Genomic DNA, 57,671 nt, shown 5'->3' on the forward strand with positions numbered 1-57,671 from the left:
CAGCAGCGGCACCGGCTAAAACTACCGCAGCTAAATCAACGGCAAAAAAAGTATAGCAACCAAAGTTGCTCAGAGAAACAGCCGCAGTACGGACTTATAGAACAAGATATATCGCGTTAAGGCACAATTCTAAAAATCGGATACAGTAGGTGTGATTTTTCATAATAATTCGAATGCTTATATACCCAATCCAATTGAGCCTTTCCGTCAGCTGCAAATTTTGGATTACCTGCTTTTTCTTTATCAAAGGCAGATTTTAAATCCTTATTTTCTTTCAAAAGTTTGGCTGCCGTATCTTCAAAAACATAGGCAGAGTAATATTCTTTTTGTCCAAGGATCGCATCAAAGAAATTCCAGTTGAAATAGGAATCCATCGCTTCGGGTTCCAGTGTCTCCATAAGATACTTTACGCCATCCTGATCCAGCGGAACCAAAAAGTCTCCGGCCCTGAACCTCACTTCCTTCATTTCCCTTAACACATCGGTATCATAATGGAGATAATGCCCTTCATAAGGTGTAGAAGTCGTCTTGAAATCGTTGATTCGGTATTGTTCCACAACAATGGTGGAATCTCGTTCAATTGCATTCATTCTGATCTGATTGAGCTTCAATAAGTCAATAACTTTCCATTCGGATTGCGGGATTACATAATACTTCGGAATAGTAACTTCCTTGGTTGGAAGGTAGGTATTGTATAGCTTAACCTGTTTTGAGAATTTGGAATTTCGGTCGTACCACAATCTTTTTCCGGAGGAAACATCACTTGGTTTATATTTTGCCTCAAACCCTTTAAAATCAATATTTTCATATTTCGTCGTATCGAGTTTCCATGCAATGGAATATTTGCTTCCGATACTATACTGTTTTAAATTGTCCGCTCTCTTCTGTTGAATAACCTTATGATTTCGCTCAATAAAATCGAGTGTATTTAGCATATAATCATATGTTGCCTTTACACGCTCTTTATAGGGCTTCAACATATGTGTTTCGACCACCGTTCCAATGACGTTGAAAAGACTCGTATAACCTGTGGCATATCTGGGTGAATCCATAAAAACTGGGAAACCAAGATCTGGAACATCATTGTGAATATTGACATAGGGAACAGAAATAAATCCATTTTTTTCAAGATCCTTTAACAGTGTTTTTTGCATTTCGTCATTAAAATAGTCCCCTAAAACTCTCCCCAAGCGTTCCTTGTTGGTCGAGATATAAGTAAACGTATATTGATAATCTGCGCCATTGCTGACATGGTTGTCAATAAAAACATCTGGTTTTATCCATTGAAAAATCTGCTGAAAACTCCGCGAATTTTTCGTGTCTGTTTTGATAAAATCTCTATTGAGATCATAATTTCTTGCGTTTCCACGAAAGCCATATTCTTCGGGTCCATTTTGATTTGCTCTAGAAAACCCGTTGCGATTTAGCATTCCGCTGACGTTATAGCTGGCTATCGCAGCTATAATAACATGCTGAGGTGTTTTTATTCTGCCTGTTGCCAGATCTCTCATAAGCATCATGGTTGCATCAATTCCGTCGGGCTCCCCGGGGTGAATACCATTGTTAATAAACAGTACCGATTTATTTTCTCTTGCTTCCTCCGGGCTTTGTTGCGATGGATTGAATATAACAACATCGATCGGGGCCCGGTTGTCATCTTCTCCCTTTGTTTCATAACTGATTGCGGGAAATTGATTCGCCAATCCCTGATAGAATTTGCGCATTTCCGCAAAAGTCGTCGACTGATTACCATTACCTTTCTCGTACGGTGAAAGGTTTTGAGAATAGCCCGCACTTGAAATCAATAAAAAGAATAGAATTGGAAGTTTTTTCATAAGATCAATTTAATGTTCTAATTTAAAAAAAACTTACTAAAGTCGGTTTCTTTCGATCAGTGCCTGTACGAAAACTTTATATGATGCACTCCCGAATGGGGATATCCACATTTCTACCCTCGAAAATTTTATTGGAGCTTTCGAGGGTAGATGAAACAGGGCTCATTTTGCCAAGAACTGTTCACTTATAGGGTTTTAACAAGAGAGAGATCTACACCTAAACCCTTGAGCGAAGCAAATGTTAGCTTGTCCATCATTGCTCCGTCGAAGCGAATTGTTTGGAGTGTTTTATAATATCTGTTTGTTAAGACAGAACTAGATCGAAATGAGACATTTCTAAATGTCGCTCCCTGAAAAGAAGCACCTGTCAGCGCGACACGATCAAACATTACATCAATAAAGGTCTGTCCATCGAGGTTGATACCGCTCATGTCACAGGATTTAAATGTCGTACCGTTAAAGGAACAATTTTCAAAGACTGTTTTTCTAAGATCAATGGACGTGATCTTAACATTGATCAATGAAGCATCCGTAAAATTTGATTTGGTTAGCTCGGATGCATAGAACTCTGTATCCGTAAGAATAGTCTTATCAAAGCTGGCGTTTGTGAGATTGTTTGCGGAAAACTTGCAGCCTCGCAGATCGGTTTCCTTGAAATGTGCGCCGGATAGATCACTTCCTTTAAAGGTACTACCGTTGAGATCGGCATTCGAAAAATCGGCATTCCGTAAATCACTTCCTAGGAATTTGCGTTTGGGGGCATGGACACCGACAAAATCAGTTCCTGCTAAAGCGCTGCCGCTGAAATCAGTCAGTAGCGGTCGTTCCGTCCCGGTGGCTGGCTCCAAGTCGCTGGTCATTCCTGCTAAGCTACCCTCACCGTTGTAATCTGTAAGTTTTGGAAGCTCCCGGCCCCTCTCCTCCTGGGTACCGTCAGAAAAATAGTCCAGTCCCACAGCAAAAATATCGGCTAGCTGATTGATTGTCATAAAATCAGGGATGGATTCTCCTCGCTCCCATTTTCCGACGGCCTGCGGACTAATAAATAAAAGTCCTGCGAGTTGAGCCTGAGACATGTTTTGTGCTTTTCGGGCATTGGCAATTCTATTGCCCAATATCTTTACGTCCATAATTGTAATTCTGTTTATGTTTGACTCTGCAAAGATACACGGAGCCACGGCCAAATAGGATAAAATAACGACTACTTCTAGTTGTTATTGCACTACTTATAGTTGCAATTATCAACCCATAGTTGTAAAGCAGCATATACTGCATGGGTTAAAGACAAATCGCTACTACTTCCTGACCTTTTTATCGGTAAGCGCAAATTCTTCCCATAACTTGTTAATTGCTATTGTTGACAACCTTTTTTTGTTTGATGCAATGAGAATACGATACCGAAATGTTACTGAATTGCCTTTTTCCAGTCTAAAATTCAGGACTTCATTTCCCTGGCTAAAAACTTTTTGTCCAAGTGGATTGGCGGCAAATAAGCCGTAGCCCCGTGCATGCCAATAAGTCGGATAGCCGACATTGTCCGGATCGTCCATAATCACTATACTAATGGTATCTTTTCCCTTTTGTCCATAAAGCATACACCATTTTCCACGGGAGCCCCAGGCATCGTCTCCTGTTTTATCCTCACTGGTTAGGTATTGACCTGTAACATTATGCTCAGAATTGCGCTTAACTGTCGTCGCTGAACCGTGGATATCTGTAAACTGCCGTTCTTCTTTGGAAGGCAATTCCAGTTCGTGTGCGACACGTAGACCCAATAGCCCATCCTTGACATCAGCAAAAGATACCGCCTCCATCGCAGTAAATGTTGTGGTCCGGTCGATGATGCGAAGATTCGTTGTTGCCGTAAAAGTGAATGCGGTATGTTCTTTCAACAGCACATGTTTTTTGATGTCGCACCAATCTGCCCTGTATTTTATGACACCGGATGTCCCACTTTTAATTTCGGAGATGGCCGTTGTTTTGATCCAGCCATAGTTGTTTTTCTTAATTTCTGGTATGGCAGACGAATTATTCCAAAAATCAAGGCCATTGACACTTTCATAGTTCATCCACAAGCCGATATGATGTGGGTGATCTGTGGGTTCACCCGGACGTGGAGCCAGTGGAAACCCTCGGGTAATAACCTCGCCATTGGCGGCAAAAATCGGATACAATGTCGGTTTTTCCAAATTATCCGGATAGATAAATGCGGTAAAAGGGCTATCATCTGCCGTAACAATAATTTCCTTACGCGCGCTGTCTTGCCGAACAGTTATAAACTGTTTTTTTTGAGCGGAAACCAGGGGTATAATGACCGCTAACAATAGAATAAGTAAGAGTAGTTTTTTCATTTGTCGGATTGATCTGAATTAAATCTGGTTAATATTTGAATGCTTTCCCACCTGCAATCACTTCTTGTCGTTTGTCATCAAAAATAACCTTTTCTCCTGTCCTGTAGGCTGCATTTGCCATAATAACCGCAATTGAATGGTTGTACCCTGCTTCAATTGGCGCATTGGGTTCTTTACGATTACGGACGCATTCCATCCAATTGCGTATATGTGCCATTGTGACAACATCCCCGCCGGTATTCGCCGCCGTACCGACCCGGATATTATTCAAGGTGATATCCGGCAATAAATTTGCCTTCATTCCCATTCCACTAGCGTACGCTTCAGTCAGACCGCCCGTAGCCGATATTTTATTGGTATCCAAATTGAGCGTTCCGCCGTTGCTGTAATAAATTTCCTTCACCTCCTCTCCGTTCAGGACGCCTGAATTTGTCTGCCTGGATTTAAACAATACCTGAAATCCTTTAGTCAGATCGTCTAATGGACCGTAATCAAATACAGCAGTAAAGGTATCCGCATTTTCCCTACCATCTTTCCAAAGGTAATTCCCTCCATTTACTGCTACGCTACGGGGGTGCGGAAGACCTGTAAACCAATGCACTGTATCAATCTGATGGCATAACCATTGTCCGGGAATACCTGATGAATAGGGCCAGAACAGTCGATATTCCAGATAATGTCTGGCATTGAAAGGCTCTTCCGGGCGATTGAGCAAAAATCGCTTCCAGTCGGTATCTTCTTCTCTTAGTTTGCCCACTAGATCAGGTCTACGCCATCGTCCCGGCTGATTGACGTTCCAGGTGAGTTCCACCATGACAATATCTCCAAATTTTCCGCTTTTAATAAAATCATTTGCGGCAAAGTAATTTAAACCGCTCCGACGTTGTGAACCGATCTGCACAATCTGTTTGCTATCCTTCACCGCCTTTAATACCGCACGGGCATCTTCCATTGTTTCGGCCAGTGGCTTTTCGACATAAGCATCTTTACCGGCCTGTACCGCTTCTATCGCATGTAGCGCATGCTGAAAATCGGATGTCGAAACAAATACCGCGTCGACATCCTTGATATCGTACAAGGCCTCATTATTCAGGCAGGGTGTAATGGCATGTCCCAGCTTTTGTTTCCAGAAATCCACGCCTTCCTCCCGACGCAACTTCCAGATATCGCTTACAGCAATAATATCAAAATTCAGCTCTTTATAGGCCGCAAGAAATGAGGGAGCATGTGCTCCTTTATGTCGATCTGAAAATCCAACCACCCCAATATTAATGCGGTCATTCGCGCCAATAATTCGTCGATAACTTGAAGCACTGAAGGCATGTGTTCCTGTATAGATACCTGCAGTCAACAGCCCAGCTTTTTTTATAAAATCTCTACGTGAATTAATCATTTTTTAAGTTTATCTAAGTTTAGTTACTTACTAAAAGAATATTTTTGATATTTTGTTTTCTTTTGACTACTTATTATCGGTTCAGCAGCAAACAAAAAGCATTTTTTGCGGCTAAAGATCTTTCATTAACATTGCCTCCATACTTCCGGAAAATATTTGCCTACATACAAGTTAACATCTTCCCGATGACTACGATACCTGCTTGTTTTTTATTTCGGGTTTCTAACGACGGATATTTTTACACCTAAAATATTCGGCAACCCGATTATTTTATGTTAATATAATTTTAGTATTTAACAATATCTGTTTATATTTAACTAGCAATCGCGACAGCAATTAATTAAATGCCAAATGAAAAAAATAATTCAAGAAGGGGAACTAATCACGGTTGGAAGGATGCAAAAAGATCCTTTTATTATGGCTATGGAAGAAAAAACAGCTTGGAAAAAAGAGCTAAAACAGAAAATCCGTAGTTACCTCTTTGCCCGACAGCAACCTTTGATTTACCGGAAAAATGGACAGATGGTTGCTGAATATCAAGATGGAACAATTCAAAGCATCTAAATATGGCAACTATATATATCATAGCCGGCCCACCTAACATCGGTAAAAGTACCTTCGGACCAGACTTTGTTCCTGAGGGCATAAAAATCCTTGATCCCGATCTTATCGTGCAGCGTTATCGCGAGCTCGGCATCAGGAGCGGGTACAAACGATTTGAAAAAATGTTACAGCATGAACTTTCCGCCAACCGGGACTTTGCAATAGAACTCAATTTAGGATTGAGAAAACATTTCGACATGTTGAGAATGGTCAAAGCTTTTCATTCCGATAATAGAATAGAAATATTATTCTTCTACACGGATCATATGGATATTTGTTTGGCCCGGGCACAGGCTCGAAAAGATAACCAGGCCCACCGTAGTATGGAAACTATTGAAGATTTATACATTCGGGCCCTCCCACTGCTCAAACGAAATCTGGATATCTTTGATACGCTAAAGGGTGTGGACGTAAGAGAAAACTCCATAGAGCCTGAAATCATTTTTCATTATCAACAGTCCTCAGCCACTATCGAAGTCTCTAAAGAGCTACCGCGATGGGCAGGTTAATAAAATTAAAAAAATAGTTGTGCTCCAACTGAAAATTATCTTACCTTTGCAATCATCAGATGATATGACTATATGAAAACTGAACACATTGTAAGAAGATCTTTGGCTGAGGAAGTCGCTGCCGCGATTGAAGAAAAAATTAAACTGGGCAATTTCCCGATTGATTCGAAACTCCCCACTGAGCCGGAATTAATGAAACAGTTTGCGGTAGGAAGATCAACAATTCGCGAGGCCGTTAAATATTTAAGTCAATCTGGTTATCTGCATGTACAACAGGGGCTGGGCACTTTTATCAAGAGTGTGACCGGAAATCACGCGCTTGACGCAAAAATTGAAAAGGGTAATTTTAACGATATTTTTGAGGTAAGACATGTCCTGGAACTGAAAATTATTGAAAAAGCGGCAGTAAATCGAACAGAAAAAGGCCTGAAAGATATGAGCCTTGCACTTAAAAATAGAACAAAATATGCGACCGAAGGAAATCTTATTGCTTGTGTGGAAGCAGATATCGCTTTTCATAGCGCTATTGCTGAATCTTGCGGCAATAATATTCTGACAGCCTTATATAATACCTTATCGGCTCACGTGAATAAATTTTTCATGGAGATTTATAAGGATACCTCCCCTTTTCTCGCCTCACAGAAGCAGCATGAGGATTTAATGCAAGCAATTAAAGATAAAAATATCCAGCAGGCTCTTGCGGTGGCGAATCAAATTATCCAACAAAAATAATTTTCTTAACCCTTTGTCCTTTACGATCCCGACAATCAAATAATAATAAATCACGAAACAAAACATCAGATGACCTGATGTATTAATTTATGAAAACAGAATCTTTAAAAGCGGATGGTTCTTGGAATAGTTCCCAGACCGTCTACCCTATCTTATTTGCAATTAGCATTTCCCATTTGTTGAATGATCTTATTCAGTCGGTTATTCCGGCTGTTTATCCGTTATTAAAGTCTAATTATGCACTTAGTTTCACCCAAATTGGTATTATTACCTTAGTGTTTCAGCTGACAGCTTCCATTCTGCAGCCTTTTGTTGGACTTTATACCGACAAAAATCCCACGCCAAGATCACTGGCTATTGGCATGTTGTTTTCCTTGGCTGGTTTACTTTGTATTGCCTTCGCCTCCAGTTTTATTTATATCCTGCTTTCAGTGAGCCTGATCGGGATGGGGTCCTCAATTTTTCACCCCGAGGCCTCCCGTGTTGCCCATTTGGCTTCCGGCGGCAAAAAGGGATTGGCGCAGTCAATCTTTCAGGTGGGCGGCAATGCCGGTGGTGCGATCGGGCCGCTTCTTGCCGCATTGATTGTTATCCCCTTTGGTCAACAATATATCGGTGTTTTTGGTGTATTGGCAATTTTAGCCATCTTAATCCTTACCTATGTGGGAAATTGGTATCAATTGCACCTTAGACCGAAATCTACGGTGGCGACACATGGCACTGCACAGATAAAGTCGAACTTTTCCAGATCCAAAATTATCTTTGCGCTGATTATCTTGCTGATTCTCATATTTTCAAAGTATTTCTACATGGCATCCATGACCAGTTACTTTACATTTTATCTGATCGATAAGTTTGGCATTAGTGTACAGGAATCTCAAATTTATCTTTTTGTTTTTCTGGCATCGGTGGCGGTCGGAACAATACTCGGCGGTCCACTGGGCGATCGTTATGGGCGCAAACTGATTATTTGGATTTCAATACTTGGTGCCGCACCTTTTACGTTGCTTTTACCACATGTGGGGCTGACCTTGACCATGCTACTGTCTGTTCTGATCGGACTGATTATATCCTCCGCTTTTTCCGCTATCCTGGTATACGCAACGGAATTGATTCCGGGCAAAGTAGGTATGATCGCAGGGCTCTTCTTTGGACTTGCCTTTGGAATGGGTGGAATAGGCTCTGCCCTTCTGGGATGGCTGGCCGATAAGACCTCCATTGAACATGTGTTTAATATCTGTGCTTACCTTCCCTTAATCGGTATTGCGACCGGGTTATTACCCAACATCGAACGTCATAAAAAGGCATAATAAAAACATCTCTCCGAAAATTTTCGGAGAGATGTTTTGTTTAGCGTTTTAGTATCCAGGATTCTGGATGAGTTTGGTATTCCGATTTATCTCGTCACGATGTAAGGACGTAAAATACATCTTGTCATCCCAATTTCTATTCTCGATTCCGGGATCAATATTACTAACAACGTATTTGTACGTATAACTGCTTGGATCGTATTTATACAGCGTTACTTTCTTGTTGTCTTTCAGTGTGCCGGTGATATTGATGATATTGGCTTTACGCCCAATCGTTTCGGCAGCTATCATCCAGCGTCTTGCATCAAAAAAACGATGTTCTTCATAAGCCAGCTCTATCCTGCGTTCATTGCGATAGCGGTTTTTAAGCGCGGCTCCTGTTTCTTCAATTGCAGGCATTCCCGCTCTGAACCGAATTTTATTTAACCAGGCTTTTGCTTCCGCCTCTTCCCCCAATTCAATACAGGCCTCCACGTAGTTTAGTACAGCTTCAGTATAACGTAACATTGGCCAAGGAACACGCTGTCTTGTATTCTGATCTTCCTGAGCAGGATCGGGATCAACAAACTTACGCATATAATACCCCGTTCTTGAGCCATTCCAATCCTCAACGGGGCTTTTTCTGGTGTCTAAACCAAAATGGGTGACTTTAGCGCCTTCCGCATTAATAATTTCATATTGACCAGTCTGGATCTGATTGCTAGGATCTCTTTTGGTCACATCTGCTGTTCTTGGTTTCCAATCTGCGCCATCGTATAAAATTGTGGCTTTCAGTCTCGGGTCACGATTTTGATAGGGAGCCGAAGCCATGGCAGCGTTTGACCAGTCAAACTTTTTACCGTCATTCGTCTCGTAATCATCTACTAACAATTGTATCGGGGTATTACCCGCCCAGTTATGGTATCCGTTGGGTCCGTTGTCACGTCCTACCCAGCCACCACGTTCGTCTTTTTCGTCAACAAAATAACGGCCTAAGATCATATCCCTCGCTGCTCCAGCATCTGCCATTTTGCTTCCACCGCCGAGGGATAGGGCCATATAGTTTGCCGTACCTTCTTCGGCAGAAACTGCGGAGGTCAAATCCAGTTTATAGGCAAAATCGGCCCGGTTCAAAACAGCTTTCGCCGCTTCCTTTGCTTTTGTCCAACGTTCAGTCTGGCTGCCACTGGTATACATCAAATATTCTGGTTTTGTGTAAGCTTTTAAGAGTGCAGATTTGGCACCCGCCTTATTAGCGTCGTGGAGGTCACTCGCGGCATATAATAGCACGCGCGATTTTAATGCCAGCGCGGCGGTTTCACTCGCGCGTCCTTTAGCAGCCTTTGAATCTTTCAAAAGCAGGCTTGCACTGTCCAGATCATTGACGATGGCATCAACACACTCGGCATAGCTATTTCTCGGCACCATATAATCTTTATCATTCAAGGTATAGATCTTATTATCTATCGGTACAGCACCATAAAAACGCAAAAGCTGTTGATAATAATATCCACGCAAAAAATAAGCCTCACCTAATAATTTATTCGCTTTTGCCTGATCAAACTTGGCCTGTTTCAAATTTGAGATTGCAATATTCGTGGCGCGAATACGCACATACATGCGTCCATATTCGTAGGTATCCATGATGTAACCTTGGTCTGCCGGATTGGAGCGTGCTTCGGTTACGGTATTAATGCCGCGATTTGGATGGGTGAATAATGCCTCGTCTGTCATGGAAGCCATTTCTTGTTCGTAAAAACCACCGACACCAAAACCATTGTATATTTCGACTACGAAAGCTTCAGACAGTCCAGCATCAGACCATACCAATTCATTGGGAACCTCACTCAGTGGCTTTGTATTCACAAAATCGTCATTACAGGACTGGAAACCAGCCGACAACACAAGCAAGAGCAGGGATATATTTGCAATTTTTTTCATTTTATTATCTAATTTATATTTCTGAGAATAAGTTTTCATAGGCCTTTCGTTATTTTGGGAACCCGCATATACAGCAGGAAGCCCCCGTAGCCCCTTATTTATTTTCATCTTCTTTAGCATTTAAAAGGATAACAACACGCCTGCATTAATTAATCTTGCCTGCGGATAATACTGTCCTAATGCATTTACCGCCTCTGGATCGTACATCTTGATCTTGCTCCAGGTGACTAAATTCATACCATTTGCATAAACACGCAATGATCCGATACCGATTTTATCGCAGATTGTCGATGGAAGATTATAACCCAATTCCACATTTTTTAGACGTAGATAATCCGTACTCCGCATCCAATAGGTATTGTTATACGAGTAATATTGATTACTGCGATCCGTTAGTCTTGGATATACGCTGCTCGGATTAGTTATGCTCCAACGCTTATCGTAGAATTCCTCAAGAAAATTACCGATAGCGCCCGATTCGTCGGTACCAACACGAATCTCTCCACCTGTGGCGCCTTGGAATAAAACGGACAAATCAAAATCCTTATAGCTCAAGCTGAAATTGAATCCACCCTGAAATGTTGGGTCACTATTTTTGTCTCTTCTGACCTTATCATCCGGTGTAATTTTCCCATCACCATCATAGTCTTGATATTTCATATCACCTGGACGTAAAGTCTTTGTGATAGCACTGTAATCAAGTTTATTGGCGGCGATATCCTCCATATCCCGAAATACACCATCATAGATATAGTAGATGTCTGTTTTGATCGGTTTTCCCGTGCTTTGTTGCCATGCTGGAGCACCAGGTGCCTCATCCCAGAAAATAATTTTATTCTTCGCATAGCCACCATTAACGCTTACAGTGTATCCAAGCTCGCCCGCCTTACCTTTATACCCCAGATTAAATTCCCAGCCTTTATTATCTACTTTACCAATGTTCTCAGCTGGTAATGTCATACCAGTACTTTGTGGAACAGAAGCATTTTTCCGCCATAGAATAGAGTTTCTACGATTTTTGAAGATATCAAACTCAAAGTTCAACTTACCCTGTAGAAATTGGAAGTCGAAACCTAAGTTATAATTATTGGCAACCTCCCAAGTGACCATTTCATTTGGTACCCGGCTTTCAAAGAGTGTTTTAGCCAGTTTATCGTCCACAATATAGGTTCCAAATGAATAGGTTGAAAAGTATTGGTATTCTTGCAATTTATCTTCCCAATAAATATTATCATTACCCATTTGACCATAGGACGCACGGATTTTGAAGTAGTTGATGACAGGAATGTTTTCTTTCCAGAAGTTCTCTTCAGATACAACCCAACCGGCCATTGCCCCCGGGAAAAAGCCAAAACGTTCACTCTCTGGGAACATATAAGAGCCGTCATAACGCCAGAGAAACTCTGCAATATATTTACTTTTGTAATTATAGCCAAAACGACCAAAATAATTCAACCTTGCCCGCTTCCAGGCTGCTCCATCATTATTTTTTTCTTGTTCTCCCCCCGCAAAAAGGTAATCGATACTGTTCGATAAAAAGTAACGTCGATAGGCACTAAACTTGTCATTGTCAATGGTTTCTCGGTTTACACCAGCGATGGCATTTACTTGATGGTCGCCAAATTTTCGGTCAAAACTTAAAATACCGCCTAACAAAATATTGAGTTGATCCTCGTTGCTTTGATTGAGATTTGGGTCTGCTGGACCACGCCGACCGGCTTGCAACAGGGGTGTCTTGCCATCAGCTTCATAGCCTCCCGGCCAGGAATATAAAGTCCAGGGCGTCACCCATGTTTTTTGATTTTTCACATATTTGTCTACAGAAGCATTTAATGTTAATTTCAGGCCTTCAATCCATGGATTCGTAATATCTACCTGTCCATTTGTTTGGAAATAATAACGTTTATCCCGGTCATATCCAGTCGCATTTGTCGTAATAACCACCGGATTTTCGCCATTCTCGATATCTGGTCCTGGTTTTCCATTAGGCCAAATGGCGGGCTGTGTCGGATTTCCACGCATCAGCATCCGAAAGATCGTACCTGCACTTTTGGTTGGGAAATTGCGGTTTTCCTGCCTACCCAATACACCAAATTGTGTTTTAATATACTGACTTATATTCGCATCCAGATTAATTCTTAGATCATACTGCTTGTAACCGGTTGCAGAATTTTTGTAATAAGCATCTTGATTTTGGTATCCTAATGACAAAAGGTATTTTACGTCTTCCGTACCCCCATTAATTTGAAGATTATGACGTTGTTGAGGTGACCAATCTTTCAATGTGGATTTATACCAATCAGTATTGGGGTGCCCCCAAGGATCAGAACCATCTTTAAACTTTTGGATATCCTCAGGTTTAAAAGGTGCTCCCAAGACAGTACCATCCTTCTTGGTATAAGATCCCTTCCCGTTTAGGTCAGTTAATGCTGTTGACCATTCATCTACCGGAAGATTGTAAATTTCAAGTTCGTTGCGAATTTCAGCAAACTGTGTCGCATCGGTCAATTTGGGAATTACTGTCGGTTGGGAATATCCTTGATTAAAGGTATAAGAAAACTGTGGCTTGCCTGTCTTTCCACGGCGTGTTGTTACAAGAATAACGCCATTTGCAGCTCTTGCACCATAGATTGCGGCCGAAGCATCTTTTAAGACAGAGATATTCTCGATATCCCGAGGATTAAGTCGCTCAATTCCACCTTCACGAGCTGGAACACCATCAATAACGACGAGTGGGCTGCTATTCCCCAACGTATTTGTACCCCGGATCTTGATTGTGGATCCGTCATATCCAGGCTCCGCACTACCATTGGTAGCGATTACACCAGGGATCCTTCCAGTCATCGCGTTGGAGACATTTAATGCTGGGGACTGTGCAAGATCACTTCCTTTAACTGTAGCCACCGCACCAGTTACTGTTTCTTTCCGCTGTTTGCCATAACCGACCACAATGACTTCATCGAGACTTGACTGGGAATTTAGCAGTGTTACATCTATGGCTCTTCGTCCATTGACCACTTCATCCATCGTCTGTTTACCAACCATCCTAAAATTGACTGTCCCGTTAGCAGGAACCTTATCCAATTTGTAACGGCCTTCATTGTCGGTTTTGGTGACTAAATTCGTCCCATTGACCGATACAGTAACGCCCGAAATAGGCAATCCCGCCTCATCCCGTACGACACCAGTAACACTTAATTCCTGTTGGAAGAGATTTCCATAATGTGCAAAGCTCGCGGCGTCTACAGATTGAGGGCTTAGCGCTACTAAAGAACACAACGAGCCAGTCCAAAACGCTCTCTTCCATTGATTTGAGAAATAATGGCAATTAATCATAAAAACTGTTTAATGGTTTAAATTGTATGTTTATTAGTTATTTATTTGCTTCTACAAGACTCTTGGTTTAGAATCTTATCAAAGGCGGTTTATAATTGAATTTTTAATGATATGAAAATACAAAAATAAATAAACAAAGCAAGTGTTATTTTCACACTATTGACAAAAATAAACATAAACAATTGTTTTATAGATAATTAACTAAACAAAAACCTAAAACTATCACTTTTTACCCTTTCAATGTTATAATGCCAAGACAGTCCCAAACATTAAGAAATCCGCTAAAAAGTTATATCTGAAAGTCTTTAACAAAATATCGTCTTAATACATGCTATGATAATATTTTACTCAAAATAGAACTGTTATATTCTGAAAAATAGTGGACTCTTGATTTTAATTATTATGGTGTCAGAATTATATGGAAATACGTGATTTTACGATAAAGGGTTTTTTATTTCATAATTTTAATGGCAATAGTAGAAATAATATAGAAATATACGTTTCCAAAACAAAATATCATAACAATGAATATTCAAATCAGACAGGAAAGCAAAGTCGATTATCAGTCAGTTTTTGAGCTCATTCAAAAAGCGTTTGAACATGAAGAATATAGTGACCATCAAGAGCAATTTCTCGTCGAAAGATTACGTCAGTCGAGCGGATTCATTCCGGAGCTTGCCTTAGTCGCGGAAATCCATGGTAAAATCGTTGGTTATATCTTACTGACAAAAATCAAAATTCGCAATGAAGCAGAGAAACGGGAATATCCTTCTCTTGCTTTGGCACCGATTGCGGTGTTGCCGGAGTTTCAAGGAAGGGGAATTGGCGGTAGATTAATCGCGGAAGCGCATCGAATCGCTGCAGTACTTGATTTTGGATCCATTATCCTATTGGGCCATGCCAGTTATTATCCAAAGTTTGGTTATGTGACAATGGCCGAATATGGGATTAACATGCCCTTTGAGGTTCCAAATGAAAATTGTATGCTCATTGAACTCCGTCAACATGCATTAGCCGGAGTACAAGGAACAGTCGTGTATCCAAAAGAATTCGGAATAGCCTAAAAAATGGCCGACAGAATGTGTTCGCAATAATCGGCCATTTTATTTTAATATTTAATTGGATAATCTTGCATAAATTCAAACTGATACCCATCTTTTTTAAGTGCATCTATCAGGGCCGACAACTCCTGCTGTCCCTTTTTTGTCTGGAACATATCATCATGCATTAAAAACACCACATTATTCGGAACCATCGAACTCTTATTGTTCATAAAGTTATGGATATGGGATAATGTCGCTTGCTGAGGTTGAACAGGAACTCCTGTAATACTGTTCAAACGCCATTCTACATCCCAACCAAAAATACGATAACCATTTTTGTGAAGCATATCAGCCGTTGTGGAGCCATTTTTCAAATCTATCTTTCGGATATCATCATACATCCAGATATTTCTGCCCGGGAGTCTAACAATTTTATGCTTAAGATTAAGATCCTTTTCATTCTTTTCAAAATCAGCAAATGCCTTTTCCGCATTGTTATAAAATCTTGAATATTGATTATTGGCATGTGTATAGCTGTGGTTATAACAAGCAATCAAGGGATTATTTTTATATTTTTCAAGATCCCGCTTTCTACCTTTGCTCATATTGGCATGTTTGCCAATTAAAAATACGCTTACTTTTATATTTTTCTCTTTTGCCAGCGAATCAATAGCCGCACTTCCGATCAAAGGACCATCATCAAATGTCAGATAGATATGTTTCGGATGCGCATCAAAAGCTCTCCGCAACGAATCCTTCAGGTTACGCTTTTGTTGCTTCACAGGGATCGGATGCAAACTATCAACTGTAAAATGTAGCTGATTTCTTTGGAGAGAATCCCATTTGTTCAACAGAACGGGCACTTTTTCCTTGTGGATCAACTTTTCATTTAGTGTATCCCTATCGACTTCTTTGCCACTGCCCAATACTTTATTTGAGAAATCTTTACATGACACTGAACCTAAGGTCACACTACCCATGAACAATGCAATCAACAACCTTCTACACTTCATATCTATCCTAATAACTTAAGTGATTTTTTATGTTTCAAAAATACCATAAAAACCCACTCTAAAAGTATAATATTTCATAAATCCCTAATTTCCGTGATAATCAGCTACAAAAACGACAAAATTATTTGTCTTAAGGGTTTATTAACCCTATGATGGCACCGTCAAAAGATCGATCAGCTTTGATTTGGCAAAACGTTACTTCTTCTTAAAGATTAAAGCCCGGTTATATTCGAAATTCATTCGGGCAATGTTTAGCACAGAAATCCCCTGTGGACACTCAACCTCACAAGCTTCTGTATTGGAACAGTGGCCAAAAGATTCGGCATCCATTTGCCTGACCATATTCAACACACGCTGACTTCTCTCTTCCTTTCCCTGCGGGAGCAAGGCCATGTGCGTAATCTTTGCTGAGGTAAACAGGGCTGCACTCCCATTTTTGCAAGTAGCGACACATGCACCACATCCGATACATGCTGCTGAATCGAAAGCTTCTTCAGCCAGCTCATGTGTAATAGGAATAACCGTAGCATCGGGCGCCTGTCCCGTATTGATGGACACAAACCCACCAAGAGAAATAATTCGGTCAAAAGCGGATCGATCCACTTTCAGGTCTTTTTTTACCGGAAATGCCGAGGAGCGAAAAGGCTCAATCACAATGGTGTCATTATCCTTGAACGAACGTAGATGCAACTGACAGGTCGTCGTATGTTTTAGCGGACCGTGTGCGATACCGTTAATCATTACACCACATTGGCCGCAGATCCCTTCCCTGCAGTCATGGTCAAATTCGACAGGCTCCTCCCCATTGACAATGAGCTTCTCATTCAACGTGTCCAACATTTCAAGAAAAGACATATGCGGGTTAAGCCCCTGTAGCTCATAGGCTACTAGCTTCCCTGCTGACTGATTATCTTTCTGCCGCCAAATTTTAAGATGTAGATCCATAATTGTTCATTTTATTTGTAGCTTCTTACTGTAGGTTGTATTTCTTCAAAAGTCAATGGTTCTTTGATCAGTTCGGGCTCCTCCCCGTCTCCTTTCCATGCCCAGGCGGATATGAATTGAAAATCAGCATCATTCCGCAATGCTTCTCCATCTGCTGTTTGGTATTCCTCTCTGAAATGGGCACCACAGGATTCTTTACGGGTCAAGGCATCGTAACACATTAATTCACCTATTTCAAAATAGTCTGCAACACGTCCGGCTTTCTCCAATTCGGTATTTAATGAATCTGGCTGACCACTGACCATGACATTATCATAAAATTCCTGTTTAAGCTTCCTGATTTCTGCTATTGCGTATTTAAGCCCCTGTTCATTCCGGGCCAGACCACAATAGTCGTACAGCAGTTTGCCCAGTATCTTATGAAAATGATCAACGGTCTTATTTCCTTTAATCTGCAACAATTCTTCAATTTGTCTTTTAACGGCGAGTTCAGCCTTTTCAAATTCTATATGATCTGTAGTAATCTCTCCGGTGTGAATTTCATTCGATAAATAATTGGCGATCGTATAAGGTGCAATAAAATAACCGTCCACCGAGGCCTGAAGCAACGAATTTGCCCCTAGACGATTGGCGCCATGATCAGCAAAATTAGCCTCACCCAGCGCAAATAGCCCCGGCAAAGTCGTCATCAGTTCATAATCTACCCAGAGTCCACCCATCGAAAAATGGGCCGAGGGCGATATCATCATCGGTTCGGAATACGCGTCATAACCTGTTATCTTATGATACATATCAAAGAGATTACCATATTTTTCCGCAATTTTATCTTTACCCTGTTCCTTGATTGCTTTAGCAAAGTCAAGGTAAACCGCATTCTTTAAAGGACCTATTCCAAAGCCTGCATCAATCCGCTCCTTGGCAGCTCTCGATGATATATCCCTGGGAGCGAGATTGCCAAATGCAGGGTATCTACGCTCCAGATAATAATCTCTATCTTCTTCGGGAATATCATTTGGTTCTCTTTTTTCATCCAGTTTTAACGGCACCCAAATGCGTCCATCATTACGTAAGGATTCTGACATCAGAGTCAACTTGGATTGATAATCTCCCGATTGTGGCAAAGAAGTGGGGTGAACCTGAATCCAGCTCGGGGATGCCATCAATGCGCCCTTTTTATGTGCCCGCCAAATTGCCGATCCATTGCAGCCCATTGCGAGTGTGGATAAATAATAGATTTTACCGTATCCACCTGTGGCGAGTATAACCGCATGGGCAGCATGTCGTTCAATCACTCCGGTATCTAAATCACGAACAATAATACCGCGCGCCTTTCCGTCGATAACAACAACATCCAGCATTTCGTGGCGGGAAAAGAGCTGAACAGTCTTTTTACCGACCTGCCGCATCAATGCCTGATAGGCTCCCAATAGCAGCTGCTGTCCTGTCTGCCCCCGCGCATAGAATGTGCGGCTCACTTGAACCCCGCCAAAAGAGCGGTTGTTCAGATAGCCGCCATATTCTCGTCCAAAGGGAACACCCTGTGCCACGGCCTGGTCTATAAGATTCAGGGAGCATTCTGCCATTCGATAGACATTAGCTTCACGGGCACGAAAATCTCCTCCTTTTAACGTGTCCACAAACATTCGATAGACACTGTCGCCGTCATTCTTATAATTTTTTGCGGCGTTGACTCCACCCTGGGCGGCCACGGAATGGGCTCTTCGGGGACTATCCTGAAAACAGAATGACTTGACCCGGTAGCCCATTTCACCAAGAGATGCAGCGATCGAACTTCCCGCTAATCCCGTTCCCACAACAATGACATCCAATTTTTTCCGATTCGCCGGGTTTACCAGCTTTGCGGTTTTTTTATAGCGTGTCCATTTTTCTTCCAAAGGTCCCGCTGGTATTTTTGAGTTTAAAGTCATGTCTTCGCCTTTAGTTAACAGTAAAAAATATATAAATTGGCATCAATGCAAAACCAATGCTGATAATAATGGAATAGGTAATGCCAATGGCTTTAAACCAACGAACAAATTTTGGATGATACAGGCCCAGGGTCCGCACAGCGCTATGAATCCCATGGATAAGATGATAACATAGGGCCACCATTGATAAAACGTAGATAAGTACGTACCACCATTGTTGAAACACCGCAATAACCAATATATAGAGATCCTTATTTCCTTTTGCATCCAATGGTGGAGCGCCAAACTTATATACATACCAGAAGTTCTGGAAATGGATCACCAAAAAAATAAGAATAAGCGTGCCCAGAATCCCCATGTTCCGTGAGTACCATTTGCTCGCTCGTCCACGACTGTCTGACTGGTACGCTCCGCCCGTTTTCCTATTCTTTATCGTGATGACCAATCCGTCAATAGCGTGCAGTATAATACTCAAATAAAGCACATAGGAAACTATTTTTATCAGGATATTTCCCGACAAAAAATGTGAATAGGCATTAAATTGTAAATGCGCCTGCTCCCGGGGTAAAAATAATTGCAGGTTTCCCAAAAAATGGATCAGCAAAAAGAAGGCGAGAAATAACCCCGTTAAACACATCAGCATCTTCTTTGATAAGGTCGATAGCATAAGCTTTTTTCTTTAATAATAACCAATGACTTTCATCCATAACCCGCCTACACCCATATAGATAATAAGTAGGACGATCCCGATTTCCAGTCCACGCAACCACCAGGACTTGAGATCAACATAACCGCTACCAAAAAATACCGGTGCGGGCCCATGCCCGTAATGTGTTAATACGCCGTATATGGACCCGAGGAATCCAAGCATCATGGCCAATAACATGGGCGGAATACCTAATGATACCCCGACGCCTAACAAAGCCGCATACATTGCAGCGACATGAGCTGTAGCACTCGCAAAGATGTAATGGCTAAAGAAGTATACCAAAATAATTACCGGAAAAGCAATTTGCCAGCTCAGCCCTCCAATCTGTACCTTGATCAAATCACTAAACCAGCCGATAAATCCAAGTTCATTCAGCGAACTGGCCATCATCACCAAAACGGCAAACCAGACAATTGTATCCCAGGCACCTTTCTCCGCCTTTACATCCTCCCAGGTCAGTACCGAAGTCAGCAAGAGCAAGGTCAGGCCGATAAATGCGGTTGTGGTCGCGTCAATAGATAGTGATCCGCCGAAAATCCAAAGTGCCAGAAGAATAAAAAATGCCAATAACATCAACCATTCATTTCTGGATATTGGTCCCATTTCCTTTAATTTTTCTGCGGCCATTTTGGGTGCATCGCCCGTCTTTTTTAGTTCCGGAGGATAAAGTTTATAGAGTACCAGTGGAACAACAAAAAAGGCCACAATTCCGGGGATAAATCCAGCAACAGCCCAGGACATCCAGGTAATGTCAATTCCAAGATTGGCGGCAAACTTTTGACACATGGGGTTACTCGCCGTTCCGGTTAAAAACATGGAGGATGCAATCAAATTCATGTAGTAGCTGTTCAATGTCAGATAGGAACCTAATTTTCGGTGCGTCTCAGGTTTATCAGGGACAGAATCGAAGCTGATGGCCATGGATTTCATAATCGGATAGATGATGCCCCCACCTCTGGCCGTGTTGCTGGGTATCGCAGGTGCCAAACATACATCTGCCAACCCCAACCCATAAGCCAGTCCAAGCGAACTTTTTCCAAATACACGAATAAAAAGAAATGCGATACGATTCCCCAAACCCGTTTTGATAAAACCTCGCGCGATGAAAAAAGAAATTCCGATCAGCCAGATAACTTTGTCTCCAAAACCGGTCAGCGCTTTGGTAATCGATTTACCGGCATCTCCCGGTGCGAGTACTTGCGTCAGTGCCGTGAAAGCGATTGCCATCATGCACATGGTACCCATCGGCGCTGCCTTCAGAATGATACCGAGTATCGTAGCAGCAAATATGGCAAACAGGTGCCAAGCTTCAGGACTAACGCCTTTCGGCACTGGAATAAACCACAAAATGAGCGCAACAATAAAGGTGACGGCAACATTTTTGATACTAATTTCTTTCATAAGAATTGCGATTTAAAAGATTAGAATCTACTTTGTACTTGAACAATAAATAAATTTCTATTGTATTCATTGGTATTCGGAGTCTGCTTTTTATAGCGATCGAGCTGCAGACCGAGCTGTATCCGGGCACCGTAATTTTTTAAAAACTCCAGACCAAACATGGGTGTAAACGTCTGCCTTGCATTTGCATTTAATTTATAGTTTGGGTCAATATACTCGTAACGACAGGAAAGCTCAAATGCACTGAGATTGTAATAGTTAACTTCATACCTTAAATTCGGAAGGAAGTAGATGCCCCGAACGAGATAATCACTTAGCTTTGATGTCCGCGCTTCCTCATTCAGCGCATAATATAAGTTATGATTTATGGCCTGTTTCGCTTCCAGTTGCATATCCAGGTTCCATCGCTTTCCAAAATCCACATTCCCGCTCAGATCTACTCCCAGTGCATGAACCTGCTTTTTCATGACCTCACCAATCCCGCCATTTAACCCAAGATTGACTCCATATTTTTTTGAAAGACCGAATACCAGACGTGTTGAATATTGTTTTCCGTTGTCATTATCAGCGATTTGATTTTTACCGTTTCCATTGACAACGGAAAGGGAATAACTGAATGGCATATCTCCTAAATTAACTTCCCCTGTTGCGGCCATCCCGATCTGAAAACTTGCCCAGCCCAACTTGCCAAATTCAAGATATTGATTTGACCAATCCAAGGATTTAATAATATCTATCGGATAAGTTTCTTCAATGCCAAACCAAGGTCGGAATTGACCGACTGTAATGGCCAGCTTAGGGCTAAAAGTATATTTTAGATAAGCGTTTTCAAGTACCTTGGTTTTTGGGTCGCTTTTAAAATCAGCCAGGTTGGCAAGCACAGCCACTTCAGTGCGCCTGCTGATCTGCGCACGCATCTGCACCCGCATATACTTCACCATAAAATTATTGTCTGTCCCTGTACCATCGCTGTGATGAAGCCCATTGACATCAACATCTTTCGTTGTGCTCACAAGATACCGGGCCTGAAAAAGTCCTTTGATCTGCAATTTAGGATAGGTTACCTCTCCTTTGCTTTGCGGTACAGAATCTTTTTTTGCTGGCTCTACCGGCCCCGGCTCCTGCCCATTGACAGTTGTATGGAGCAATAAACAAAAGACAGAAATTGGAATATAAAGTTTCCTCATATCTAAAATAATTATCTATTCACTGGTAGCCCAGCGCACTTTTCAATGTCAATAATGTATTATTAATTATTCTTGCTCTATTAACAGATGAAAGATTGAATGGTTTTAAATTTCTAATAAAATTTATAACTCAAAGAAAATGATTGCGAATTATATTGCGAATGGAGTAAATTCCCCGTTTTTATGTATTTTCACGGTGGATGTAAAACGGATGCTAAATTCCAAACCACGGTCAATATAACCTTAAAGATCTTCGTGAATTGTGGGCATCCAGTTGAATACATTTTAGATAAATTTTAGAATCAATAAATCATATGAAAGAACAATTAATCAGAAAATGCCGTATCTGTCTATTACTAATTATCTATGGATTTTTAGTTCCTGTTTCCAAAGCCGCGGAGCGCGAGAAACCGGCAATGTTTTGGACCTGGCTTGATTATAATCCAAGCACAAATTTCGACTCTATCTGTCGGGAGATGAATTATTTGGGCATAGATGGGGTTATGCTAAATGCAGCAAGTCCTGATGAATATCGCGTTGCAATTCCTATTGCAAAAAAATATGGCATACAGGTAATTGCATGGTTGTGGACAATGAACCTGGAACATGATCGCGATAAAATTCTAAAAGAACATCCGGATTGGTTCAGTGTCAACAGAAATGGAAAGAGCCTAGCTGATACCACTGCCTATGTAGGTTATTATAAATTTCTTTCGCCCGTGGTACCGGAAGTGAAAGATTACATTAAACAAAAAATTCAGTCTTATTGTGAAGTTGAAGGTTTAGCAGGAATATCCATAGACTATAACCGCTATGTGGATGTTGTACTGCCGACGACGCTGTGGCCAAAGTATAATATCGTCCAAGATCGCGAGTATGCCGCATGGGACTATGGCTACCATCCAATTGCGATAGAAAAATTCAAAAAGCAATACGGTTATGATCCAAGAGCTCAAAAAGACCCTTCAAAAGACTTAAAATGGAGACAGTTTCGTTGCGATCAGATCACTGAAATGGCTAATATGATTGCGGATGTTGTACATGCAAACGGAAAGACAATGGCCGCCTCCCCTTTTCCTACTCCCAAAATGGCTTCAAGAATGGTTCGACAAGATTGGGGGAAATGGAATCTGGATCTTGTATTTCCTATGGTCTATAGTAACTTTTACACCGAAGATCCAAGCTTCATAAAAGATTGTACCCTCGAAAATGTGCGGGATAAAGCAAACCATACCACCCTTTATTGTGGTTTAATGGCTAAAAACAACGATGAAATGTTTGTCGATATGGATGAGGCCTTGAACAATGGTGCCCAGGGTATCTCTATCTTTACCATACATAGTCTTCAGGATCCAAAAATTAAGGAGCGTTTCAGAGCCTATACAGCAGCTGCGAAATTAAAAAAAGAAAAAAATAATGGTACTTTATCTCGAATTGCGGGTCATAAAGTTGAAAACGATCCTTTCAAAAAAATCGGTATCATGAAATTGATCACGCAAAAAATTCAGGACATGGTAAAGGCTGAAAATCCGGCAGCCAGTCCCGTAGCATTGTCAAAATACAAACAGGTTGACAGCTACGATGTAACAAAAAAATATCTTGTGAAGGATAAGGTCAGCGAAAAGAATTTCTATGTCACGTTCTTCTTCTATGGCGACATTCTTTCAGGTTGGAATGTTGATCCTGCACCGACGAATAGCTAAAATAGGCTTACTTTCCTAACTTTGGGATTTCATAAAAAGATTGAAGACATGAATAAAACTTTTGGTTTGATAACAGCGCTGTTTGTCCTGAGCTATACCGGTGCGGCAGGCCCGTGCCTTGCGCAACGGACGGCGACTGAATCAACAGTACGGGATACGACAGCCTTAGATCAAGCAACTTTAAATACCATTCTCGAAAAGAACCGTCAAGGTTATAAACAAGGAAAAGTAGCAGATTACATACCCGAACTGGGCAAAACAAATGCGCAATCACTTGCACTTTCGGTTGTCAATAGCAATGGTACCATCGTCAGCGCAGGGGATATCCGGCAGAAATTTACAATCCAGAGTATATCGAAGATCATCGCACTGATGATTGCGGTCCGGGAAAATGGAGAAGCAACTATTTTTGATAAAATGGGTTATTTTGGTACAGATAAGCCTTTCAATCATTTTGGCAATCTGGAAACGATGGGAAAACCGCTTAATCCAATGATGAATGCGGGTGCCATACTGACCACGGCACTTATTAAAGGAAAAGGTGAGGAACCATTTGTTAAAATCCTTAATATGATCCGTTTCATCACAAACAATGAACATATTGATTATAGCCATGCGGTGTATAACTCAGAACGAGAAACGGGGCATCGCAATCGAGGCATGTTTTATATTATGCGAAACAATGGCTTAATTGATGGCGAAGGAGAAGAAAAACTCAATAACTATTTTAAACAATGTTCGATCGAAATCACCGTCGAAGATCTGGCCAAAATAGGTTATTTTTTTGCCAATCATTGCGTCCGTTATGATGGGAACAGACAATATCGCGACCCTAATCTATCCCAGCTAATTCAGTCACAGATGTTAATTGCCGGCATGTACGAATTTAGTGGTGAATATGCACGTACGGTTGGATTGCCTAGTAAATCCGGTGTCGGTGGCGGAATCACGGTCAGTGTCCCTGGTAAAATGGGAATAGGTGCCTTTAGTCCCGCTTTAGACCAGCATGGCAATTCGCTTGCAGGTTACCGCATGATCCTTGATCTGGTAAAAGCCAGACAACTCAGTCTTTTTGATTAAAAGATTAACAACTGTTAATTAACGCTTTATAAAACCGAATTCCTATTTCACTTGTTTATTCCTCGGCCGACATAGCTATATGAAGGCTAAGGAATTATTAAATACCAAAAATTAAACCAATGGTCAGAACAGAAACAATAATCGCTGTGGAAAGTGTTCCAGCAAGTTCATCATTTTATCAGAAACTACTGGGCTGCAACAGCGCACATGGTGGCGAGACTTTTGAGATACTAACAGTCGATAACCATGTCATTTTATGCCTTCACAAATGGGGTGAACACGCACACCCTACACTACTCCAACCCAAAAATGCCGGAAATGGTCTCATCTTATTCTTTCGGGTAGCCAATCTCCAGGAGGTATTTGAAAATGCCACCAAACTCGATGCTACTTTCGAAAAGGAAATTCATTACAATGAAAACTCCCTAAAAAATCAGTTTATTCTTCGGGATCCGGACAACTATTACCTGATGATATCTGAATAAGAAGATTCATCCGTGAATAATTCTTATCGACTAAGGTGCTAAATGCGGCTTTGATTGGCTTTCTTAAACCAGTTTAAGTTTATTATTCAATCTTTCCTTCAACTTTGTCGTATAAAAATATAACACAATGACAGCACGATTAAATATTGCAAAAGTAGACGCCACAGCGTACAAAGCAATGATGGGTTTAGAAACCTATCTTGCTGACACTTTTTTAACTCCTATCCAAAAAGAGCTCATTAAGATAAGGGCATCTCAAATTAATGGATGTGCGTTTTGCCTGGATATGCATACAAAGGACGCGTTAAAGTATGGTGAAACTCCACAAAGGATATTTTTACTGAACGCTTGGCGCGAAACCGAATTATTTAATGCCGAAGAACAGGTCTTATTGGAGATGACAGAGGAAATCACATTAATTCACCAACAGGGCTTAACGGAGCAAACCTATCAGAAAGCAAAGCATCTTTTTGATGAAAAACAAATTGCACAGATCATCATCGCAATTACTACGATCAATGCCTGGAACAGAATCGGAATAAGCACACATTTAGAATTATTGAAATAACAAGCAAAACATCAGAATATCTCCTGTGCCAACATATGACGCTTAGATAAATCGCCCTATCCCCGGAATTGAATGAAACTATTTATGAATATAAATAAAGATTTTGATCAGGGGCTAAAAAAAATCTGAAAAACGTTTTAAAATAGCTTAGAAAACATTGGCACAAAAAAAAGTAATTAGCGCACATTCAAATATGTGCTAATTACTTTTTTCACTTTCCCTGAAAACAAACCGAATTAACGGCGGCTCATCAGAATACGCAAGATATACCAAAACAGCAACATAATCGAAGAAAATAGCTGCAATGCTGCTCCGACATATTGCTCATTGCCATAGTTATATTTTAGATTTTGTGTCTGGTATAAGATGCTGCCGGAAGCGATCAAAACCATGAATACAGAAAACCACAACCCCAATTGAAATCCAAATATTGCACCGGCGACAATTGCACCTAAGGCCAGGAAGCCACCGATAACAAGGATATTTTTCAGAAAAGAAAAATCCTTATTTGACATAAAGGCCACTGCCGTCAATGCTGTAAACAGGGCAACAGTCATGATACTTGCCTGATACAGCATACTTGCGCCATCGGTCATCGCCGCAGCGATGTAAATCATCGGTAGGAAAATAATCGCCTCCAACACGATGTAGAATGCCAACCCTATATACTGAGTCTGTCGGCTCTGGGCTAAGGTCCATCTCGAAGAAAGCGATGCTCCTAACCAGAAGCAACCAAGAAGAAATAACCAGATAAACTTTCCGCTGACCATCCAGACGATAAAATCATAAGGCACTAATTTTATCAACAGACTTTCTAAAACAATAAATGCCAAAATCGAAAGGGCAACATGAAGATATGTTTTTTTGTAAAAAACTCCTCTTTCAGCCTCATCATTAATAAGTAAATATTCTTGTGATTCCATAAAACAGATAAATATGATATATTAATATAAATTAAAAATAAGCATTAATTCTATTTTTGCAAGAAATAATTTTAGTGGTGAGAGCAAAAAAGAACCCCGCCTAGCGGGGTCCATTCAAACAAACAACTTATTTCCAGCCTCCTCCCAAATCTTTGTAGACATTGACAACAGCATTCAGCTGTTGCTTCTTAGTTTCTATTAATTCAAGTTTTGAATCCAGTACATCACGTTGTGTCATCAGCACTTCCATATAGTCGGCACGTGCCGATTTAAATAGATCACCTGAAACGGTAACCGAATTATTGAGTACCTCAACTTCTTTGGTCTTAAAATCATAACTCTTTCCAAGATTCTCGATATTGGAGAGTTGCGTGGATACTTCGAGATAGGCATTTAGAATCGTCTTCTCGTAGTTATAAACCGCCTGTATCTGTTTTGCATTTGCGGTATTGAATTCTGCTTTCAGCCCATTTTTGTTCAACAGGGGCGCTGCCAGCTCACCTATAATATTGTACAACATGGATTCGGGCATTTTAAATAGATAGGACGGTTTAAAAGCTTGCAAGCCAAGAGCAGCCGATATCTCCAAAGACGGATAAAACTCTTTTCTTGCAATCTGCACATCCAATTTAGCAGCCGCCAATTCATATTCTGCCTCACGAATATCAGGTCTATTGCTCAACAATTGGCTCGGTATACCTGTTTGTACCCTGGCCGGTACCATATCCACGAAACTGCTTTTATCACGCTTTATCTCCTGTGGGAAACGTCCTAAAAGAAAATTGATCCGGTTTTCCGTTTCTTTAATCTGTTGCCGCGTCTCGAATTCCATGCCCTTGGTTTTCAATACCTCGGCCTGAAATTTCTGAACCGCAAGTTCCGTTACACGTGCCGCTTGCTTCTGTAGTTTGATTACCTCCAGCGCATTGTCCTGCACCTCGATATTTTGTTTGATGATCGTCAGTTGGTTATCTAACGCCAACAGTTCATAATAAGAGCGTGCAACCTCTGCAATAAGGCTGCTCAGCACAAAGTTTTTACCTTCGACTGTCGCAAGATAACGGTTCAATGCTGCCTGTTCGGAATCTTTTAGCTTCTTCCAGACGTCAATTTCCCAGCTTGCATAAGCTCCTATCGTTAAATCACCCAGTGGATCGGGCATTTCCTTGCCGGGGGCTATCTCCGTGCTGGCATCACCTGCCCCTTGGCTGGTATACCGGCCGACTTTTTCCACACCTCCACCGGCACGCAAACCTACACTTGGTTTCAATGCTCCTTTTCGCAATAAGATATCGTTTTTGGCGATTGCCAATTCCTGCAAGGTCACATTTAACTCCTGATTATTTTTTAATGCGGTATCAATTAACGTGACTAAATTGGGATCGCTAAAAAAATCGCGCCATTTCACGCTCGCCGAATTCGTTGTATCCGGTGCCAATGCTTCGACAAATTGCTGTGGCACCTGCTTATTTTCTTGAATCTGCGTCGCTTTAGGGACTTTACAGCCGGTCACCGCCGCTGACAACAGAACTCCTATCATCCAGTATTTATATTTTTGACTAGCCATTGTTATCGATTTCTTCTGTTAATGGATTTTCATCTTCATGTTTGATGAGCTTGCGTTTGGAAGCAATTGTTCCAAAAATAAAGTAAAGACCCGGTATGATAAGGATACCAAACACAGTTCCGAATAGCATACCTCCTGCTGCTGCCGTACCGATCGTCCGGTTACCGATCGCTCCCGGTCCGGAGGCCAACACCAATGGAATCAAGCCTGCAATAAATGCAAACGATGTCATTAAAATAGGTCTAAACCTTACTTTGGCACCCTCCAGTGCCGCTTCGATAATACTTAGCCCCTGCGCATGCCGCTGTGTGGCAAATTCAACGATTAAGACGGCATTCTTACCGAGTAAACCAATAAGCATAACCAAGGCTACCTGAGCGTAAATATTATTTTCCAGTCCCAGGACTTTCAATAAGAAAAATGCACCGAAAATACCAATTGGCAAGGAAAGCAATACCGCAAACGGCATGATAAAGCTTTCATACTGTGCCGATAAAATAAGGTAGACAAAGCCCAGACAGATCAAAAAGGTATAAATGGCCTGGTTACCGCGCCCCACCTGGTCTTTGGAAATACCGGCCCAATCTATGCCATAGCCCTGTGGTAGCGTTTTAGCGGCGACTTCGTTGATTACCTGAATCGCTTCACCACTGCTATAACCCGGAGCAGCAGAACCCGAAATCTCGGAGGCCATGTACATATTATGTCGTGTGATCTCAGACAGTCCATATACCTTTTCCATATGCATAAATGCGGAGAAAGGTACCATCTCATCCTTGTCATTTTTCACGTATAACTTCAAGATATCTTCAGGAAGAGCTCTATATTGGGGCAATGCCTGCACCATGACCTTATATTGTCGGTCATACTTAATAAAGTTGGTTTCGTAGTTACTGCCCACCAAGGTCGAGAGTGTATTCAGCGCATTATCAATCGTAACGCCTTTTAATTGAGCCATATCATTGTCAATATGGAGCATATACTGTGGAAAGCTCGCACTATAAAAGGTAAAAACAGAGGATAGCTCAGGTCGTTTGTTCAATTCCCGGACAAAATCCTTACTCACGGTCTCCATTTTCTTGTAGTCACCAGAGCCGGCTTTATCCAAAAGCCGCAATTCAAATCCTCCGGCGGCACCATAGCCCGGTACTGCTGGTGGCTGAAAAAATTCAATGGAAGCACCGGGAATATTTTTTGCGGCGTTTTCCAGCTGTTCGATAATTTCCTGTGAGGATTCCTTACGCTCCTCCCAGCTTTTTAAATTGATCAGACAGGTTCCGGTGTTGGCTCCGGTTCCCTCCGTTAATATCTCATAACCTGCCAGCGAAGAAACGGATTGTACACCATCAATATCCTCCGCTTCCTTCTGCAAGGTTTGAGCGGCCAGATTTGTACGCTCTAAAGTCGATCCCGGCGGCGTTTGGATAATGGCGTAAATCATTCCCTGGTCTTCATTTGGAATAAAACCTGCCGGTACGGCATTGTTTAAAAAATAAGCCCCGATACAGAATCCGATCAACACCACAAAAGTAAAGAGACGCTTGTCGACAATGCCTTTCAGCAAGAAAACATATTTGTTTGACATTTTATCGAACAAGCGATTGAAGGAATCTAAAAATTTGTCCACAACGGATTTTTTGCGTGCCTTTCCATGGCTGTTCTTTAACATAATGGCACAGAGCGCAGGCGTCAGCGTCAGGGCCACCACGCCCGATAAGATGATGGAAGTCGCCATTGTAATGGAAAACTGGCGATAAAATATACCGACAGGCCCCGACATAAAGGCTACAGGTATAAATACTGCTGCCATCAAGAAGGTTATCGCTATGATCGCCCCACTGATTTCGTGCATTGCTTTCTTCGTCGCCTGATAAGCAGAAATATGCAATTCCTCCATCTTGGCGTGCACCGCCTCGATAACGACAATGGCATCATCAACCACAACACCAATGGCCAATACAAGGGCAAACAAGGTAATCAGGTTGATTGTGATACCAAAAAATTGCATAAAAAGAAACGATCCCACTAAGGAAACCGGCACCGCAATGGTCGGAATCAATGTGGAACGCCAATCCCCCAGGAATAGGAAGACAACGATCGCTACCAAAATAAAGGCTTCAACTAGGGTATGAATAACCTTTTCCATGGAGGCGTCCAAAAATTTAGAGACATCATAACTGATCTCATAATCCAGTCCTTTTGGAAATGAGCTTTTCAGTTCTTTCATTTTGTCTTTAACATCCTGGATAACCTGAGAAGCATTACTGCCATAGGATTGTTTCAGCACGATTGCGGCGGAGGGTTTTCCATTTAAGGTTGAATAGATATCATACATTGCCGAACCGAATTTAATGTCCGCAACGTCCCTCAGGCGTAACATTTCACCGTTTGCATTTGTGCGGAGCACGATATTGCCATAGCCTTCTGTCGTGGTAAAACGTCCGGGATATTTCAGCACATATTCAAAAGATTGTGAAGTAATACCGGATGATTCCCCGGCTTTACCCGGAGACGCTTCCAAACTTTGCTCTGAGAGGGCTTTCATGACCTCCTCCGCTGAAATTTTATACGCTGTCATGCGATCAGGCTTCAACCAGATCCGCATGGCCAATTCCCGTGTTCCTAGAATATTTGCCACACCAACGCCGTCTACACGCCGCAGTTCCGAAACAATATTCATATCGGCATAATTGTACATAAAATTTCCATCGAGATCTTTATCCTTACTAAAGAGGTTGATATACATCAACATATTGGATTCTTCTCGTGTAATCTTTACTCCCTCACGGACGACAATGGGCGGAAGCTTATTGACAACAGAAGCCACGCGGTTTTGCACGTTCAAGGAAGCTTGATTTGGATCCGTGCCCAGATTGAACACCACCTGTATGCTGGCCTCACCGTCGTTACCCGCGTCTGAAGCCATATATTTCATTCCGGGAACACCATTTATGGCGCGTTCAAGCGGAATAATCACTGATTTGATCATCAATTCACCATTCGCCCCCGGATATTCTGCGGTAATATTTACTTTAGGTGGCGATATGGACGGAAACTGAGTTACCGGAAGTTGTACCATCGAAAGAATCCCCAGAAACACAATGATCAGTGATATGACAATCGAAAGGACAGGTCTATTTATAAAACGACTAAACATAGTAATTTAAGAGTATGAGGATTTATTCTGTTTTTAACTTCAAATTAGAAATGGCCTCTTTTGGCTGAACGAAACTATAGTTGATCTTTTCGTCCTCTTTCACTTTCTGTATGCCATCCAGTAAGAATTTGTCGTCTTTTTGAAGTCCACTTGCAACCACATAAAGATCAGGAAGGGAATTACCTATGGTGATGTGGCGGGCCTTTAGTTTGCCGTCTTTGTCCACAACATACACGTATTTACGATCCTGCAATTCATAGGTTGCTTTTTGCGGTATAATCAATGCCTGCTTCAATGGGAAATTCATCACGACCTTCCCGCTTTCACCGTGTTTTAGTAAACGGCTGGGATTTGGGAAGCGGGCTCTAAACGCAATATTTCCTGTTTCACTGTCAAATTCACTCTCGATGGTTTCTACCACGCCATGCGCCGGAAGCAATTCATTATTGGCAAGCAACAATCCAACGTGGGTATCCCCCCGTTTACTGACATTCGTCTGATAATTAAGGTACTCTGGTTCCGAAACATTGAAGTAGACAAGCATCTGGCTATTGTCAGAAAGGCTCGTCAACAACTCCCCTTCATCCACCAGGCTTCCTAACTTTAATGGAATTCGGTCAATTGTACCATCGAACGGTGCTCTGATCTCCGTAAAAGAAAGGTGTAATTTAGCGATAGCTGCAGCGGCTTTGGCCTGTTCCAATTTAGCTTTGGCCATGGCCAGTTCATTCGGGGACACCACATTTTTATCCGCCAGGCTCTTGGTATTCTGTACTTCAATCTCGGCAACATTCACTTCGGCCATGGATTTTCTAAACTCTGCTTCATACATTTTGGGCATAATGCGGAACAGCAGTTGTCCTTTGTGTACATACTGTCCTTCGTCCACAAAAATTTGTTCCAGATATCCCTTTTCCTGTGCGCGTAATTCGATATTACGGAAAGACTTAATCTGGGATACAAAATCTTTACGGATGGTTGTATCCATTTGTACCGGAGAAGTCACATTGAATTTTTCTTTCTCTTCTTTTTCTTCCTTTTTGGAAGTACACCCAATTTGGCATAATACGATAGCCAAATTAACGAGCATAAATACTCTTTTCATTTGTAAGCGTCTAATTAAAAATAAGTTTGATTGTTTGTTTGATATGGGAATTGAAACAACCTATCCTGAGCTTGTTGTAAGATGCAAAAACGGTAAAATCATTAACGGAGAAATGAAAATCCGATTGATACAGAAATAAAAAAAATAAGGTTAAGCTGTTTCGGGGGATTGGCTATTAAATTCTCCAGTTTTGTTGGAAAATATACCTTTGGGGATATAAATAAGCAACAAAATTGCAAAAAGGGATTTTCTTTGCAAACCGAAACACAAAAATGAAAAATACGACCGCACAAAGCAATAATGCGACAAAATCAGAAGCTGTTTGAAGATCTTTGGTTAATTGGAAATTCTCACTGTTAAATTCTTCAATGACGGGATTTTCATCGTGTACATTTCCTGCAATAAGGGGATCAATGCGGGAGGTCAGCGAAGTAATCTTGTCCTTTAAATTTGCCTCATTATGCTGATACATGAAACTGATCGCAGGACGGTCAGACTCGTTTAGCACAGCATGGCTATTACCGCTCCTAATTAATAGGAAGACTATAAAACATAGAATTGTAATAACCGCTTTCATTTGTGAGCAAATATACTAGCGCAGAAATAATTTTAATAAGGTTTAACACAATTTAACAAAAGGATTACAATCCGGCGATCTTACTCAAAAAAGTGAAAGCTGTGTACCTGTTTCATCAGCCTTTGGAGGCTTTGCGCGACCAAAGACTGTCCGGCCATTGTATTTCCATGAATTTCTGCGTTCTTCCTCTATTATCTGCTGAATATCAAACTGAGGCGTAAAATTATGCTCCGCTTCTAGAACGATCTGATGGAGTTTATTCATGGATTTTAATTTGTCGCTATTGCCCAGCTTTGACTTTTCAATACCTTTTTGTAAGACCTGAATACTTTGATCATAAATATCCAGGGGAACAGGAAAGGGATGTCCATCCTTTCCACCGTGTGCAAAAGAGAAGCGTGCGGGATCATTAAATCGCGCAGGAGCTCCATGGATCACCTCGCTGACAAGGGCCAGCGATTGTAAAGTGCGGGGGCCCATGCCTTTTAATAACAAAAGATCCTCAAAATTTTTAGGTTGATTTTCCCGTGCAACATATAACATTGCTCCTAACCTTTTGAGATCAACATCCGAAGTCCTAACATCATGATGAGAAGGCATCAGCAATCTTTTAAAGTCTACTAAGACATCTGAAGAATCCTCGTTGACGAGTGTCATGATACCTGTCCTGTTCGGAGCTGCTCCAGATGCTGTTAAATTTAAAATTATTCCCTGTGGACAACCTTTGATACCTGTATGTGGTTCCTCAATGAACGAACGGACGTTCTCCGAATGCCAATGGTAACGACGGGCAGTTCCATCATGATCGTGCATCCCCTGTTGTACCACGGCCCAATGACCGTTCTTAGCGACAATAAAATTATGCAGATACAACTGATAACCGTCTTGTATCGCCGTACTATCTACTTTTGCGACCAACTTGCTTGTCCGAACCAAGCTATTGCCATCCAAACCTGTTTTGTCCGCGAGGTAAAGTAGCTCTTGTGGTGTGTCTTTGGAGAATTTACCTTTACCGCCGCATATATAGAGACCAAATGCGTCCGCACAGGGATTAATGGCGCGTTTTAACGCGCCCATAACCGACGTGGTAATACCTGATGAATGCCAGTCCATACCCAGTACCGCACCAAAACTTTGGAACCAAAACGGATCTGCCAATCGCCTGAGCACCTCATCCTGCCCATAGTCCATCAGGATCACCTCTACAATGGACTTGCCTAATGTGCTCATCCGCTCATAGAGCCAGGCGGGCACCTTTCCATAGTGCAGCGGCAGGTCTGCTGTCCCTGAATGCTTCATAAATAAAACTAAATTTATTAGCACAAAGATAACCCTTTTCGTTTAGCAAACGAGATTTTCAAAAAAAATAATTTAAAAATTGGCAAACTTCTTTTGCGCTGTATCCAGTGGGAGCCGTTACCTAATACATATCACCTAAAAAGGCTCACAACATGCAGAATAAATAATAAAAAAATGGCTGGATATTGCCAAATTATCCAGCCGTTTTCTATTTCAATATTGAATGTGTAACTCCTGTCCAAATACGGTTACTCTGCGTTAATCCCGTATTAACGATTTACTTTCCAGTGAAAGCTGATAATAATCCTGCACGGAAAGATGGATCTTTTTCGGAAAATTCAATACCATGCTTATACGTATCTATATTAAAAAACAACTCCGCCGGTTCTGCTTTTTTATTCTCTAAAAAGAGTTTAAAACTATATGCGGTTTTCTTTGATAAATCAACATTCATTTTATTGGATGAGAAGACATTGGGCAATACTACGTCCTTTGTAAAGGCATCGCTAGTTGGCATTTGAAACAATTCACCCAAGGCTTTGACTAGATTATTGGATTGCGTACCTAGACTAGTGATTTTAATTTTCCCTTTGGTAAATCCGACGTCGTCACTTGGTTGCCCATCAATAATACCTGCGGGTATGAAATCAATAATTTCAAATTTCGCACCGACAGTATCCTGATTGTAAAGTGATTTCGTTGTATAAATACGGCTCGAATCGGTCTTTACTTCATCGGTGATACGCAAAAAGAAATTCTTTTTTTCAGGTCCGGGAGTGCCGTTCGTAAATTTTTCGATGCGCACCCGCTCAATGGTGTTTGCCGTTGCGGTATCACTTCCATCGTTTTTCTTCTGATTAGAATTTCCGCAAGCAGCCAACATCAGCGTAGCTGTTGCGAGAATGGCTATAGATTGAATTTTGTACATGGTGATTTGTTTATTATCAGTAATCATTGCAATATTGCTCTTATAATATTACTATTATTACTGATAACAAACAACCATTGGCAATGTTTTTATTTTATTTCAATAAAGCATCGTATAAAATTTCAACGGGATGGAAGGATTTTCTGCCAGCACCATCCTTGATCTGATGCCGGCACGAGGTACCCGCTGCTGCGATTAAAGTTGTGGTATCCGTTTTACGTACAGCGGGTAATAAAACCAATTCCGCCACTTTCATCGAAACATCATAATGTTCGGCCTCATAGCCAAAGGATCCCGCCATACCACAGCAGCCCGACGGAATGACTTCAACGGAGTAATTTAACGGGAAAGACAAGACTTGCTGGGTAATGCCCACCAAATGAAAAGCCTTTTGGTAGCAATGCCCGTGCAATTTAATTTTTCTCTCATCGGCAGTAAACTGCTCCCGGTGGATACGACCGGCTTCAATTTCCGCTAAAAGAAACTCGTCAATCATAAGTGCATTTTTTGCTACCCGAAGTGCATCACTACGCAGATTTTCATCAACCAAACTTAGGTATTCGTCCCTGAATGTAATTATTCCAGATGGTTCAATACCTAACAACGGCGTGTCATCTGTGATCAGATCCTTTAGAAAACTGATGTTCTGGTTAGCAATTTTTTTTGCTTCTTTGACAAATCCTTTGGAGAGAAAAGTCCGCCCACTTTGCACATGTTTTGGAATAACCACCTCGTAACCCAAGGCCGTTAACAGTTTATAGGCCGTGATACCGATCTCAGCATCATTGTATTCGGTGAACTCATCAGAGAACAGATAGACACGGCGTTTAGCCTGTGGCTCGATCTTTTGTTTCCTGACCCATTGGCTTAATGTCGTTCCATTCACTGTAGGAAGTGAACGCTTTGGAGCAAATCCGACCATTTTTTTAACTAAACCGGACAGAAAATCGTTCTTCACCACAAAATTGTAAAGTGGAGCGACCAGCGAACCCAGTTTTTGAGAATCGGTAAAATTAGCAATCAATTTCGTTCGGAAGCCAGCACCGTGTTCATCGTAATAATGCTGTAAAAATTCTGCTTTCATTTTAGCGACGTCCACACTCGACGGGCATTCTGTTTTACAGCCTTTGCAGCTCAAACATAGATCCATAACTTCCTTGATTTCCTCATGATCAAAGCGGTTTTTCTTTGTGGAATTGGTCAAAAATTGACGTAGCATATTTGCTCTGGCACGTGTTGTATCCTTCTCATCACGGGTCGCCATAAAAGAAGGACACATGGTGCCACCGGTAATTTCCGTTTTTCGACAATCGCCCGATCCCGAGCATTTTTCCGCCAGCCGGAGAATGGATTCATCTTTGGAAAAATCGAAATATGTCTTTATAGCCGTTCTATTCTTGTCGTTATCGTAGCGTAGATGGGCATCCATTGGCGGTGTGTTGACAATTTTATTGGCATTAAAAATCCCCAGTGGATCAAAAATGACTTTGACTTCTTCCAAAAGCTTATAGACCTTTTGGCCAAGTACCTTGCCTATAAACTCACCTCTTAAGCGCCCATCGCCATGTTCTCCGCTTAATGATCCATTGTACTTTAAAACAAGGTCACTTGTTTTTTCCAGTATGGAGCGGAAAGTACGTTTACCTTCTTCTGTTTTCAGATTAACAAAGGGTTCAATATGCAATTCACCTGCTCCGGCATGGGCGTAGTAAGATGCATGTACACCTTCCTCAATCAATAATTTTTGAATATCACTGACATATTCGGGCAGATCTTCCGGAGAAACAGCACAGTCTTCGATTAAATTTACAGGCTGACTGTCTCCAGGGAGATTACGGATAAGACCGAGCCCCGCTTTTCTGACATCCCAGACTAGATTTGTCTGCTCAATTCCAGTAATATAAGGATAAGCATAACCCAAGCCCCTTTCCATCAGCTCGGCCTTTAAAGCCATGGCTTTAGCCTCGGTCTCAGCCTCCGTATCGCCTCTAAATTCAACGATTAACAATGCCTGCGGATCGCCTTCTATAAAAAAACGATTATATTTATAAGTAGGATGACCAACCGTAAAATCCAGAATATACTTATCTACCAGCTCCGAAGCCTCAGGTCTATGGTTTAATGCGATCACATTGCCACGCATACATTCGACCATATCGGAGAAATGAACACACAATAAACCTAATTCTTTAGGCGGCAAATCCATCAAGCGTAGCTTTGCCTCTGTGACAATCGCTAGGGTGCCCTCAGAGCCGGCCAGAAGATTACACATATTAAATGGCTGGCTCCGATCACTTAGCATATCCAGCGCATAACCTGTATTTCGACGGGTTATTGAACGCTTGGGATAACCCGCCTCAATATCTGCCAGATTTTGAGGATCGGTCAATAAGTCATTCATGTGACGATAGATATCCCCCTCACGGTCTGTCTGTAACAGTTTTTTAAAGTAACTTTTCTCGTCCAGTGAAGCAAAGCTTACCTCGGATTTATCATCTAAAAGTACATTTGCAGCAATCAGGTTATGGCGGGTATCACCCCACACAATAGAATGAAGACCAGAAGAATTATTACCGATCATTCCTCCGACCATGGCCCGGCTGGCGGTAGAGGTTTCGGGACCAAACATCAACCCAAATGGTTTAAGGTAGCTGTTCAGATCATCACGGATGACACCAGGCTCCACACGCACCCATTTCTCTTCCACATTCAATTCGAGGATGCGGTTAAAATGACGGGACATATCCATGATGATACCATTTCCAACGACTTGTCCTGCCAACGATGTGCCAGCGGTGCGCGGAATTAAGGTGGTCCGGTTTGTCCCCGCAAAATCAATCAGATTCTTTACATCATTTATATCAGAAGGAATAGCCACTGCCAACGGCTTTTCCTGATATACCGAAGCGTCCGTGGAATAGGCAAGCAACATGGTTTGGTGTGATGCTTCTTCTGTATAATACAACTCCCCTTTCAGTCGAGTTGCCAATAAGGCTAATTGATTCTGATCTTTCACTGAATTTGCTTTTTTTAAATATAGAAAACAAATTTAGTTAAATTTCTCCTTTGGAAAAAGGAACAATTGCAAGAAACACACAATTCTTTCGGGAAAAACGCATAAAAACGCATACACAAAATGCAACAAACCTGAATTTTATTTCGCGCCTTCATCATTTGCTCGTATTTTTGCAACAGCAACACGATTTAATGAATTAACATCTCTTTGTTATATGCGTAGTCTTATCCTTCGATACACATTACATTCAGATTTTATTATATATACAATACGGGTACTGACCGGATTTTTACTGGGCTATATTCTATTTGTATCCTTTCCGGAATACTCTGTTTCCTGGACCCTTATTTCAATTATCCTGGTCATATCCCCGCAGGAAAATGAATCAAAAAAAATTGCTATCGATCGTGCTAAATCAAATTTTATAGGCTCAGCTATCGGACTTAGCCTGTACTTCGTTCCTATCCCACAACTCTATGCGATGATTATTGGCATCCTTGCTTCACTGGTTATTTGTAAGGCACTGAATATTATGGCAGTGGCGCGCACCTCCATGGTCGCGCTGATAATCGTCTATTTACATGAGCAAGAAAGCCGCTCCTATTTTGCTGCACTGGACCGCTTTGGCTGCGTTTGCGTAGGGTGTTTGATTGGATTGGGTGTCATCCTATCTACCCGAAATATAATTATTAAATTAAGAAATCGGTATAATTGTTGAATGCAGCGGGCCACAGCACCTTCGCAATTCCTTTTTACCCAATAAATTAGATTCAACTCCAGCAACACACCTTAACACCATATCGAATAAAATTCACAATACAAACCGAAATTACAGAACATTATTCATAACTAACATTGATATTTTGAATATTATACTTTTTTAATTACCTTTGCAGTCGAAATGACAAAAGTAGAATATAATTTAGATCAAGTAGATTACAAAATCCTTCGTCTGATGCAGGATAACGGGCGTATCAATAATGCTGATATCGCCAGGGAATTGGGTATGGCTCCTTCGGCAATACTGGAGCGAGTTAAAAAGCTTGAACAAAAAGACGTGATCTTAAAATACAGCGCCAAAATCAATCCTGCCGCTGTCGATCAAAAACTTTTATCATTTATTTTCATCAAAGCAAATGACATTATCGGTGAACAGCGCGTTGGCTTAGCGCTCGCTGAAATCCCGGAAGTACAGGAAGTACACGACATTGCTGGAGATGATGGTTATCTTATCAAAGTAAGAACCGCTGATTCGACAGGTTTAGTGGATTTAATGCGGAATACGTTAAGTAAAGTAGAAGGAATAATTTCCACCCGTACCACAATCGTATTGCAGACGGTAAAAGAAGATCAACAGGTTGTTATACCTGAATAATAGAAAGGAGGTTTCATTATGTTACAAGGACACAAAAAAGCGGCAAGCCCACTCATGGTTGTTGTTGCTTATTTTATAATTTACGTGGTATGGGGATCAACCTTTTTCTTTATAGAAAAAGCGTTGCATAGCTTTCCACCGTTTATATTAGGATCATTTCGGTTTGTCACCGCAAGTGCGATCTTGATGAGTTATTGTGCCATAAAAGGTTATAAACTTTTTAATAAACGATCCATATTAGAAGCTGCCTTCGTCGGATTTTTACTCCTGTTTGTCGATATGGCCGGAGTCATCTGGGCCGAGCAATATGTTTCGGGCGGGGTGGCAGCGATAATCGCAGCAGCAGCAGCAATCTGGTTTATTTTACTCGACAAGCCCAAATGGAAGGAGAATTTTAGCAGCATGACAACAGTCGCCGGGGTTGTGCTCGGATTCATTGGAGTCGTTATGCTATTCGCCGAACAGATCATGGCATCCAATGACAATGCAAATGGAAAATTGAAGATCATTGCTTTATGCATTTTGGTATTGGGCTCCATTGCCTGGACAGTAGGTTCTTTGGCATCTAAATATTTCAAAAAATCGGAAGCGCAAGAAAAAGAAGACTTACATGTGATGGTCAAAACGGCCTGGCAGATGGTCACGGCAGGTGTTCTTTTTAATATCACGGCACTTTTTACGGGCGAGTATGCATCATTTGAATTAAACAGCGTCGCTCCTGTAGACTGGTTCAACTTAGGCTATTTGATCACATTTGGTTCTATCCTCGCATTTAGCTCTTACATATGGCTTTTACAGGTGCGTCCGGCAATGGAAGTAAGTACTTATGCCTATGTAAATCCGATCATTGCGTTAATATTAAGTCATTTTTTTACGTCACATGCCGTCACCTCCTTACAGATTGTAGGTTTGGCCGTGATTTTGTTCTCTGTTTTACTGATGAATTGGAAAGCTTACCGCACCAAATTATCAGCTAAAAATAAAAACAAAAAGATCCTTCAAGGAAACACATTGGATACATTGGCGAAAAATAATGACCGTCAAACTCCCATAGATGATCTTCCGGAGGCAGAATTGGTTCACTAGGTTGTTATTTTTCTAATTATATGATAAAGCTTAACGTAGATTTATGTTAAGCTTTTATTGTTTTTATGTTTTTGGCAAAATTAGCGCATGAGGAATAAGATTTCTTCGTATTTAATTGGCTAACTTTGCCTCAATATTTGGTTAAACTAACTATAATGAATATATCAAAGCAAATTGCCTTTATTGGTAGTCTTGGAGTCGCTTCGCTTTTGATGGTCACCGGTTGCTCAAAGCAACTCCACCCTACACAGAAGGATTTCCAGCAATATCATATTAATAAGGAGGTACAAGCAGATCCTACTGTCGTTTCCATCTATGAGCCGTTCAAGCAAAAGATGGAAGCTGAAATGAACCGCGTTATCGGACACGCCGACAAGGCCCTCACGAAAGAAAAAACTCCCGAAACCTTAATGGGTAATTTTTTCTGTGAAGCATTATTATGGATGAGCGCACATTATGCCCATAATCCCGCGGATCTGGCCTTTGCAACCAAAGGGGGAATCCGTAACGATCTCAAGGCAGGAGATATCACCGTGGGGCATATTTTTGAAGTAATGCCCTTTGAAAATACATTGACGATTATCGAACTAAAAGGCAGCCAAATACGTCAGCTTGCAGATTATATCGCCACCACACATGGCCAGCCCATTGCAGGTATGACCTTAACGATAACAGGCAACAAGGTGCAGGACATCAAAATTAAAGGACAGCCCATTGATGACAACAAATTATACAAACTGGTCACCTATGATTACCTGGCCAATGGTGGTGATAACCTCGTGTTATTAACGCAATCGGTCTCCAGAACCAACTACCCCCAACGGATGCGTGAAGGTTTGATAGAATATGTAAGTGAATTAACAAAAGCAGGTAAACAAGTAAATGCGGAATTAGATGGAAGAATTAAAATCAATTAATCGGAGAACGTTTATCAAGCAAGCCGGTGGATTTTCCGCAGCACTTGCTTTGGGTTCATTACCTTTTCAGGCGGCGGCAGAACGTAAAAAGATCAAATTGACCATTTTACATACAAACGATGTACATAGCCGCATTGAGCCCTTTCCAATGGACGGTGGTAAGTACCAGGGACTGGGTGGTGTGGCCCGCCGCAGCACATTGATCAATAAAATCCGCAAGGAAGAAAAGAACCTTCTTTTGCTGGATGCCGGCGACATGTTTCAAGGAACACCGTATTTTAACCTTTTTGGAGGTAAACTGGAATTGGACCTCATGACGAAATTAGGATATGATGCCGGGACTTTTGGTAATCACGAGTTTGACAATGGTCTGGACGGGCTCGTCAAATACCTGGATCACGCCAAATTCCCTTTTCTGACCGCCAACTACGATTTTAAAGGCACGGTGCTCGAAGGAAGGACACAGGATTATACCATTTTCCATAAAGGTGGCATTAAAATAGGTGTATTTGGACTTGGTGTTGATATCGAAGGTCTGGTAGATCCCAATAATTATAAGGGCATGCGCTATCTGGATCCGATCCAAATCGCGAACAAAATGGTTAAAATCCTAAAGGAAAAACATAAGTGCGATCTTATAATCTGTCTTTCACACCTTGGATATCAATATGAGAATGATAAGGTTTCAGATCTGGTACTCGCCTCCAAAACATCAGATATTGATCTGATCATCGGCGGTCATACACATACTTTTTTAAACGAACCGACCTTGGTCACAAATTTAAAAGGAACGCAGACAGTGATCAACCAAGTGGGATTTGCAGGCATTAACCTCGGCCGAATTGATTTCATTATGGAACCCGGTTCAGGTAAAAAACAGATGATTGCAAGTACCTATCAGGTTAACCCGTCAATCGAAGAGTCACTATTGGCATAAACGTTATCAATTTATAATAGATGCCAAATTGACCAATCAATTTGGCATTTTTTTATCAAAATGAGTTATAGCTTTTATAAGCCCGGGCTGCTCCTCCTATCGGAATGACAACAAAGCGCTTATAAAAATCAACACCATCTAAAAAGCAAATTATTTGCATGAAAAAAATTATATCCATATACCTGGATTCTTTTAAAGGCCTTTCGCAGGCAGCCTGGCTTTTGGCCATTGTTATGTTGATCAATAGAATGGGTAGCATGGTCATCCCCTTCCTGGGACTTTACATGACGCAGGTACTTCATTTTGATATTAAGCAAGTCGGAATTGTCCTGATGAGCTACGGTATAGGTTCTGTATGCGGTTCCTATATCGGCGGATGGCTGACAGATCGGATCGGCAGTTTTAAGGTGCAATTCGGAAGCCTGGTATTGGCTTCACCCTTATTTCTATTAATCCCCTATTTTAAAGAAGTTCAATCTCTGTCCGTCATGATCTTTACGCTAAGTCTGATTTTTGATGCATTTAGACCGGCGAATTCTGTTTCCGTGGCCAGCTATGCAAAGCCCGAAAATATAACCCGTGCCTTTTCACTAAACAGACTGGCTATCAACCTGGGCTTTTCAATTGGCCCTGCCGTTGCCGGTTTCCTCGCCACAATTTCGTTTAACTGGATTTTCTATGGGAACTCCTTTGCCGTGCTATGTGCAGCAGTAATTTTCTTTATCTTTTTTAACAAAAGGCAAAAAAGAACGGATGTTAAAGCAAAAAAAGACGCTTTGTCACACAGCGAGGTGGCAAACCAAAGCCGCAACCCCTATACGGATGTTCCCTTTGTGCTATTTAATATCTTCTGCTGTATTTTTTCATTTTGTTTTTTCCAGTTAATTACAACCTTGCCGATATTCTATCGCGAAGTGCATCACCTGGATGACCATCAGATCGGATTCCTATTGGGCTGGAGTGGTTTTGTGATTGTTTTACTGGAGATGTTTGTTGTTCATGTCGCTGAAAAGAGATTTTCACTGATCAGCACCCTGGTGTTTGGTACATTTCTATGCGCCAGTTCATATGCCATGCTGAATTATATGGGCGGACTTGGCTGGTTATATTTCACCTTCTTTATTTTTGGTCTCGGTGAGATGCTAACATTGCCATTTATGGCTACTGTATCCGTTAACCGCTCTACCCCAAAAACACAAGGCGCATATATGGGTTTCAATTCCCTGGCATTTTCTGCGGCAAATATTTTTTCGCCACTGCTCGGGACATCTATTGTTGACTCCTTTGGTTTCACCACACTATGGTGGGCAACAGCGCTGACACTTTCCTTCACGGGACTTGGTTTCTACTTTGTCCTAAAATGGATGCGATAAACAGCAAGGGGCATTTCAAATGAAATGCCCCCTTGTTTTATCAATAAGATCCGGAGATTTTCCTACCAGATCTTAATACGCCTGTCCATCGGGACAAACATCTTGTCACCCTCTTTCGTTTCCCACGCTGCATGGAACGCATCTAAATTGATAATCGGCGCAAAAGCCCGATATTGCGCAGGAGAATGTGGATCTGTTTTTACCTGATTCACAACAAACTCATCAGTTGTTTTTGTTCTCCAAATAGTAGCCCAAGAAAGGAAAAAACGTTGGTTTTGTGTAAATCCATCGATCAGACCGGGATTTCCTTTATCTTTTAAATAAAGCTGCAATGCATCGAAGGCAACAGAAGAACCGCCCAAATCACCAATATTCTCACCTAAGGTAAAACGACCGTTCACAAAAACTCCCGGAACTGGCTCATAGGCTTCAAATTGTTTCACAAGGGCATCTGCCGCTGCCTCAAATTTAGCCTTGTCGCCATCCGTCCACCAGTTATTCAAATTTCCGTTTCCATCATATTTGGCTCCCTGGTCATCAAAACCGTGCGATAGTTCATGTCCTATGACGGCACCGATACCTCCAAAATTAACGGCTGCATCCGCTTTGTAATCATAGAAAGGAGGCTGAAGAATTGCGGCCGGGAATACAATTTCGTTAAACAACGGACTGTAATAAGCATTGACTGTCTGTGGTGTCATGCCCCATTCAGATTTATCAACTGGTTTGTCCTGTTTCGCAAGGTTCTCGTAAAAAGACCACTTGCTGGATGATAAGACATTCTCGTAAAGCGAAGTACTAACATCAAGTTTGCTATAATCTTTCCATTTATCCGGATAACCGATCTTCACTTTAAACTTCGACAGTTTTTCAAGCGCCTTCACTTTTGTATCTGCGGACATCCATGTTAAACCATTGATATGTTGCCCAAATGCTTTTACAAGGTAGCTTACCAGTTCTTCAGCGTCAGCTTTCGCCTGTGGCGGAAAATTCTCCTTCACATAAAGCTTTCCCAAAAGTTCTCCGGCAATAGAATTCACAAACTCTACCCCCCGTTTATCCAGCGCACGTTGCTCCTTCTGCCCTTTCAGCTTACGCCCCCAGAAATCAAAAGAAAGATCATTTAATTCCTGTGTCGTATACGAAGCAGCGGTATTTAATACATGAAATGTTAATATATCTTTAATGACCGGAAGATTCGCCGGGTTGAAGATCTTATCTAAATTTTGGTAGTATTTCAGTTCAGGTACAATAACGGTATCCGCTTTAAATCCAACGTCACCCAGATATTTAGCAATATCAACATTTTTTACCATCTTCTTCAGATCAGCAACTGCCACCGGATTGTAGCGGCCGTTTGCGTCCCGCGACTGTTCGACCGTTTTTAGGTTAGCAGCCAATTCTTTTTCAAAAGCGACAATTCTAGGCCCTTTAAGATCTCTCGTGCGTTGACCTGACTTGGCATAAAGTGCTGAAATATAATTTGAATAGTCCTTTAAGGTCTCTTCATTTTTTTGGTCTTTTACCTGGTAATAAGAACGGCCTAAACCCAAACTTCCCCCACCCAGGTAAACCGTATTGACATTCGAATTTTTGAGATGTCCATAGACATATCCACCAAAGAAAGGATTGCCTCCTATAGGTGCAACCTCTACCAGATATTTATAAAGGTCATCAAAATTCTTTATCGCATTGATTTTTGTCAAATAGGGCTGAACAGGCGCCAAGCCAACTTTGTCACGTGTTTTCATGTCTACAAAAGATTTGTACAGATCGCCGATCTTCTGGTTATCAGTTCCTTTTGGAAACTGACCGGATAACGACTCTTGCAACACTTTTAGCGTGGCAATATCTGTACTCTCACGTAACTCATCAAAAGATCCCCAACGCGCTTTATCGGATGGTATCTTAACAGTTTTCATCCACTGACCATTTACAAAATTGTAGAAATCATCCTGCGGACGAACGGTTTTATCCATGTAGTCTACATTGATCGCTTTATTTTGGGCATAACCGGCCAAAGAACCGCATGCCAGCAAAGCAGCTAACAGTATACTTCTCTTCATATGATATTTTAGTTTGTTATCTATCCACACAAACTTAAGAAAAGTTTTGCTATTGTTCGTTATACAGAACATAGTTTTGCGGATAACTAAAATAATATACATTTCATTATGTCTGCGTCTTGTTTCTCGTTGATTTACGGAGAAGAAGGAGGAAGACAATCAGAAACAGCGCCACACCGCCCAGCCAAATCCATGGATTGGCATACCATAAGGTGCCGTTTGCCTCTCTGAGCTTTTGATTTTCCTCAATTGGTACGTCCGCATATAGCGACACACAGAAAGAGAGCAGATAAAATAGTACAGACATTCTTTTCATACGACCTACTTTATATAGATAGAATGCTCCGTCGACCTATTTTGTTTGCTTAGGCTAAAATTTGTGTTCAGTCCTTCTGTCTGATCTCTCCCAGGTGAACGACATCTTTTAAATCAAAAGGTGTCTCCTGGTAAACAAAATAGTTAAGCCAATTATTGAATAATAAGTTTGCATGACTCGTCCATCGTACCAAAGGTTGATTGTCAGGATTGTCATCGCGATAATAGTTCGCTGGCATACGTATGGTCTGGCCTTTTTCTAAATCTCTTTTATATTCTTCATCCAATGTAAAAGGTGCGTACTCGGAATGACCGGTCAGATAAAACTCACGTCCACCACGGGAAGATGCGATTGCAATGCCAGCCTCGGGAGATTCAGAAAGAATTTCTACGCCGTTTTTTGTTAGCAAATCTTCTTTCTCGATAGTTGTATGCCGGCTATGTGGAATAAAAAACTCATCGTCAAATCCACGGAATAATGGATGTCTTTTGTCGAGCGCCGTATGTTTGAATACACCAAAAAGCTTTTCTTCCAAAGGTTTCTTCTCAACCTCATAAAAGTGGTATAACGCAGCCTGTGAAGCCCAACAGATATATAAGCTCGACGTTACATGCGTCCTCGCCCAGTCAAAGATTGTCTGGATCTCATTCCAATAAGTCACCTCTTCAAATCGAACCATTTCCACAGGTGCTCCCGTGATGATCATACCGTCGTAAAAGTTCTCTTTCACCTCACTCAGGCTTTTATAAAACATCTCCAAGTGTTCCTCAGGTGTATTTTTGGATACGTGGGTTTCCAGTCGAAGAAACTCCATCTCCACTTGCAAAGGATTATTGGAAAGTAAACGAATAAAATCGGTCTCCGTTGTGATCTTAAGCGGCATCAGATTAAGGACCAAAACACGTAATGGTCTAATATCCTGCTCATTTGCTCTCAGGTCACTCATGACAAAGATATTCTCCTTTTTTAAAAGTTCTATCGCAGGAAGGTTATTAGGAAGTTTGACTGGCATATATAAATTCTCCTTATACAATTAGCATGCAAAATTAGCAAGAAAATGGCAGAATAATAAATGAATCCGCAAATTTAAGTTTGCACTGAATGAGCAGATTCAATTACCTTCCAACTTATTCTTCACTTAATTGTTTTAAGGCCTTTCTAAACTTCACTGATCCGAAGTTCATCCCGCCAACATGCTTGTTGACCAATTTGCCCGCTTTATCCAGGATAATGGTGGTCGGTATACTTGTCGTACTCCATTCTTTTGGCAATGCCGAATTCAGTTGATAGACCGGAAGACTATACTTCCGCTTTTTTAGAAACTTCGCTGAAGATTTCAGATTACCGTCAACGTCCACGGACAAAAAAACGATTTTGCTATTCCCCTGAAAATCCTTATACAGTTTGTCCAGAGAAGGCATTTCCGCCAGACAGGGGGAACACCATGTCGCCCAAAGATTGATCAGGACAACCTTGTCTTTGAGCTGATTTAACGAAACAACATTTCCTTTGCTGTCTTTAAAGCTAACCTCCGCATTCTTGTTTAACAGGACTGTTTTTTCCTTTTGTTCTCCGGGATGCGCATAGCTGGACGCTGTGTGGACAAATGGTATAGAAAGCAATAAGCTAGCAGCAATAAATCTGAATGTATTTTTTATTTTCATCTTGTTTTCTCCAATAAAAGGGCATTAACTTAAACGTCTGATCTGGCAAATGATTGTACCTTTCGTACAAAACAAACAAATATCAACGTTCTCCAACGAAACGCTGCCTCCAGCTGATCCGCCAATTTTATCGTTCCGCGGATACCAAACGGTTTAAAAACCGTCTGATTAAAAGAATTAAATCTTGAGACTACACAACATAATCAACTAATAAACAAACATTTAATCCGAATAAAATATAGATCCGAGTTTTCCTGATCCGAACGGCTGCTTTTGTGCAGTTCAACAACTGAAAGAAATAATATGTCTAAAAGTTATTACAAACAAATTTACGGATATGGTTATTATATAGTATATAATAAGTAATCAATATGAGCAAGGAAAAATCAACTCGGGAAATCGAAATCGATGGAAGAGTGTATCAGTATAGCTCCTTAAGGGATCTACCAGAAGGTAATATTGAGCACCTCCCATTCAGTATCCGAATTCTTCTGGAAAATGTATTACGTAATCATGATGGATTTAGTATAACGGATGAACATGTCAGCACGTTGATCGGCTGGTCTCCACAACCCGTTGATAAAGATATTCCATTTAAGCCGGCACGCATTCTGATGCAGGATTTTACGGGCGTTCCTGCTGTTGTGGACATGGCTTCCTTAAGGGCTGAATTTATTCGACATGGCAAGGATGGACAGAAGATCAATCCGGCAATTCCGGTTGATCTGGTGATTGACCATTCCGTGCAGGTGGATTATTTTGGAACAGAATACTCCTACGACAAAAATGTCGAATTGGAATATGAGCGCAACCGGGAGCGTTATGAGCTTTTAAAATGGGCGCAAAAAGGTTTAAAAAATTTCACTGTCGTGCCGCCGGGAATGGGAATCTGTCATCAGGTAAACTTAGAATACCTTGCCAAAGGTGTTATTGCCCGTGATAATTGGCTATTTCCGGACACCTTGGTGGGTACCGATTCACATACGCCGATGGTGAATGGTATCGGTGTTCTGGGCTGGGGTGTGGGTGGCATTGAAGCTGAAGCCGCCATGCTGGGACAACCCATCTTCTTCACCTGTCCGGAAGTAATCGGACTCAAACTTACAGGCAAAATTCCGGATGTCTGTACCGCAACTGATATGGTTCTTTCGATTACAAAAATCTTACGCGATAAGGGAGTTGTCGGAAAATTTGTTGAGGTCTTCGGAGAAGGATTGGATACACTATCAGTGACAGACCGCGCCACCATATCCAATATGTCGCCCGAATTTGGCTGTACAGTCACCTATTTCCCCATAGATGACCGTACACTGGAATATATGCACAGTACCAATCGAACTGAACAGGAAATTAAAATTGTCGAAGAATACTGTAAGCACAATTTGCTCTGGCGCACGGGAAAGGAACAGATCTCCTACTCTTCGGTAGTGGAATTTGACCTAAACACACTAGAACCGACTGTCTCAGGCCCCAAGCGCCCACAAGACAAAATTTTGGTCAAGGATCTAAACCATAAGTTTTCACAGCTTTTAGATAGCGAACACCATAGGCAATATGTTCCAATGCCACAGCGTTCGGAATCAGCCTGGCTTGCAGATGGTGGATCAGGGACCGAATTTACTTTTGGGAAGGTTCCGGTTGAACATGCTTCTCCCCATGAAGTTATTTCAGAGTCCATACATACCGTACGCATCAAACACAATCACAAGGAATATATTGTCAGCGACGGCAGTATTGCTATTGCCGCCATAACCAGTTGTACCAATACCTCTAATCCGACTGTGATGATCGGTGCTGGTCTATTGGCCAGAAATGCGATCGAACGCGGTTTGCGCACAAAATCCTGGGTGAAGACCTCACTGGCCCCGGGTTCAAAAGTAGTAACCCAATATCTGGAAAGATCAGGCCTGAATGCAGATCTTGATGCACTAAGATTTCACACCGTAGGTTATGGTTGCACTTCCTGTATTGGAAACTCAGGACCACTCCCACCCCAAATTGCTGAAGCAGTGGAGAAAGGGGAATTGATTGTTGCCTCGGTACTGTCAGGAAATAGAAACTTTGAAGCACGTGTACATCCGCAGGTAAAAATGAACTTTTTGATGTCTCCAATGTTGGTTGTTGCCTATGCCCTTGTAGGTCGAGTGGATATCAATCTAATGGAAGAACCATTGGACTATGATCCAAATGGCCAACCGGTTTATTTAAAAGATATCTGGCCAAGCCGCGAAGAAATCACCAAAACAGTTAACGAATGCGTCAAACAATCTGATTTTCAGGAAGTATATGACGTTATTTTTGACGGATCTACGGACTGGCAAGATCTGGAAGTAAACCTTGACCAGAATTATCAATGGGACAATAACTCAACCTACATCAAAGAATCTCCTTTTTTTGAAAACTTACAGGCAGTTCCACAGCCGATCGAGGACATCAAAAATGCCCGAGTATTGCTTTATTTAGGGGACTCTGTTACAACCGACCATATATCGCCGGCAGGTTCTTTTAAGGAAGATACCGCAGCCGGAAAATACCTAAAAGCCCATCAGGTGAATAGAGAAGATTTCAACTCTTATGGTTCTAGACGTGGTAATCATGAAGTGATGATGCGTGGAACCTTTGCCAACGTGCGCATTAAAAACAAAATTACCGATCAGGAAGGTGGTTTCAGCCGGTATTTCCCAACAAATGAAGTAAAAACAGTCTATGATACAGCAATGGAATATCGCAAAACCAATACGCCGCTGATCGTTTTGGCCGGAAAAGAATACGGTTCAGGATCTTCCCGAGATTGGGCAGCCAAAGGCACATTTCTCCTTGGTGTACGGGCGGTGATTGCCGAAAGCTTTGAACGTATACATCGAAGCAATCTGGTGGGTATGGGAGTAGCACCGCTTGTCTTTATCAATGGAGAGAACGCCGAAAAGCTGGGACTTGACGGTACTGAAACCTATTCCATCACTGGCTTGGCGAATGAACTAACACCGCATAAACTTTTAGATGTAAAAGCTGTTCACGAAAATGGAAAAACAATCACGTTTCAGGTCAGAGCAAGACTGGATTCGGCTATCGAAATCGAATACTTTAAAAATGACGGTATTTTACAGTATGTATTAAGGCAATATTTAAAAAACAATTAATTTGGTTCCTTATTGACCAACATCGAATTTGCAAATAAAACGGGGCACGATATATCGCGCCCCTTTCACAACCTATATAAAAACCTACCAGAGTTCTATTTAGACAACTATTTCTCGCCAACACAAAAGGAAGCTTGGCGACTTGCCAAAGTTACATCCCATAATAAGGGATTTTTCTCCCTGAAGTCAGCCATTTTTGGCCTCGGGGCAATGTAAGGGATTAAATCGGTTATACTTCCATTATCAATGATAAAAATGTATTTTCGTCTGCGGTCAATCCCGATATTTACGTAGACAGACAAATCATGGAAGAACTGGTAGAGCAGACTATTTCGAATGCAAACTTCAACAAAGAATTACAGCAAATTACAGAATTTTATAAATGCACATTTGAGTATTGCGATTTCCAAAACGCTGCAATGGTTGATCTGATGTTTACAAATTGTGAATTTAAATCCTGTAATTTATCCAATATAAAATTAAAAGGAACACAATTGGATCATGTCATTTTTCAGGACTGCAAGATGTTAGGTATCCAGTTCAACGAATGTAGTTCATTCTCTTTTCATATCGAAATGAAGAATACCACATTGGATTATGCTTCTTTTTTTGAACGTAATATGAAGAAATTCAAATTTGAACAGTGCTCATTGCAACATGTTGATTTTGAAAAAGCCAACCTCCAACAGGCAATCTTCAAAGATTGCAACTTCCTGAACGCACGGTTTGAGCAATGCAATCTGGAAGGCTGTGACTTTCGGACCTCGGTCCATATCCAAATGGATCCCGAAGCCAATCGCATGAAAAAGAGTAAATTAGAACCGGAGCAACTACCGGGTTTATTGGCAAAATATCAGTTGTTGATCTACTGAGCGGAATTTTTGATATTGCGCGCGGCAAATGTCCTTAATCAGAAATCGGCTAAATAACGGATTTCAGGGATAAAAGAGCTTATCTTAAATCATCATATTTGCCTATCAATTTTAGGTAGATGAACCTATCATGCGCTTACAATGGCAACTATACCTTGTGCATACAAGCTCATGACCGTTTCCTCACCGCTAAAAGCAAATTATTCTGATGAAAAAAACATTCTTATCATTAGCAGTTTTGATGGCTGCCAGCACAGTATCTCTCGCACAGATCAATAAAGCGTTTAAAATCGATTATGCCATTGTGGTTACAAACGCTAACAGCGGTACCGAGCAGGAAGCTCCGGTCTCATTGTATGAGGCTTATGTCAGTAATGACAAGATAAAAGTGGTCTCCTCAGCGGATGGACAGGAATCTATTTTTCTGGCTAAAAAGAATGAAGATAAGTCGACCATACTCTATCCGTCCTTATCGAAATACATCGTACACGAAGATGAAGCAACTTCCTTCTCGATCAAATTGGTTCCGGGCCAAACTAAAAATATCGCCGGTTACCCTTGTAAGTTGGCACAGATCGAACTTCCCAATATAGAAGATATCGAGGGCAATAGCACCTTATCCATCTGGTATAGTGAGAAACTGCCTGTTATCTATTGGGAGGGTTTTGATATTTTCAAAAAGATTCCTGGTGGCGTTTTACAGGTAACTACGCCGCTGGGCGTAGATATTGTGGCACAAAGTGTAGCGAACAGCCAACTGAATGACAACGATTTTATCGTTCCAGAAGATTATGATCAGGTAGATTCCATCTACGGCGAAGAACAGGAGGGTGAAGAAAACAATCAGATGGCCGAAAACCTATACTTATTTGAGGATAGTACTTCTGGTCTTATGGGCTTACAGGATGATGCACAACAAATCGTCGTGCCAGCACAGTATCATTACATTACACCATTTGTCGGTGAGGTAAGTGTTGTTCAGTTTAAAAATGAGAAATATGGTGCAATCAATCTTACGGGGAAAACCGTGATCCCTTTTCAATACGATTATTTAAGCTATGACGATAATTCGGAACAGTTTCTATTTGGAACAAATGAAAAATATGGTATTCTGGACAAGGCAGGTAAAGTACTTATCCCGGCCAATTATGATATGATTTCATTTATCAATGGTGGTTACGCTGTTTTTCAGCAAAATGAAAAATACGGAATCCTAAATCAGGCCGGAAAAATCGTTGTACCGGCAAGCTATAGCTTCATCTCGGAGAATAATGGCACACATTTCATTCGTGTCGAAAATGACAAATACAGCCTGGTTGACATAAAAACAAATAAGGTCCTAACGCCAGCCTATGATTTTATTTCAATAACCGAAGAACCAAATCTTTTCCTTTCGAGTAAAGATGGTAAGTACGGTTATTTGAATGGCCAGGGGAAAATTGCCATTCCTTTTATCTACAGCGGCGCAACTTCCTTCAGCGATGGTTTAGCATCGGTCACAAAAGAGGGATCCGATGATGTTATCCTAATCAATACAAAGGGTGAACAGGTCGAATTGGACGCCGCAGCCGAAGCAGTCGCAGAAGAAATCTAATTCATATACACTTTTTTCAAAAAATAAAGAGGCTGACTTGTTTTGAGGCAGCCTCATCTATTACGTATATCATAATATAGCATAATAGGACCTCAAACATACCTCGCTCGTAATCAGTCTTTTTCAAAGAATACATTATTGTACTTGGGTGAATAAAATACCAAATAGAATCCCCATGCATTTCGATATATGGTCGGATCTGAATCAAGGATATGATGCGTCGGAAAGTCCATGTAGAGTTTTAAACGTGCGGAACGATAAGGGGTGATTGTTTCAATCTTTCCGCGATAGATCTTGGAAACCTTATTGGCCCTCAGCACCTTGAAATAAATTGAATCGTTGCTTTTTATTTCAAAAGTATACGTATTGTACTGCCAATCTGTTTGCTCTCCGGGAAATAAGTTGCGTTTGACATGGTATGTACCATAATAGTCTTCTTTTTTTAGGATCTTCGGAGCAGTGACCCACTGGATAAATAGGGATAACAGGCTAAGGAAAATGGCTCCAGCAATCATCGAGACGATTGCCTTTCCAACGAAGCGATTTCCTGTGAGAATGAAGTATAATATCAAAATCGCCAAAACCGGGGCAAAGATATATACAAAGACTAAGTTAGCTCCAAATCCCATATTGAAAAAATGCTATCATAGCGAAAGAAATTTAAATAGCTTTATTCTTTATCTGCTGTTTGAATCCGCTTCAAAAACTGAGCATTAATTACAATAAACCCATATCTACTAAATCCAGTACTGTATGTCTTTTATTGGCCAATTTATTCTTTAAACAGACTTCAATTATTTTTTTAACGCCATTTGAATAAGAATCATGTCCGAGGACCTTGGTTTCAATCTTAATTTCATCATTTTTATCTTTGATGACAATCTGGTGGTAGGCGTGCTTTTCTAAGTGGGCAACAGGGATATTGATCTTATAGGCCTGTGTTTTTGCGTCTCGGATAGAGATAACGCGCTCGTGAGGGACATGTAAAGAATTGGCAAAATGATAGGCGGTACCCGGCTCAGTCGTTTTGGAGGATTGATGTGACTCCATAATGGATATTTCATAGTCCTTGAAATTATGGCCAAATTGTTGGAGCATAAAAAGTGTTTTTAACAATAGTATGGACGTATTTGGGCAGATAACGAGCGGAAAAGCTGTCTCGAGCTTCTCGGTCGCCAGCCCCGTCGACAGTTCGATTAACACTGAGCCTGTGCGCGCACAAAAATCAAGACAATCTTTGATTTCACGGCCCGATCCAGCATGTATAACGATAGATGGCGATGTCGTTGTATTGGACGCTTGCCATGGAAGAAGTTCGACAGTGGGAATGGAAAAATCTGCTTTCAGTATAGCGTTTGCCAGTTTTCCTGATCCAACTACAAATGCTTTTTTATTATTCATATTGTTTGTTTTGTCAAAAACATCTGGTATCCTTTTGATTATAAATCGATAAAATAATACCAGATGAATTTGTAATGCGTAAAGGTTGTTCTTAAACCTAAGCTGATATACTGAATATTACACACAATTGATTCGACTACGGTCATAACATTGCTTAGCATTTTCATATTGGGCTCGACCATCTCTGTCCAAGTAGGTCTGTCTTGATAAGTAACGCAGTAAATGTGAACGACGGTATTCAAGTTACCTCGTTTTTTGAGGCAGTCAGTTTATTTTTATGAACTATTTTTTCAGCAATTACGTCGCGCTTGCGATCTTCTTTTTGCCAAAAATTTTCTTACCAATCGTGAAAAGTAGCACTGCAATAATGCCGCCCCCAAGTCCAAACAAAAGTTCTTTGACTATCCCCGGAAAATCAGGCAAGGCATGATGAAGAAAATCAATGTAATGGGTAAAAATACCGCCCGAAACCAAAATTAGGGCAATGGTACCTACCACGGCTAACAATTTGATAATAAAAGGAAGGGCTAACACCAGTAGTTTACCCAAGCTGGCCAATGGTCCTTTTTCGTTCGCGCTTTTGATCAACTTATATCCAGCATCATCCATCCGAACAATTAATGCAACGATACCATACACGCCTACCGTAGCAAGAAGAGCAACTACACAAACGGTAATAATCTGCAAAGTCAGACCTTTATCCAGCACTGTTCCCAAGGCGATGATAACGATCTCCACAGAAAGGATAAAATCTGTTGTGATTGCCGCCTTGATTTTCGACTTTTCAGCTTCCATATCATTCTCTGCAATAACTTCTTCGGTGTTTGTTTCCCCTTCATGGTGTTTCCGATGAAATAAATATTCGATAATCTTTTCAACCCCTTCGAAAGCCAGATAAAATCCGCCCAAAATCAAAATGTATTTGATAGCGATCGGAAAAAAGACGTTCAACAACAAAGCTATAGGGACGATAATCAGTTTATTGATGAGTGACCCTTTGGTAATCGCCCATAGGACAGGTAATTCCCGAGATGCCAAAAAACCTGTTGCTTTTTCCGCATTCACGGCCAAATCATCACCCAAGATTCCTGCTGTTTTTTTTGTCGCTATCTTGCTAGCAACCGCAACATCATCCATTAAAGCTGCAATATCATCTAAGATTGCAAATATTCCTGAAGCCATATTTTATTTAAAATTTGAACGTAAAAATATAAATTTAATTCAATTCGTAAATAAGTAATTTAACGGGATTGCCATAATCGCCTATAAACAGATCTATTTAATTGTGTATTTTAGGTACAAATTATACCAAATATGAAAAAATCACTTTCAGCGACGGAGCATACCGCATTATTAAACGTACTTAAGACCAGGTTTGAGCATAATATGAAAAGGCATCAGCAACTCGTTTGGGAACCTATACAGCGAAAAATCGAAGCAAATCCAGCCAAGGCCTGGAGTTTACAGCAAATGGAACTGAGCGGTGGTGAACCTGATGTTATTGGTCTGGATCCAATCAGCAATACTTATCTATTTGTCGATTGCGCTACAGAAAGCCCAAAAGGAAGAAGAAGTCTGTGCTTTGATCAAGCCGCACTGGATTCCCGAAAAGAAAATAAACCTGCCGACAGCGCAGTAGAAACAGCCAAACAAATGGGTGTCGAACTACTGACGGAAGAACAATATCGACAGCTGCAGACTTTGGGAGAATTTGATCTAAAAACATCAAGCTGGATACAGACCCCTGCCAACATCCGCCAACTCGGAGGTGCCCTATTTTGTGACCGGCGCTATAATCATGTGTTCACCTACCACAATGGCGCGATCTCTTATTATGCCGCGCGTGGATTTAGAGCTATACTACACCTTTAAATAACACGAATAAACAACCCGTTTAACATAATTTAAGCTAGAAATGAAAAAATCAATAATCGTATGGCTTAGTCTTTTCTGCATCTTTTTGTCCAGGTCAGTATCCGCACAAAGCCCCTTTCCCACCTTTCTCCAAGGCACCTGGAAAGTAGTGAATAAAGACAGTTACGAACACTGGAACCAGGTCGGCGACAGCGAATTAAAGGGCATGTCCTATGCGATAAAAAATGGTCAGAAAATAATCAGTGAGTACTTAAAAATTAGAAAACTGGGCAATAAAGTCATCTATTCGGCGCTAGTGATCGGTCAAAACAACGGAAAAGAAATAGATTTTGAATTAAGCTATAAGGACAGCACCTATTCGTTTAGCAATGTTGCCCACGATTTCCCCAAGCACATACGCTATACCAGACTTGAAGGCGATCGTCTGCACAT

The 57,671-nt window shown here is 41.2% G+C and carries 47 protein-coding genes (1 of these 47 running past the window's edge); 20 read left to right on the top strand and 27 right to left on the bottom strand.

The features are described from left to right. Positions 1–116: 116 nt before the first annotated feature. The 4 genes from B4G94_RS05030 to B4G94_RS05045 all read right to left on the bottom strand — a co-directional run bounded on the left by B4G94_RS05030 (position 117) and on the right by B4G94_RS05045 (position 5,579). Positions 117–1,835, bottom strand: coding sequence for a M14 family zinc carboxypeptidase (locus B4G94_RS05030; protein WP_286857541.1), 1,719 nt, complete (start codon positions 1,833–1,835; stop codon positions 117–119). Positions 1,836–2,020: 185 nt separating this feature from the next. Then, the gene (locus tag B4G94_RS05035; protein ID WP_286857542.1) at positions 2,021–2,965 is read right to left on the bottom strand and encodes a pentapeptide repeat-containing protein; all 945 of its coding nucleotides are present in this window, start codon (positions 2,963–2,965) and stop codon (positions 2,021–2,023) included. Positions 2,966–3,130: 165 nt separating this feature from the next. Continuing rightward, positions 3,131–4,186, bottom strand: coding sequence for a PmoA family protein (locus tag B4G94_RS05040; RefSeq protein WP_108631767.1), 1,056 nt, complete (start codon positions 4,184–4,186; stop codon positions 3,131–3,133). A gap of 28 nt (positions 4,187–4,214) precedes the next feature. After that, entirely contained in the window at positions 4,215–5,579 is a 1,365-nt protein-coding gene (locus B4G94_RS05045; RefSeq protein WP_286857543.1) for a Gfo/Idh/MocA family protein, read from the bottom strand. Positions 5,580–5,930: 351 nt separating this feature from the next. Here B4G94_RS05045 and B4G94_RS05050 point away from each other — a divergent pair, with 351 nt between their 5' ends. From B4G94_RS05050 to B4G94_RS05065, 4 genes are all read left to right on the top strand, one after another. Beyond that, positions 5,931–6,143 carry a hypothetical protein gene (locus B4G94_RS05050; RefSeq protein WP_108631769.1) on the top strand — a complete coding sequence of 71 codons (213 nt, stop codon included), beginning with the start codon at positions 5,931–5,933 and terminating at the stop codon, positions 6,141–6,143. A 2-nt stretch (positions 6,144–6,145) separates the two neighbouring features. Further along, positions 6,146–6,691: a hypothetical protein gene (locus B4G94_RS05055; protein WP_108631770.1), complete on the top strand. Its 546-nt coding sequence runs from the start codon at positions 6,146–6,148 to the stop codon at positions 6,689–6,691. A gap of 72 nt (positions 6,692–6,763) precedes the next feature. Then, the gene (locus B4G94_RS05060; protein WP_108631771.1) at positions 6,764–7,423 is read left to right on the top strand and encodes a FadR/GntR family transcriptional regulator; all 660 of its coding nucleotides are present in this window, start codon (positions 6,764–6,766) and stop codon (positions 7,421–7,423) included. A gap of 89 nt (positions 7,424–7,512) precedes the next feature. Continuing rightward, positions 7,513–8,733, top strand: coding sequence for an MFS transporter (locus tag B4G94_RS05065; protein ID WP_108631772.1), 1,221 nt, complete (start codon positions 7,513–7,515; stop codon positions 8,731–8,733). Between the two features lie 48 nt (positions 8,734–8,781). On the opposite strand, the gene B4G94_RS05070 is transcribed toward B4G94_RS05065, so the two are convergent. Together B4G94_RS05070 and B4G94_RS05075 are read right to left on the bottom strand one after the other, a co-directional pair. Next, positions 8,782–10,761, bottom strand: coding sequence for a RagB/SusD family nutrient uptake outer membrane protein (locus B4G94_RS05070; RefSeq protein ID WP_286857545.1), 1,980 nt, complete (start codon positions 10,759–10,761; stop codon positions 8,782–8,784). Positions 10,762–10,773: 12 nt separating this feature from the next. Further along, positions 10,774–13,989: a SusC/RagA family TonB-linked outer membrane protein gene (locus B4G94_RS05075; RefSeq protein ID WP_286857546.1), complete on the bottom strand. Its 3,216-nt coding sequence runs from the start codon at positions 13,987–13,989 to the stop codon at positions 10,774–10,776. Between the two features lie 524 nt (positions 13,990–14,513). Between B4G94_RS05075 and B4G94_RS05080 the strand changes: the two genes are divergently transcribed. Next, on the top strand, positions 14,514–15,053 hold the full coding sequence (locus B4G94_RS05080; RefSeq protein ID WP_181390416.1) for a GNAT family N-acetyltransferase: 540 nt from the start codon (positions 14,514–14,516) through the stop codon (positions 15,051–15,053). A 44-nt stretch (positions 15,054–15,097) separates the two neighbouring features. Here the strand turns inward: B4G94_RS05080 and B4G94_RS05085 are convergent, their stop codons facing one another. From B4G94_RS05085 to B4G94_RS05110, 6 genes are all read right to left on the bottom strand, one after another. Then, on the bottom strand, positions 15,098–16,045 hold the full coding sequence (locus B4G94_RS05085; RefSeq protein WP_286857547.1) for a polysaccharide deacetylase family protein: 948 nt from the start codon (positions 16,043–16,045) through the stop codon (positions 15,098–15,100). A gap of 195 nt (positions 16,046–16,240) precedes the next feature. Then, a complete protein-coding gene (locus B4G94_RS05090; protein ID WP_108631775.1) occupies positions 16,241–16,990 on the bottom strand; it encodes a succinate dehydrogenase/fumarate reductase iron-sulfur subunit in 750 nt (249 codons plus the stop codon). 11 nt (positions 16,991–17,001) lie between these two features. After that, a complete protein-coding gene (locus tag B4G94_RS05095) occupies positions 17,002–18,918 on the bottom strand; it encodes a fumarate reductase/succinate dehydrogenase flavoprotein subunit (protein WP_286857549.1) in 1,917 nt (638 codons plus the stop codon). A gap of 10 nt (positions 18,919–18,928) precedes the next feature. After that, complete coding sequence (locus tag B4G94_RS05100; RefSeq protein ID WP_108631777.1) at positions 18,929–19,585, bottom strand: succinate dehydrogenase cytochrome b subunit; 657 nt, start codon at positions 19,583–19,585, stop codon at positions 18,929–18,931. Positions 19,586–19,597: 12 nt separating this feature from the next. Then, entirely contained in the window at positions 19,598–21,028 is a 1,431-nt protein-coding gene (locus tag B4G94_RS05105) for an anion permease (protein WP_286857551.1), read from the bottom strand. Between the two features lie 20 nt (positions 21,029–21,048). Next, positions 21,049–22,215 carry a porin gene (locus B4G94_RS05110; RefSeq protein WP_286857553.1) on the bottom strand — a complete coding sequence of 389 codons (1,167 nt, stop codon included), beginning with the start codon at positions 22,213–22,215 and terminating at the stop codon, positions 21,049–21,051. A gap of 314 nt (positions 22,216–22,529) precedes the next feature. Here B4G94_RS05110 and B4G94_RS05115 point away from each other — a divergent pair, with 314 nt between their 5' ends. The 4 genes from B4G94_RS05115 to B4G94_RS05130 all read left to right on the top strand — a co-directional run bounded on the left by B4G94_RS05115 (position 22,530) and on the right by B4G94_RS05130 (position 26,051). Beyond that, positions 22,530–23,918, top strand: coding sequence for a family 10 glycosylhydrolase (locus B4G94_RS05115; protein WP_286857555.1), 1,389 nt, complete (start codon positions 22,530–22,532; stop codon positions 23,916–23,918). A 48-nt stretch (positions 23,919–23,966) separates the two neighbouring features. Then, the gene (gene glsA / locus B4G94_RS05120; RefSeq protein WP_286857556.1) at positions 23,967–24,998 is read left to right on the top strand and encodes a glutaminase A; all 1,032 of its coding nucleotides are present in this window, start codon (positions 23,967–23,969) and stop codon (positions 24,996–24,998) included. Positions 24,999–25,117: 119 nt separating this feature from the next. Next, positions 25,118–25,483, top strand: coding sequence for a VOC family protein (locus tag B4G94_RS05125; RefSeq protein ID WP_108631782.1), 366 nt, complete (start codon positions 25,118–25,120; stop codon positions 25,481–25,483). Positions 25,484–25,610: 127 nt separating this feature from the next. Further along, on the top strand, positions 25,611–26,051 hold the full coding sequence (locus B4G94_RS05130) for a carboxymuconolactone decarboxylase family protein (RefSeq protein WP_108631783.1): 441 nt from the start codon (positions 25,611–25,613) through the stop codon (positions 26,049–26,051). Positions 26,052–26,287: 236 nt separating this feature from the next. On the opposite strand, the gene B4G94_RS05135 is transcribed toward B4G94_RS05130, so the two are convergent. The 8 genes from B4G94_RS05135 to B4G94_RS05170 form a co-directional block, all read right to left on the bottom strand. Beyond that, positions 26,288–26,974: a Bax inhibitor-1/YccA family protein gene (locus B4G94_RS05135; protein ID WP_286857557.1), complete on the bottom strand. Its 687-nt coding sequence runs from the start codon at positions 26,972–26,974 to the stop codon at positions 26,288–26,290. Positions 26,975–27,101: 127 nt separating this feature from the next. Next, positions 27,102–28,541 carry a TolC family protein gene (locus tag B4G94_RS05140; protein ID WP_108631785.1) on the bottom strand — a complete coding sequence of 480 codons (1,440 nt, stop codon included), beginning with the start codon at positions 28,539–28,541 and terminating at the stop codon, positions 27,102–27,104. Beyond that, positions 28,534–31,698, bottom strand: coding sequence for an efflux RND transporter permease subunit (locus B4G94_RS05145; protein ID WP_286857559.1), 3,165 nt, complete (start codon positions 31,696–31,698; stop codon positions 28,534–28,536). Before B4G94_RS05145 ends, B4G94_RS05140 begins: the two co-directional genes overlap by 8 nt. A 22-nt stretch (positions 31,699–31,720) precedes the next feature. Beyond that, on the bottom strand, positions 31,721–32,803 hold the full coding sequence (locus B4G94_RS05150; protein ID WP_286857560.1) for an efflux RND transporter periplasmic adaptor subunit: 1,083 nt from the start codon (positions 32,801–32,803) through the stop codon (positions 31,721–31,723). Between the two features lie 175 nt (positions 32,804–32,978). Further along, entirely contained in the window at positions 32,979–33,380 is a 402-nt protein-coding gene (locus tag B4G94_RS05155; protein ID WP_165306717.1) for a hypothetical protein, read from the bottom strand. Positions 33,381–33,464: 84 nt separating this feature from the next. Beyond that, positions 33,465–34,679, bottom strand: a complete 1,215-nt coding sequence (locus B4G94_RS05160) for a DUF763 domain-containing protein (RefSeq protein ID WP_286857561.1) — start codon at positions 34,677–34,679, stop codon at positions 33,465–33,467. A gap of 277 nt (positions 34,680–34,956) precedes the next feature. Beyond that, positions 34,957–35,607 (bottom strand): hypothetical protein, encoded by a 651-nt coding sequence (locus tag B4G94_RS05165; RefSeq protein WP_165306715.1) that lies wholly within the window; start codon positions 35,605–35,607, stop codon positions 34,957–34,959. A gap of 94 nt (positions 35,608–35,701) precedes the next feature. Then, a complete protein-coding gene (locus tag B4G94_RS05170) occupies positions 35,702–38,623 on the bottom strand; it encodes an FAD-binding and (Fe-S)-binding domain-containing protein (protein ID WP_286857562.1) in 2,922 nt (973 codons plus the stop codon). Positions 38,624–38,837: 214 nt separating this feature from the next. On the opposite strand from B4G94_RS05170, the gene B4G94_RS05175 reads away from it, so the two are divergent. From B4G94_RS05175 to B4G94_RS05200, 6 genes are all read left to right on the top strand, one after another. After that, the gene (locus B4G94_RS05175; protein WP_165306714.1) at positions 38,838–39,341 is read left to right on the top strand and encodes an FUSC family protein; all 504 of its coding nucleotides are present in this window, start codon (positions 38,838–38,840) and stop codon (positions 39,339–39,341) included. Positions 39,342–39,524: 183 nt separating this feature from the next. Further along, positions 39,525–39,998 carry an Lrp/AsnC family transcriptional regulator gene (locus B4G94_RS05180; RefSeq protein WP_104381980.1) on the top strand — a complete coding sequence of 158 codons (474 nt, stop codon included), beginning with the start codon at positions 39,525–39,527 and terminating at the stop codon, positions 39,996–39,998. 18 nt (positions 39,999–40,016) lie between these two features. Continuing rightward, on the top strand, positions 40,017–41,084 hold the full coding sequence (locus B4G94_RS05185) for an EamA family transporter (RefSeq protein WP_165306713.1): 1,068 nt from the start codon (positions 40,017–40,019) through the stop codon (positions 41,082–41,084). Positions 41,085–41,239: 155 nt separating this feature from the next. Further along, complete coding sequence (locus B4G94_RS05190) at positions 41,240–42,001, top strand: 5'-nucleotidase C-terminal domain-containing protein (RefSeq protein ID WP_241254993.1); 762 nt, start codon at positions 41,240–41,242, stop codon at positions 41,999–42,001. Further along, positions 41,979–42,938, top strand: coding sequence for a bifunctional metallophosphatase/5'-nucleotidase (locus tag B4G94_RS05195; protein WP_108631793.1), 960 nt, complete (start codon positions 41,979–41,981; stop codon positions 42,936–42,938). The genes B4G94_RS05190 and B4G94_RS05195 overlap by 23 nt, the downstream gene beginning before the upstream one ends. A gap of 158 nt (positions 42,939–43,096) precedes the next feature. Further along, on the top strand, positions 43,097–44,311 hold the full coding sequence (locus tag B4G94_RS05200; RefSeq protein WP_286857564.1) for an MFS transporter: 1,215 nt from the start codon (positions 43,097–43,099) through the stop codon (positions 44,309–44,311). Between the two features lie 62 nt (positions 44,312–44,373). On the opposite strand, the gene B4G94_RS05205 is transcribed toward B4G94_RS05200, so the two are convergent. The 4 genes from B4G94_RS05205 to B4G94_RS05220 all read right to left on the bottom strand — a co-directional run bounded on the left by B4G94_RS05205 (position 44,374) and on the right by B4G94_RS05220 (position 48,357). Beyond that, positions 44,374–46,377 carry a M13 family metallopeptidase gene (locus B4G94_RS05205; RefSeq protein ID WP_286857565.1) on the bottom strand — a complete coding sequence of 668 codons (2,004 nt, stop codon included), beginning with the start codon at positions 46,375–46,377 and terminating at the stop codon, positions 44,374–44,376. A 106-nt stretch (positions 46,378–46,483) separates the two neighbouring features. After that, positions 46,484–46,693: a hypothetical protein gene (locus B4G94_RS05210; RefSeq protein ID WP_286857566.1), complete on the bottom strand. Its 210-nt coding sequence runs from the start codon at positions 46,691–46,693 to the stop codon at positions 46,484–46,486. Positions 46,694–46,760: 67 nt separating this feature from the next. Continuing rightward, positions 46,761–47,705 carry a homoserine O-acetyltransferase MetA gene (gene metA / locus B4G94_RS05215; RefSeq protein ID WP_108631796.1) on the bottom strand — a complete coding sequence of 315 codons (945 nt, stop codon included), beginning with the start codon at positions 47,703–47,705 and terminating at the stop codon, positions 46,761–46,763. Between the two features lie 115 nt (positions 47,706–47,820). Next, positions 47,821–48,357, bottom strand: a complete 537-nt coding sequence (locus B4G94_RS05220) for a TlpA family protein disulfide reductase (protein WP_286857568.1) — start codon at positions 48,355–48,357, stop codon at positions 47,821–47,823. A gap of 371 nt (positions 48,358–48,728) precedes the next feature. On the opposite strand from B4G94_RS05220, the gene acnA reads away from it, so the two are divergent. From acnA to B4G94_RS05235, 3 genes are all read left to right on the top strand, one after another. After that, positions 48,729–51,497, top strand: a complete 2,769-nt coding sequence (gene acnA, locus B4G94_RS05225) for an aconitate hydratase AcnA (protein WP_286857569.1) — start codon at positions 48,729–48,731, stop codon at positions 51,495–51,497. Between the two features lie 305 nt (positions 51,498–51,802). Further along, positions 51,803–52,369 (top strand): pentapeptide repeat-containing protein, encoded by a 567-nt coding sequence (locus B4G94_RS05230; RefSeq protein WP_286857570.1) that lies wholly within the window; start codon positions 51,803–51,805, stop codon positions 52,367–52,369. A gap of 208 nt (positions 52,370–52,577) precedes the next feature. Continuing rightward, positions 52,578–53,963: a WG repeat-containing protein gene (locus B4G94_RS05235; RefSeq protein ID WP_108631800.1), complete on the top strand. Its 1,386-nt coding sequence runs from the start codon at positions 52,578–52,580 to the stop codon at positions 53,961–53,963. Positions 53,964–54,076: 113 nt separating this feature from the next. Here the strand turns inward: B4G94_RS05235 and B4G94_RS05240 are convergent, their stop codons facing one another. The 3 genes from B4G94_RS05240 to B4G94_RS05250 form a co-directional block, all read right to left on the bottom strand. Continuing rightward, a complete protein-coding gene (locus B4G94_RS05240) occupies positions 54,077–54,592 on the bottom strand; it encodes a hypothetical protein (RefSeq protein WP_165306705.1) in 516 nt (171 codons plus the stop codon). Positions 54,593–54,680: 88 nt separating this feature from the next. Next, positions 54,681–55,364 (bottom strand): dihydrodipicolinate reductase C-terminal domain-containing protein, encoded by a 684-nt coding sequence (locus B4G94_RS05245; RefSeq protein ID WP_286857572.1) that lies wholly within the window; start codon positions 55,362–55,364, stop codon positions 54,681–54,683. 297 nt (positions 55,365–55,661) lie between these two features. Further along, the gene (locus B4G94_RS05250; RefSeq protein ID WP_108631803.1) at positions 55,662–56,546 is read right to left on the bottom strand and encodes a DUF808 domain-containing protein; all 885 of its coding nucleotides are present in this window, start codon (positions 56,544–56,546) and stop codon (positions 55,662–55,664) included. A gap of 132 nt (positions 56,547–56,678) precedes the next feature. On the opposite strand from B4G94_RS05250, the gene B4G94_RS05255 reads away from it, so the two are divergent. Next, positions 56,679–57,236 (top strand): DUF4256 domain-containing protein, encoded by a 558-nt coding sequence (locus B4G94_RS05255; protein ID WP_286857573.1) that lies wholly within the window; start codon positions 56,679–56,681, stop codon positions 57,234–57,236. A 43-nt stretch (positions 57,237–57,279) separates the two neighbouring features. Next, a protein-coding gene (locus B4G94_RS05260) for a DUF6265 family protein (RefSeq protein ID WP_286857574.1) crosses the window boundary here: on the top strand, positions 57,280–57,671 show its start. The gene runs 469 nt beyond the window's last position; only the first 392 of its 861 coding nucleotides appear in the window; its start codon is at positions 57,280–57,282; its stop codon lies beyond the right edge, outside the window.

Origin of the sequence: Sphingobacterium sp. UBA7625 (assembly GCF_002484085.1) — a bacterium.
GTDB lineage: Bacteria > Bacteroidota > Bacteroidia > Sphingobacteriales > Sphingobacteriaceae > Sphingobacterium > Sphingobacterium athyrii.

What these genes read in the sequence shown, in the direction of transcription:
- B4G94_RS05235 (WP_108631800.1), top strand. Translation starts at nt 52,578, where the DNA reads ATGAAAAAAACATTCTTATCATTAGCAGTTTTGATGGCTGCCAGCACA.
- B4G94_RS05125 (WP_108631782.1), top strand. Translation starts at nt 25,118, where the DNA reads ATGGTCAGAACAGAAACAATAATCGCTGTGGAAAGTGTTCCAGCAAGT.
- B4G94_RS05230 (WP_286857570.1), top strand. Translation starts at nt 51,803, where the DNA reads ATGGAAGAACTGGTAGAGCAGACTATTTCGAATGCAAACTTCAACAAA.
- B4G94_RS05155 (WP_165306717.1), bottom strand. Translation starts at nt 33,380, where the DNA reads ATGAAAGCGGTTATTACAATTCTATGTTTTATAGTCTTCCTATTAATT.
- B4G94_RS05200 (WP_286857564.1), top strand. Translation starts at nt 43,097, where the DNA reads ATGAAAAAAATTATATCCATATACCTGGATTCTTTTAAAGGCCTTTCG.
- B4G94_RS05070 (WP_286857545.1), bottom strand. Translation starts at nt 10,761, where the DNA reads ATGAAAATAAATAAGGGGCTACGGGGGCTTCCTGCTGTATATGCGGGT.
- acnA (WP_286857569.1), top strand. Translation starts at nt 48,729, where the DNA reads ATGAGCAAGGAAAAATCAACTCGGGAAATCGAAATCGATGGAAGAGTG.
- B4G94_RS05115 (WP_286857555.1), top strand. Translation starts at nt 22,530, where the DNA reads ATGAAAGAACAATTAATCAGAAAATGCCGTATCTGTCTATTACTAATT.
- B4G94_RS05130 (WP_108631783.1), top strand. Translation starts at nt 25,611, where the DNA reads ATGACAGCACGATTAAATATTGCAAAAGTAGACGCCACAGCGTACAAA.
- B4G94_RS05240 (WP_165306705.1), bottom strand. Translation starts at nt 54,592, where the DNA reads ATGGGATTTGGAGCTAACTTAGTCTTTGTATATATCTTTGCCCCGGTT.
- B4G94_RS05210 (WP_286857566.1), bottom strand. Translation starts at nt 46,693, where the DNA reads ATGAAAAGAATGTCTGTACTATTTTATCTGCTCTCTTTCTGTGTGTCG.
- B4G94_RS05100 (WP_108631777.1), bottom strand. Translation starts at nt 19,585, where the DNA reads ATGCTATCGACCTTATCAAAGAAGATGCTGATGTGTTTAACGGGGTTA.
- B4G94_RS05030 (WP_286857541.1), bottom strand. Translation starts at nt 1,835, where the DNA reads ATGAAAAAACTTCCAATTCTATTCTTTTTATTGATTTCAAGTGCGGGC.
- B4G94_RS05060 (WP_108631771.1), top strand. Translation starts at nt 6,764, where the DNA reads ATGAAAACTGAACACATTGTAAGAAGATCTTTGGCTGAGGAAGTCGCT.
- metA (WP_108631796.1), bottom strand. Translation starts at nt 47,705, where the DNA reads ATGCCAGTCAAACTTCCTAATAACCTTCCTGCGATAGAACTTTTAAAA.
- B4G94_RS05255 (WP_286857573.1), top strand. Translation starts at nt 56,679, where the DNA reads ATGAAAAAATCACTTTCAGCGACGGAGCATACCGCATTATTAAACGTA.
- B4G94_RS05185 (WP_165306713.1), top strand. Translation starts at nt 40,017, where the DNA reads ATGTTACAAGGACACAAAAAAGCGGCAAGCCCACTCATGGTTGTTGTT.
- B4G94_RS05035 (WP_286857542.1), bottom strand. Translation starts at nt 2,965, where the DNA reads ATGGACGTAAAGATATTGGGCAATAGAATTGCCAATGCCCGAAAAGCA.
- B4G94_RS05050 (WP_108631769.1), top strand. Translation starts at nt 5,931, where the DNA reads ATGAAAAAAATAATTCAAGAAGGGGAACTAATCACGGTTGGAAGGATG.
- B4G94_RS05085 (WP_286857547.1), bottom strand. Translation starts at nt 16,045, where the DNA reads ATGAAGTGTAGAAGGTTGTTGATTGCATTGTTCATGGGTAGTGTGACC.
- B4G94_RS05065 (WP_108631772.1), top strand. Translation starts at nt 7,513, where the DNA reads ATGAAAACAGAATCTTTAAAAGCGGATGGTTCTTGGAATAGTTCCCAG.
- B4G94_RS05195 (WP_108631793.1), top strand. Translation starts at nt 41,979, where the DNA reads ATGGAAGAATTAAAATCAATTAATCGGAGAACGTTTATCAAGCAAGCC.
- B4G94_RS05220 (WP_286857568.1), bottom strand. Translation starts at nt 48,357, where the DNA reads ATGAAAATAAAAAATACATTCAGATTTATTGCTGCTAGCTTATTGCTT.
- B4G94_RS05145 (WP_286857559.1), bottom strand. Translation starts at nt 31,698, where the DNA reads ATGTTTAGTCGTTTTATAAATAGACCTGTCCTTTCGATTGTCATATCA.
- B4G94_RS05190 (WP_241254993.1), top strand. Translation starts at nt 41,240, where the DNA reads ATGAATATATCAAAGCAAATTGCCTTTATTGGTAGTCTTGGAGTCGCT.
- B4G94_RS05045 (WP_286857543.1), bottom strand. Translation starts at nt 5,579, where the DNA reads ATGATTAATTCACGTAGAGATTTTATAAAAAAAGCTGGGCTGTTGACT.
- B4G94_RS05040 (WP_108631767.1), bottom strand. Translation starts at nt 4,186, where the DNA reads ATGAAAAAACTACTCTTACTTATTCTATTGTTAGCGGTCATTATACCC.
- B4G94_RS05080 (WP_181390416.1), top strand. Translation starts at nt 14,514, where the DNA reads ATGAATATTCAAATCAGACAGGAAAGCAAAGTCGATTATCAGTCAGTT.
- B4G94_RS05140 (WP_108631785.1), bottom strand. Translation starts at nt 28,541, where the DNA reads ATGGCTAGTCAAAAATATAAATACTGGATGATAGGAGTTCTGTTGTCA.
- B4G94_RS05055 (WP_108631770.1), top strand. Translation starts at nt 6,146, where the DNA reads ATGGCAACTATATATATCATAGCCGGCCCACCTAACATCGGTAAAAGT.
- B4G94_RS05075 (WP_286857546.1), bottom strand. Translation starts at nt 13,989, where the DNA reads ATGATTAATTGCCATTATTTCTCAAATCAATGGAAGAGAGCGTTTTGG.
- B4G94_RS05095 (WP_286857549.1), bottom strand. Translation starts at nt 18,918, where the DNA reads ATGACTTTAAACTCAAAAATACCAGCGGGACCTTTGGAAGAAAAATGG.
- B4G94_RS05205 (WP_286857565.1), bottom strand. Translation starts at nt 46,377, where the DNA reads ATGAAGAGAAGTATACTGTTAGCTGCTTTGCTGGCATGCGGTTCTTTG.
- B4G94_RS05110 (WP_286857553.1), bottom strand. Translation starts at nt 22,215, where the DNA reads ATGAGGAAACTTTATATTCCAATTTCTGTCTTTTGTTTATTGCTCCAT.
- B4G94_RS05105 (WP_286857551.1), bottom strand. Translation starts at nt 21,028, where the DNA reads ATGAAAGAAATTAGTATCAAAAATGTTGCCGTCACCTTTATTGTTGCG.
- B4G94_RS05245 (WP_286857572.1), bottom strand. Translation starts at nt 55,364, where the DNA reads ATGAATAATAAAAAAGCATTTGTAGTTGGATCAGGAAAACTGGCAAAC.
- B4G94_RS05160 (WP_286857561.1), bottom strand. Translation starts at nt 34,679, where the DNA reads ATGAAGCATTCAGGGACAGCAGACCTGCCGCTGCACTATGGAAAGGTG.
- B4G94_RS05175 (WP_165306714.1), top strand. Translation starts at nt 38,838, where the DNA reads ATGCGTAGTCTTATCCTTCGATACACATTACATTCAGATTTTATTATA.
- B4G94_RS05090 (WP_108631775.1), bottom strand. Translation starts at nt 16,990, where the DNA reads ATGGATCTACATCTTAAAATTTGGCGGCAGAAAGATAATCAGTCAGCA.
- B4G94_RS05150 (WP_286857560.1), bottom strand. Translation starts at nt 32,803, where the DNA reads ATGAAAAGAGTATTTATGCTCGTTAATTTGGCTATCGTATTATGCCAA.
- B4G94_RS05250 (WP_108631803.1), bottom strand. Translation starts at nt 56,546, where the DNA reads ATGGCTTCAGGAATATTTGCAATCTTAGATGATATTGCAGCTTTAATG.
- B4G94_RS05135 (WP_286857557.1), bottom strand. Translation starts at nt 26,974, where the DNA reads ATGGAATCACAAGAATATTTACTTATTAATGATGAGGCTGAAAGAGGA.
- B4G94_RS05180 (WP_104381980.1), top strand. Translation starts at nt 39,525, where the DNA reads ATGACAAAAGTAGAATATAATTTAGATCAAGTAGATTACAAAATCCTT.
- B4G94_RS05165 (WP_165306715.1), bottom strand. Translation starts at nt 35,607, where the DNA reads ATGTACAAAATTCAATCTATAGCCATTCTCGCAACAGCTACGCTGATG.
- glsA (WP_286857556.1), top strand. Translation starts at nt 23,967, where the DNA reads ATGAATAAAACTTTTGGTTTGATAACAGCGCTGTTTGTCCTGAGCTAT.